The 56,936-nt window shown below is 69.4% G+C and carries 44 protein-coding genes, 4 pseudogenes and 1 other annotated feature (1 of these 49 running past the window's edge); of the genes and pseudogenes, 31 read left to right on the forward strand and 17 right to left on the reverse strand.

The window, feature by feature from the left end; genetic code table 11:
• From AC07N1_RS18045 to AC07N1_RS18055, 3 genes and pseudogenes are all read left to right on the forward strand, one after another.
• Window positions 1-680: pseudogene (locus AC07N1_RS18045) on the forward strand (polar localization protein TipN); the annotation flags it as partial.
• A gap of 7 nt (window positions 681-687) precedes the next feature.
• Window positions 688-1,248 carry a sugar transferase gene (locus AC07N1_RS18050; protein ID WP_494673097.1) on the forward strand — a complete coding sequence of 187 codons (561 nt, stop codon included), beginning with the start codon at window positions 688-690 and terminating at the stop codon, window positions 1,246-1,248.
• Window positions 1,249-1,313: 65 nt separating this feature from the next.
• The gene (locus tag AC07N1_RS18055) at window positions 1,314-1,679 is read left to right on the forward strand and encodes a PRC-barrel domain-containing protein (protein WP_494673040.1); all 366 of its coding nucleotides are present in this window, start codon (window positions 1,314-1,316) and stop codon (window positions 1,677-1,679) included.
• Window positions 1,680-1,864: 185 nt separating this feature from the next.
• Here AC07N1_RS18055 and AC07N1_RS18060 read toward each other — a convergent pair whose 3' ends face one another.
• Window positions 1,865-3,313 (reverse strand): mannitol dehydrogenase family protein, encoded by a 1,449-nt coding sequence (locus AC07N1_RS18060; protein WP_494673041.1) that lies wholly within the window; start codon window positions 3,311-3,313, stop codon window positions 1,865-1,867.
• A gap of 201 nt (window positions 3,314-3,514) precedes the next feature.
• Between AC07N1_RS18060 and AC07N1_RS18065 the strand changes: the two genes are divergently transcribed.
• From AC07N1_RS18065 to AC07N1_RS18085, 5 genes are all read left to right on the forward strand, one after another.
• Window positions 3,515-3,871, forward strand: a complete 357-nt coding sequence (locus AC07N1_RS18065; protein ID WP_494673042.1) for a hypothetical protein — start codon at window positions 3,515-3,517, stop codon at window positions 3,869-3,871.
• A 39-nt stretch (window positions 3,872-3,910) separates the two neighbouring features.
• On the forward strand, window positions 3,911-5,506 hold the full coding sequence (locus AC07N1_RS18070; RefSeq protein WP_494673043.1) for an FAD-binding oxidoreductase: 1,596 nt from the start codon (window positions 3,911-3,913) through the stop codon (window positions 5,504-5,506).
• A gap of 194 nt (window positions 5,507-5,700) precedes the next feature.
• Window positions 5,701-7,233, forward strand: a complete 1,533-nt coding sequence (locus AC07N1_RS18075; RefSeq protein WP_494673044.1) for a M20/M25/M40 family metallo-hydrolase — start codon at window positions 5,701-5,703, stop codon at window positions 7,231-7,233.
• Between the two features lie 343 nt (window positions 7,234-7,576).
• Complete coding sequence (locus AC07N1_RS18080) at window positions 7,577-9,835, forward strand: TonB-dependent receptor (RefSeq protein WP_494673045.1); 2,259 nt, start codon at window positions 7,577-7,579, stop codon at window positions 9,833-9,835.
• A 166-nt stretch (window positions 9,836-10,001) separates the two neighbouring features.
• The gene (locus tag AC07N1_RS18085; protein WP_494673046.1) at window positions 10,002-10,301 is read left to right on the forward strand and encodes a hypothetical protein; all 300 of its coding nucleotides are present in this window, start codon (window positions 10,002-10,004) and stop codon (window positions 10,299-10,301) included.
• A gap of 81 nt (window positions 10,302-10,382) precedes the next feature.
• On the opposite strand, the gene AC07N1_RS18090 is transcribed toward AC07N1_RS18085, so the two are convergent.
• Window positions 10,383-11,120 (reverse strand): SDR family oxidoreductase, encoded by a 738-nt coding sequence (locus tag AC07N1_RS18090; protein WP_494673047.1) that lies wholly within the window; start codon window positions 11,118-11,120, stop codon window positions 10,383-10,385.
• A 106-nt stretch (window positions 11,121-11,226) separates the two neighbouring features.
• Here AC07N1_RS18090 and AC07N1_RS18095 point away from each other — a divergent pair, with 106 nt between their 5' ends.
• A complete protein-coding gene (locus AC07N1_RS18095) occupies window positions 11,227-11,820 on the forward strand; it encodes a TetR/AcrR family transcriptional regulator (RefSeq protein ID WP_494673048.1) in 594 nt (197 codons plus the stop codon).
• 192 nt (window positions 11,821-12,012) lie between these two features.
• Here AC07N1_RS18095 and AC07N1_RS18100 read toward each other — a convergent pair whose 3' ends face one another.
• On the reverse strand, window positions 12,013-13,521 hold the full coding sequence (locus AC07N1_RS18100; RefSeq protein ID WP_494673049.1) for a UxaA family hydrolase: 1,509 nt from the start codon (window positions 13,519-13,521) through the stop codon (window positions 12,013-12,015).
• 158 nt (window positions 13,522-13,679) lie between these two features.
• Here AC07N1_RS18100 and AC07N1_RS18105 point away from each other — a divergent pair, with 158 nt between their 5' ends.
• The 8 genes and pseudogenes from AC07N1_RS18105 to AC07N1_RS18140 all read left to right on the forward strand — a co-directional run bounded on the left by AC07N1_RS18105 (window position 13,680) and on the right by AC07N1_RS18140 (window position 23,385).
• A complete protein-coding gene (locus AC07N1_RS18105) occupies window positions 13,680-14,762 on the forward strand; it encodes a LacI family DNA-binding transcriptional regulator (protein WP_494673050.1) in 1,083 nt (360 codons plus the stop codon).
• A gap of 104 nt (window positions 14,763-14,866) precedes the next feature.
• On the forward strand, window positions 14,867-16,321 hold the full coding sequence (uxaC, locus tag AC07N1_RS18110) for a glucuronate isomerase (protein WP_494673051.1): 1,455 nt from the start codon (window positions 14,867-14,869) through the stop codon (window positions 16,319-16,321).
• Window positions 16,322-16,346: 25 nt separating this feature from the next.
• Window positions 16,347-17,189 (forward strand): 5-dehydro-4-deoxy-D-glucuronate isomerase, encoded by an 843-nt coding sequence (gene kduI / locus AC07N1_RS18115; protein WP_487291007.1) that lies wholly within the window; start codon window positions 16,347-16,349, stop codon window positions 17,187-17,189.
• A gap of 32 nt (window positions 17,190-17,221) precedes the next feature.
• A pseudogene (locus AC07N1_RS18120) lies at window positions 17,222-17,317 on the forward strand (hypothetical protein); the annotation flags it as partial.
• 30 nt (window positions 17,318-17,347) lie between these two features.
• Entirely contained in the window at window positions 17,348-18,106 is a 759-nt protein-coding gene (kduD, locus tag AC07N1_RS18125; RefSeq protein WP_487291008.1) for a 2-dehydro-3-deoxy-D-gluconate 5-dehydrogenase KduD, read from the forward strand.
• A gap of 291 nt (window positions 18,107-18,397) precedes the next feature.
• Window positions 18,398-21,124 carry a phosphoenolpyruvate carboxylase gene (gene ppc / locus AC07N1_RS18130; RefSeq protein ID WP_494673052.1) on the forward strand — a complete coding sequence of 909 codons (2,727 nt, stop codon included), beginning with the start codon at window positions 18,398-18,400 and terminating at the stop codon, window positions 21,122-21,124.
• 480 nt (window positions 21,125-21,604) lie between these two features.
• On the forward strand, window positions 21,605-22,279 hold the full coding sequence (locus AC07N1_RS18135) for a bifunctional 4-hydroxy-2-oxoglutarate aldolase/2-dehydro-3-deoxy-phosphogluconate aldolase (RefSeq protein ID WP_101715169.1): 675 nt from the start codon (window positions 21,605-21,607) through the stop codon (window positions 22,277-22,279).
• Window positions 22,279-23,385: a PfkB family carbohydrate kinase gene (locus AC07N1_RS18140; protein ID WP_494673053.1), complete on the forward strand. Its 1,107-nt coding sequence runs from the start codon at window positions 22,279-22,281 to the stop codon at window positions 23,383-23,385. The genes AC07N1_RS18135 and AC07N1_RS18140 overlap by 1 nt, the downstream gene beginning before the upstream one ends.
• A 283-nt stretch (window positions 23,386-23,668) precedes the next feature.
• Here AC07N1_RS18140 and AC07N1_RS18145 read toward each other — a convergent pair.
• Window positions 23,669-26,443 (reverse strand): annotated as a pseudogene (locus tag AC07N1_RS18145) (M14 family metallopeptidase); the annotation flags it as partial.
• 159 nt (window positions 26,444-26,602) lie between these two features.
• Window positions 26,603-26,656, forward strand: a sequence feature (sul1 is cis-regulatory element that is thought to sense ions involved in sulfur or methionine metabolism; They are found in Alphaproteobacteria).
• A 20-nt stretch (window positions 26,657-26,676) separates the two neighbouring features.
• Here AC07N1_RS18145 and AC07N1_RS18150 point away from each other — a divergent pair.
• Window positions 26,677-28,149, forward strand: a complete 1,473-nt coding sequence (locus AC07N1_RS18150; protein WP_494673054.1) for a SulP family inorganic anion transporter — start codon at window positions 26,677-26,679, stop codon at window positions 28,147-28,149.
• Here the strand turns inward: AC07N1_RS18150 and AC07N1_RS18155 are convergent.
• From AC07N1_RS18155 to pepN, 7 genes are all read right to left on the reverse strand, one after another.
• Complete coding sequence (locus tag AC07N1_RS18155; protein ID WP_494673055.1) at window positions 28,133-28,918, reverse strand: CPBP family glutamic-type intramembrane protease; 786 nt, start codon at window positions 28,916-28,918, stop codon at window positions 28,133-28,135. The genes AC07N1_RS18150 and AC07N1_RS18155 overlap by 17 nt on opposite strands.
• A gap of 17 nt (window positions 28,919-28,935) precedes the next feature.
• Window positions 28,936-29,721, reverse strand: a complete 786-nt coding sequence (locus AC07N1_RS18160; protein WP_494673056.1) for a MipA/OmpV family protein — start codon at window positions 29,719-29,721, stop codon at window positions 28,936-28,938.
• A gap of 128 nt (window positions 29,722-29,849) precedes the next feature.
• Window positions 29,850-30,986 (reverse strand): helix-turn-helix domain-containing protein, encoded by a 1,137-nt coding sequence (locus tag AC07N1_RS18165; protein WP_494673057.1) that lies wholly within the window; start codon window positions 30,984-30,986, stop codon window positions 29,850-29,852.
• 77 nt (window positions 30,987-31,063) lie between these two features.
• A complete protein-coding gene (locus AC07N1_RS18170) occupies window positions 31,064-31,441 on the reverse strand; it encodes a VOC family protein (protein WP_494673058.1) in 378 nt (125 codons plus the stop codon).
• 6 nt (window positions 31,442-31,447) lie between these two features.
• Window positions 31,448-32,236: a hypothetical protein gene (locus AC07N1_RS18175; protein ID WP_494673059.1), complete on the reverse strand. Its 789-nt coding sequence runs from the start codon at window positions 32,234-32,236 to the stop codon at window positions 31,448-31,450.
• A 93-nt stretch (window positions 32,237-32,329) separates the two neighbouring features.
• Window positions 32,330-34,798 (reverse strand): cell cycle histidine kinase PleC, encoded by a 2,469-nt coding sequence (gene pleC / locus AC07N1_RS18180; RefSeq protein WP_494673060.1) that lies wholly within the window; start codon window positions 34,796-34,798, stop codon window positions 32,330-32,332.
• 364 nt (window positions 34,799-35,162) lie between these two features.
• The gene (gene pepN / locus AC07N1_RS18185) at window positions 35,163-37,754 is read right to left on the reverse strand and encodes an aminopeptidase N (protein WP_494673098.1); all 2,592 of its coding nucleotides are present in this window, start codon (window positions 37,752-37,754) and stop codon (window positions 35,163-35,165) included.
• Between the two features lie 126 nt (window positions 37,755-37,880).
• On the opposite strand from pepN, the gene AC07N1_RS18190 reads away from it, so the two are divergent.
• Window positions 37,881-38,531: an OmpW/AlkL family protein gene (locus tag AC07N1_RS18190; RefSeq protein WP_494673061.1), complete on the forward strand. Its 651-nt coding sequence runs from the start codon at window positions 37,881-37,883 to the stop codon at window positions 38,529-38,531.
• A gap of 69 nt (window positions 38,532-38,600) precedes the next feature.
• On the opposite strand, the gene AC07N1_RS18195 is transcribed toward AC07N1_RS18190, so the two are convergent.
• The gene (locus AC07N1_RS18195) at window positions 38,601-39,155 is read right to left on the reverse strand and encodes a hypothetical protein (RefSeq protein WP_492856994.1); all 555 of its coding nucleotides are present in this window, start codon (window positions 39,153-39,155) and stop codon (window positions 38,601-38,603) included.
• A 159-nt stretch (window positions 39,156-39,314) separates the two neighbouring features.
• Here AC07N1_RS18195 and AC07N1_RS18200 point away from each other — a divergent pair, with 159 nt between their 5' ends.
• The 3 genes and pseudogenes from AC07N1_RS18200 (at window position 39,315) to AC07N1_RS18210 (ending at window position 41,818) form a co-directional block, all read left to right on the forward strand.
• Window positions 39,315-40,448, forward strand: coding sequence for an acyl-CoA dehydrogenase family protein (locus AC07N1_RS18200; RefSeq protein ID WP_494673062.1), 1,134 nt, complete (start codon window positions 39,315-39,317; stop codon window positions 40,446-40,448).
• 37 nt (window positions 40,449-40,485) lie between these two features.
• Window positions 40,486-40,593: pseudogene (locus AC07N1_RS18205) on the forward strand (hypothetical protein); the annotation flags it as partial.
• Window positions 40,594-40,597: 4 nt separating this feature from the next.
• The gene (locus tag AC07N1_RS18210; RefSeq protein ID WP_494673063.1) at window positions 40,598-41,818 is read left to right on the forward strand and encodes an acyl-CoA dehydrogenase family protein; all 1,221 of its coding nucleotides are present in this window, start codon (window positions 40,598-40,600) and stop codon (window positions 41,816-41,818) included.
• A 10-nt stretch (window positions 41,819-41,828) separates the two neighbouring features.
• Here the strand turns inward: AC07N1_RS18210 and AC07N1_RS18215 are convergent, their stop codons facing one another.
• From AC07N1_RS18215 to AC07N1_RS18225, 3 genes are read right to left on the reverse strand one after another with little or no spacing between them, the layout of a single operon-like run.
• Window positions 41,829-43,043, reverse strand: coding sequence for a hypothetical protein (locus AC07N1_RS18215; protein ID WP_494673064.1), 1,215 nt, complete (start codon window positions 43,041-43,043; stop codon window positions 41,829-41,831).
• The gene (locus AC07N1_RS18220; RefSeq protein ID WP_494673065.1) at window positions 43,040-43,951 is read right to left on the reverse strand and encodes a hypothetical protein; all 912 of its coding nucleotides are present in this window, start codon (window positions 43,949-43,951) and stop codon (window positions 43,040-43,042) included. Before AC07N1_RS18220 ends, AC07N1_RS18215 begins: the two co-directional genes overlap by 4 nt.
• Entirely contained in the window at window positions 43,945-44,508 is a 564-nt protein-coding gene (locus AC07N1_RS18225) for a hypothetical protein (protein ID WP_494673066.1), read from the reverse strand. Before AC07N1_RS18225 ends, AC07N1_RS18220 begins: the two co-directional genes overlap by 7 nt.
• Window positions 44,509-44,836: 328 nt before the next feature.
• On the opposite strand from AC07N1_RS18225, the gene AC07N1_RS18230 reads away from it, so the two are divergent.
• The 4 genes from AC07N1_RS18230 to AC07N1_RS18245 are packed head-to-tail and all read left to right on the forward strand — an operon-like array spanning window position 44,837 to window position 48,472.
• On the forward strand, window positions 44,837-46,417 hold the full coding sequence (locus AC07N1_RS18230; protein ID WP_494673067.1) for a tetratricopeptide repeat protein: 1,581 nt from the start codon (window positions 44,837-44,839) through the stop codon (window positions 46,415-46,417).
• Window positions 46,414-47,826 (forward strand): hypothetical protein, encoded by a 1,413-nt coding sequence (locus tag AC07N1_RS18235; RefSeq protein WP_494673068.1) that lies wholly within the window; start codon window positions 46,414-46,416, stop codon window positions 47,824-47,826. Before AC07N1_RS18230 ends, AC07N1_RS18235 begins: the two co-directional genes overlap by 4 nt.
• Window positions 47,823-48,329, forward strand: coding sequence for a hypothetical protein (locus tag AC07N1_RS18240; RefSeq protein ID WP_494673069.1), 507 nt, complete (start codon window positions 47,823-47,825; stop codon window positions 48,327-48,329). The genes AC07N1_RS18235 and AC07N1_RS18240 overlap by 4 nt, the downstream gene beginning before the upstream one ends.
• A complete protein-coding gene (locus AC07N1_RS18245; protein ID WP_494673070.1) occupies window positions 48,323-48,472 on the forward strand; it encodes a hypothetical protein in 150 nt (49 codons plus the stop codon). The genes AC07N1_RS18240 and AC07N1_RS18245 overlap by 7 nt, the downstream gene beginning before the upstream one ends.
• Before the next feature lie 172 nt (window positions 48,473-48,644).
• Here AC07N1_RS18245 and AC07N1_RS18250 read toward each other — a convergent pair whose 3' ends face one another.
• Window positions 48,645-50,144, reverse strand: a complete 1,500-nt coding sequence (locus tag AC07N1_RS18250) for an amidase (protein WP_494673099.1) — start codon at window positions 50,142-50,144, stop codon at window positions 48,645-48,647.
• Between the two features lie 198 nt (window positions 50,145-50,342).
• Window positions 50,343-52,553: a S9 family peptidase gene (locus AC07N1_RS18255; protein ID WP_494673071.1), complete on the reverse strand. Its 2,211-nt coding sequence runs from the start codon at window positions 52,551-52,553 to the stop codon at window positions 50,343-50,345.
• A 96-nt stretch (window positions 52,554-52,649) separates the two neighbouring features.
• Here AC07N1_RS18255 and AC07N1_RS18260 point away from each other — a divergent pair, with 96 nt between their 5' ends.
• The 5 genes from AC07N1_RS18260 to AC07N1_RS18280 form a co-directional block, all read left to right on the forward strand.
• Window positions 52,650-52,964, forward strand: coding sequence for an ArsR/SmtB family transcription factor (locus tag AC07N1_RS18260; RefSeq protein WP_110118178.1), 315 nt, complete (start codon window positions 52,650-52,652; stop codon window positions 52,962-52,964).
• Between the two features lie 10 nt (window positions 52,965-52,974).
• Window positions 52,975-53,190 carry a hypothetical protein gene (locus AC07N1_RS18265; RefSeq protein ID WP_494673072.1) on the forward strand — a complete coding sequence of 72 codons (216 nt, stop codon included), beginning with the start codon at window positions 52,975-52,977 and terminating at the stop codon, window positions 53,188-53,190.
• Window positions 53,190-53,624, forward strand: a complete 435-nt coding sequence (locus AC07N1_RS18270; protein ID WP_494673073.1) for a hypothetical protein — start codon at window positions 53,190-53,192, stop codon at window positions 53,622-53,624. Before AC07N1_RS18265 ends, AC07N1_RS18270 begins: the two co-directional genes overlap by 1 nt.
• A 165-nt stretch (window positions 53,625-53,789) precedes the next feature.
• Window positions 53,790-56,138: a TonB-dependent receptor gene (locus AC07N1_RS18275; protein ID WP_494673074.1), complete on the forward strand. Its 2,349-nt coding sequence runs from the start codon at window positions 53,790-53,792 to the stop codon at window positions 56,136-56,138.
• 76 nt (window positions 56,139-56,214) lie between these two features.
• Window positions 56,215-56,936 carry the 5' portion of an esterase-like activity of phytase family protein gene (locus tag AC07N1_RS18280; protein ID WP_494673075.1) on the forward strand. Its footprint extends 790 nt past the window's final position, so 722 of the gene's 1,512 nt are visible here — the first part of the coding sequence; the start codon lies at window positions 56,215-56,217; the stop codon falls past the right edge of the window.

Raw genomic sequence — 56,936 nt, forward strand, 5'->3', positions numbered from 1 at the left:
CGTTCGCGGCTCCGCCGCCCCCGCCGCCGCCCCCGCCGCCCCCGCCGCCGCCTCCGCCGGTCCAGCCCGCGCCGCAGCCGCCGCGCGCCCAGACCCCGCCGCCGGCGCCCTATCCTTATCCCAGCGAGGACTTCGCGCCGCTGGAGCCGCCGCCGCGCCAGCGCCTGAAGCTGACGCCCACGGCCACCGACGACGAGTTCCGCACCATGTTCGACGCCGCCGGCGGCCGTGGTCCGGCGCCCGCGCCGGCCGAGCCCGCGCAGGACGAGGGCTGGAGCTGGAAGACCGTGCTGGGCGACGCCCAGAACAGCTCGCCGGGCGATGCGGCCCTGGGCGAGAAGCTGGCCGGCGAGATCCTGGCCATGGGCATCGACCCGTCGGCCCTGCTGCCGCGCGGCCGCATCGACGAGATCGCCGCCGCCATCCAGACCCACGACGAGAACGGCGCCCGCGAGGTGGTCAAGAAGCTGGCCCCGGCCGCCATCCGCCGCCTGGTCCGCCGCCTGTTCTCCGACGCGCCGCTGAAGAGCAACGCCGAGCGCTTCGTGCGCCGCTATGCCGGCATGATCAACGAGGCCGCCCAGCAGGACCGCGAGGGCTTCCTCGTGGCCGCCCTGCTGGCCTCGGAAGCCGGCCGCGCCTACCTGCTGCTGGACGCGGCGGCCAGCGACCTGGCCTGATCTGGTGCTGAAGCGCGCCTTCGACCTCTCCGCCTCGGCCGCGGGCCTGCTGGCGCTGGCCCTGCCGCTGCTGGTGGTGGCGGCGCTGGTGCGCGCCACCTCCCCGGGTCCGGCGCTCTACTGGTCGCAGCGGGTGGGGCGTGGCAACCGCCTCTTTCCCATGCCCAAGTTCCGCACCATGCGGATCGACGCCCCCGAGGTCGCCACCCATCTGCTGGACGATCCCGCCCGCTGGCTGACGCCGGTCGGCCCGTTCCTGCGCAAGACCAGCCTCGACGAGCTGCCGCAGCTGTGGAGCGTGCTGGTGGGCCACATGAGCCTGGTCGGCCCGCGCCCGGCCCTGTTCAATCAGGACGATCTCGTCGCCGCCCGCACCGCCGCCGGTGTCGACGCCCTGCGTCCCGGCGTCACCGGCTGGGCCCAGATCAACGGCCGCGACGAGCTGGCCATCCCCGACAAGGTGGCGCTGGACGCCGAATACCTGGCCCGCGCCTCGTTCCTGTTCGACCTGAAGATCCTGATCGGCACCGTCGCGCCGGTGCTGCTGGGCAAGGGCGTGCGGGGCTAGGCTCGACGGAACGGCCTCCGTGTACGGAGCGTTGGCCTGTGCCAACCGTTTCGGAGCACCCATCGATGAAGCCCATCGCACCGATCGCCCTTTCGCTCACCCTGATCGCCGGCGGGGCCATGGCCCAGGCCATCGCCCGCGACGAGACCCTGGCCGCCAAGGACGCCTTCACCGTCGGCCAGATCGAGGACGCCGACGTCATCGACTCGGCCAACAAGAAGGCCGGCGAGGTCGAGCACGTGATCCTCGACGCCGCCGGCAAGCCGACCGCCGTCATCATCGAGATCGACCGCGTGGGACCCGACAAGAAGGTCTCGGTCGCCCTGGCCGACATCTCGGTGGCGCCCGAGCCGGGCGATCCCAACGACTATCTGGTGCGCACGAAACTGACCAAGGACCAGCTGGCCAACCTGCCGGAATGGAAGCCGTAGGGGCTCTCCACACTTCCCGTCATTCCCGCCCTTGTGGCGGGAACCCCTATGTAAGCCGCAAGGGCAGGAGGGGCGGATCGCCGGCGATCCGCTTGCATCCCACGTGTTAGCGGAACCAGGGTTTCCCGCCACAAGGGCGGGAATGACGGGAGTTTTGGAGGAGAGGGCGGGGACGGAAGCGGGCGTCAGCCCAGCTCGCCGTACGCCTTCTCCACCGCCGCCACGAACGTCGCGTTCGCCGCCAGTTGGGCCGGGAACACAGCCTCCACCGCCAGAAACGCGGCCACGTCGCCCTTCACCTCGCCCGGCAGGGCCTGGACCACGGCCAGCAGGCGCTCGGCCAGCGGGTCGGTGACGGCGACGCCTTCGGCGGCGCGCTTCTTCAGGAAGTGGAACCAGGCGGCGATCGGCACGGCCAGGCGGTCGACGCCGCGGCCGGCCTCCAGGGCGTCCTTCACCGTGCCGAGGATGCGGAACGGCAGCTTCTGCGAGCCGTCCCAGGCGATCTGGCTCAGGAAGTGGCGGATCTCGGGATTGCGGAAGCGGTCGAGGATGGCCTCGGCGTAGGCGACCAGATCGAGGCCGCGCGGGGCGATCAGGGTGGGGATGATGTCCTGCACCATGAGGTCGCGGGCCAGGGTCTCCAGGGCCGGATCGCCGACCGCCTCGAACACCGTCTCGTGGCCCTTCAGCAGGCCGGCATAGGCCAGGGTGGAGTGCACGCCGTTCAGCAGGCGCAGCTTGGCCCGCTCGAAGCCGCGCACGTCGTCGGTCAGGGTGACGCCGACGGAGGCGAGGTCCGGGGCGTTCTCGCCCAGCACGTCCTCGACCACCCACTGGGTGAAGGCCTCGCGCTGGATCGGCCAGGCGTCGGCCAGGCCCGTGGCGGCCTGGACCCGGGCGCGCAGGGCGTCGTCGGTCGCCGGGGTGATGCTGTCGACCATGGTGCGCGGGAAGGCGGCGTTCTCTTCGATCCACGAGGCCAGGGCGGGGTCCACCGCCTCGGCGAAGGCGACCGTGGCCGCCTTAAGGCGCCAGCCGTTGTCGGCGAGGTTGTCGCAGGCCACGACCGCATAGGGCGGCAGGCCGGCGGCGAAGCGGCGGCGCAGGCCCTCGACGATGTAGCCCACGGCGCTGACCGGGCCGCGCGGCGAGGCCAGATCATGGACGATGTCGGGATGGCCGGTGTCGAGCTTGCCCTCGCCGGTCAGGCAGTAGCCCTTCTCGGTGACGGTCAGGGTCACGAGGCGCGTCTGCGGCGCGGCGAGGCGGGCGAACACGGCTTCGGGGTCTTCCGGCGCGACCAGCACTTCGAGGATCGAGCCGATGACGCGGAAGCTGGTCTCGCGATCCAGCTGGGCCAGGGTGTAGAGGCCGTCCTGCGGCGCCAGCGCGTCGCGCACGCCGGGGCTCTTCAGCGAGACGGCGCAGATGCCCCAGCGCGGGTCGCTCTCCAGCAGCCGGTCGAAATAGAAGGCCTGGTGGGCGCGATGGAAGGCGCCGGGACCAAAGTGGACGATGCCGATCTCCACCTTGTCGCGGTCATAGCCTGGCAGGGCCGTGCCGGGCAGGGCGGCCGGATAGCTGACGGCGCTCAGGCGCAGGGACGAGCTGGCGGCGGTGTCGGTGGTCACGGGGGCGCCTCGATAATGGGGGGCCGGCGGATCTGGCGTCCGCCCGAGGGCCTAGATGCGGCGCCGAGACACCGGTGGCAATCCCGTCTTCGCGGCGGTCGCGAGCAAGGCGCGCCGATCCGGGGGAAAGCGTCGCGGCGTTATAATTTTCACATAAAACCGAAGGGTGTATCGCCAATCTCGCCGCCGCAAGGGAAGAGCATGCGCAAGTTTCTGATCATCGCGGCGATGTTGGCGTCGGGTCTGGCGGCGTCGAGTTGCGACCGCGTCGAGGCCGACGCTCCGGCCGCCCAGCGGGCCGTGGTGACGCGGGCCTGCGTCGACGGCAAGCTGGCGGGGCTCGGCCTCAAGTACGACCGGATCGGCTGCGCCTGCGCGTCCAACGTGCTGCAGGCCCAGTTGTCGCCGGCGGCGATGACGGTGCTGGAGGACTATGCGCGGGGCCGCGAGAACGGCTTCGCGGCGGCCCTGCCGACGCTGTCGGCCGAGGAGCAGGCGCTGTTCGCCAAGGGCGAGGGCGGCACGGCCCTGGCCAAGGTAGCCGCCGACTGCCGCTGATCGCGGCTGACGAGTTTCAAGGAAAAATCGGGGGAGACGATGCAGACGAAACGCTATTTCGCCAGCCGGCGCGATTTCCTGGCCGCGGGCGGCCTGCTGGCCATGGGGGCGGCGCTGGCGCCGAGGAGCGCCCTGGCGCGCTCGCCGCTGCATGCGCCCAATCCGACGCCGCCTGCCGGCCCGGCCGAGGGCGAGTGGGACCGCCTGGCGCGGAACCTGAGCGGCGGGGTGCTGCGCGCCTGGGACGCCGACTACCAGGCCATCGCCCTGCCCAACAATCTGGAGTTCGCCGCGAACCTGCCCCAGGGCGTGGCCCGCTGCGGCTCGGCCGCCGACGTCGCCTTCGCCATCGGCTGGGCGCGCCAGAACGACGTGCCGCTGGTCGTGCGCGGCGGCGGCCACTCCTACGCCGGCTATTCGACCACCACGGGCCTGATGCTCGACACCGGCGGACTGAACCAGGCCAGCTACGACGCGGCCACGGGCGTCGCCCGGGCCGGGGCGGGGGCGCGCAACCGCGACCTCTATCGCCTGCTGCGCAGCCAGGACCGCGCCGTGACCCACGGCCGCTGTCCGTCGGTGGGGGCGGCGGGCTTCCTGCTGGGCGGCGGCATCGGCTTCAACATGCGCGCCCACGGCCTGGGCTGCGACCAGCTGGTCGAGAGCGAGATCGTGCTGGCCGACGGCTCGCTGCGAAAGCTGTCGGCCAAGGCCGCCGACCCGAAGGACCGCGACCTCTTCTGGGCCAGCCAGGGCGGCGGCGGCGGCAACTTCGGCGTCAGCACCTCGTTCTCGCTGCAGACCTTCGACGTGAAGGGCAAGGTCGTCACCGTGTTCGACCTCAGCTGGAGCCGCACGCCCTCCGCGCCGCATCCCAAGGTCTCGGTCGCCGAGCTGGGGGCCAGGCTGATGGCGGCGCTGGACGCCGCGCCGGACGTCCTGGGCTCGCGGGTGTCGTTCGGGGCGGTGACGCCGGCGCAGGTCAAGGCCGGCTACGACGTGCCGATCAGCCTGCTGGGCCAGTTCGTCGGGCCGCGCGACCAGCTGATGAAGCTGCTGCAGCCGGTGTTCGACCTGGCCAAGCCGACCGGCGGGGCGGGGGTGGAGGAGCTGCTCTACTGGCCGGCCCAGGACTTCCTGCACGAGGACGGCTTCGCCACCTTCTACCAGGAGCGCTCGGCCTTCGTGACCAATCGCAGGTTCGGGGTCGAAGACCTGGCCGCCGGCGTGGAGCTCCTGCGTCGCTGGCCCGGGACCTACGGCTATTGCGACCTGCGCTTCTTCCAGACCGGCGGCCAGATCAACGCCGTGGGCAAGGCCGACACCGCCTTCGTCCACCGCGACAGCCGCTGGCTGATGGTCAACGGCCTCTATTGGGGCGAGGCCGACTCGCACAACGAGGCCCGGATGAAGGCCAACCACGACTGGCTGGACGCCTGCTACACGATCATGCGCCCGCGGGCCGGCGGCGGCGCCTACCAGAACTTCGCCGACCCGGGCCTGTCGAGGGACCCGTCCAAGCCCGACTACTTCGCCACGTCCTACTACGGCGACAACCTGCCCAGGCTGAAGGCGATCAAGGCGGCGGTGGATCCCGACCGGGTGTTCAGGTTCGCCCAGGCGATCCCGGCCTAGGGGCTTTGGAGGCTCCCCCTCTGGGGGAGCTGTCGCCGAGCGACTGAGGGGGCGGCGAAGGCCGCGCTGACCCCCTCCGGCCCTCCGGGCCACCTCCCCCAAGGGGGAGGATCTTGTCGGCGCATCCTCAGGTCTTGCCGCCCCGCGAGTCGTGGCCTCCTAATCCCTCCACTTGGAGTTTCGTGGGGGATCCTATGCCTGACTTCGCCGTCCAGAACCGCCGTGCGCTGATGACCGGCGCCGCGGCCGCCACCCTGCTGGCGCCCGGCCTGGCCGCCGCCAAGCCGTCGGCGCGCGAGGCCGACATGGCCGCGATCCGCAAGGCGGCGGAGGCCGGCTACGAAGCCTCGGTCAAGCGCATCCGGGACTGGATCGCCCTGCCGTCGATCGCCGCCGAGAACCGCGACATGGACAAGGGCGCCGACTACATGGCCGCCCTGGCCCGCGACGCCGGCTTCCAGCAGGTGGAGGTCGTACCGACCGACGGCGCGCCGGGGGTGTTCGGCGTGCTCGACGTCGGGGCCAGGCGCTGGCTGGCCATCTACTTCATGTACGACGTCAAGCAGTACGACCCGGCCGAATGGGGCTCGCCGCCGCTGGAGGCGCGGATCGTCGACAAGCCGGGCTTCGGCAAGGTGATCGTCGGGCGCGGGGCGGTGAACCAGAAGGGGCCGGAGGGCGCGTTCCTGGCCGCGCTGCACGCCATTCGCGCCGCCGGCAGGAAGCCGCCGGTGAACCTGGTCTTGGTCTGCGAGGGCGAGGAAGAGATCGGCAGCCCCCACTTCCGCCAGATCGTCACCAAGCCCAACGTGCTGGCGGCCCTGAAGATGTGCGAAGGGGTGATCATCCCCGCCGGCTGGCAGAGCCCCAGCAACGGCGGCGTCAGCGTCAACCTGGGCGCCAAGGGCGTCGTCGAGTTCGAGCTGGTCGCCAGCGGCGCAACTTGGGGCAGGGGTCCCAGGACCGACATCCATTCCAGCGAGAAGGCCCGGGTCGACAGTCCGGCCTGGCGTCTGGTGCAGGCGCTGACGAGCCTGGTCAGCCCCGACGGCAACACCCCCGCCGTCGACGGCTATTTCGAGAAGGTCCGTCCGCTGACGCCGCGCGAGAAGGAGCTGATCGCCCTGGCCGCCCAGCGCATGAGCGAGGCCGACGCCAAGAAGGCCCTGGGCGTCGACCGCTGGATCGACGACCTGCCGTGGGAGAAGGCCCTGGAGCGCCTGGCCTCGCAGCCGACGATCAATATCGAGGGACTGGTCTCGGGCTATACCGGCCCCGGCGGCAAGACCGTGCTGCCCGGCCGCGCCGTCGCCAAGATCGACCTGCGGCTGGTGCCGAACATGACCATGGACGACGCCGTGGCCAAGATCCGCGCCCACCTCGACAAGCGCGGCTTCAACGACGTCGAGATCAAGGTCAGCGGCGGCTACGACCCGACCGAGACGCCCGAGGACAGCCGCCTGATCCGCGCCCAGCTGGCCAGCTACAAGCGCCTGGGCGCGCCGGCCACCCTCTATCCGCGGCTGGCGGGCTCGTGGCCGGGCACGGTCTTCACCTCGCCGCCGGTCAGCTTGCCGGCCGGACAGTTCGGCCTGGGCCACGGCAGCGGCGCCCATGCGCCCAACGAGTACTACGTGATCGAGAGCAGCAACCCAAAGGTCGAGGGGCTGGTCGGCGGCACGATGAGCTATGTCGACCTGCTGTACGAGATCGCCGAGGCCCGGTGAGCGACTCGAAAGCGGCGCGGCGTGGTCCGAGAGACGCGCGCCTCGACCCGACCGCTCGGATGGCCGCTCACAGGATGATGATCCGTGAACGGAGTTATCTGTGGTAATTGTTTTCTTACATGGCCAGCCGGGAGCGGCACGCGTCCGCCGCAAGGCGTCGGGCGCGGGTCATATATTGCCGTTCAGTCGTGGTTTTCAGTGTAACGCTCGCGAGATGAAAAACAGTGTTCGCCGCTCGAAGTTCGAGGTGTCGTGAAAAATTCAAGCAATAGCGCCGGTTTTTATTGGCAGTGTTGCAACGTTGCGGCGTAGGTCCTCCCCGAATTTTTGAGGGGATACCAACATGAAGCGTCATCAGAACTGGCTGGGCCTGTCGGTCAGCGCCCTGGCCCTGATGGTTTCGGCGCCGGCCCTGGCCCAGCAGGCGCCTGCCTCGGACGCCACGGTGACCGAAGAGATCGTCGTCACCGCCCAGCGCCGCAGCGAAAACATCCGCGACGTGCCGTTCGCCGTCACCGCGATGGGCAGCAAGACCCTGGCGGCCGTGTCGGCCGGCGGCGGCGACGTGCTGTCGCTCTCGGCCCGCGTGCCCAGCCTGCAGATCGAAAGCTCCAACGGCCGCTACGCCCCGCGCTTCTACATCCGCGGCCTTGGCAACGTGGACTTCGACTTCAACGCCTCGCAGCCGGTTTCCGTCGTGCTCGACGACGTGGTGCTCGAGAACGTCTACCTGAAGGGCTTCCCGCTGTTCGACGTCGACCAGCTGGAAGTGCTGCGCGGCCCGCAGGGCACGCTGTTCGGCCGCAACACCCCGGCCGGCGTGGTCAAGATCGACACCGTCAAGCCGGGCGGCGAGTTCGGCGGCTTCGGCTCGATCGCCTACGGCAATCTGGGCGCTGTGCGCGCCGAGACCGGCGTGACCATCCCCGTCAACGACACCCTGTCGGTGCGCATCGCCGGCCTGTGGAACCATCGCGACGACTGGGTCAACAACGCCTACAACCCCTCGTTCGCCGGCGACGGCGACGATCTCGGCCGCTTCGACGACACCGCCGCACGCGTTCACGTGGCCTGGAAGCCGACCGACCGCCTGTCGACCCTGCTGACCCTGCAGTCGCGCAACTACACCGGCACCGGCACGCTGAACCGCGCCAACGTGCTGACCAAAGGCTCCAATGAGCTGAACGGCAACTTCGACCGCGACACGGTCTATTACGACGGCGGCCGCAACAACCCGCAGAAGCAGCACACCACCTCGCAGACCCTGCAGGTGGCCTACGACTTCGGCCCCGCCACCCTGACCGGCGTGGTCGGCGCCTATCAGGGCCGCTCGGCCGGCGACGGCGACATCGACGGCGGCGTGGCCTCGGCCGCCTCGACCGCGCCCTACAAGACGCCGTTCAACTCCGAGACCGGCACCCTGTCGAGCGATCTGGACCAGAAGACCATGGAAGTGCGCCTGGCCTCGAACGGCGACGGCCGCTTCGGCTGGCAGGTCGGGGCCTTCTTCTGGGACGAGCGCTTCAACCTCGTCTCGGGCACCTTCAACGGCGTCGGCGGCCTGAAGCCGATCGTCATCGGCGACATCATCCAGCGCTCGGAATCCTGGTCGGTGTTCGGCCAGGCCAACTACAAGGTCACCGACGCCCTGAAGATCACCGGCGGCCTGCGCTACACCGAAGACAGCCGCGACTTCCACGGCGACCGGATCATCCCGGCCGGCAGCACCAGCACGGCCCTGCCGCTGTCGAACGTGCGCCGTTCGGTCGGCGACGAGCAGGTCAGCTGGGACCTCAGCGCGCTGTATGAAATCAACAGCGACCTGAACGCCTTCGCCCGCGTGGCCAAGGGCTATCGCGGCCCGTCGCTGCAAGGCCGGATCACCTCGTCCGACCTGATCACGGCGGCCAATTCCGAAACGGTGATGTCCTACGAGGCCGGCCTGAAGTCGCGCCTGTGGCAGGGCAAGGCCCGCCTGAACGCCACGGTCTACTACTACGAGGTCACCGACCCGCAGTTCACGGCCATCGGCGGCGAAGGCAACTTCAACCAGCTGATCAACGCCGACAAGGGCGAGGGCTACGGCCTGGAACTGGACGGCGACGTCTATCTGGGCGCGGGCTTCAGCCTGTCGGGCGGGTTCGCCTACAATCACACCGAGATCAAGGACAAGGATCTGCTGGTCGCCTTCTGCGGCGCCAACTGCACGGTCACCGATCCGATCGTCACGGTGGGCGCGACCCGTCGCGCCAACATCGACGGCAACCCGTTCCCGCAGGCCCCCAAGTACACGGCCAACATCACGCTGAACTACGTGCATGGCCTGAGCAACGGCACGGAGCTCTTCGCCTCGACCGACTGGGTCATGCAGAAGGACTTCAACCTGTTCCTCTATGAATCGGTCGAGTTCATGCAGGACACCAACTTCGAAGGCGGCGCGCGCGCCGGCTGGCGCAACCCGGCCCAGGGCCTGGAAGCGGCGGTCTACGTCCGCAACCTGACCGACGAAGCCAACGTCATCGGCGCGATTGACTTCAACAACCTGACCGCCTTCGTCAACGAACCGCGCACCTACGGCGTGCAGGTGACCAAGCGCTTCTAAGGACGCGCCTTTACTGAGACGACCGGCCCCCGGCGGCGTTCGCAAGGACGCCGCCGGGCTTTTTTGTGATCGAAGGCCCAAGCGGAGGGCGGCGGAACGAACGCGACCGCATCCGGGTTGAGCCAAGCCGGCGACAGACCGGCGAAGCTCGTTTGGGAGAGTTCACATGCGTCATACCCTGCTCATCGGCCTGGCCGCCGTCGCCCTGTCCGTCACCGCCTGCGAGAACAAGACCGAGAAGGCCGCCGAGGCCTCGGTCGAGAGCCAGAAGGCCGCCGACGCCGCGGCCCAGGCCTCGAGCGCCGCCGACACGACCGCCGACGCCAGCGCCCAGGCCGCGGCCGCCGGCGACACCAGCACGGCCAAGGCCGCGGGCGACGCCGCCGCTGCTGCGGGCGAGACCGCCGAGAAGGCCGGCGACAAGGCGGAAAAGGCCGGTGAAAAGGCCAAGGACGCCGCGCACTGACGTTTGAAAGGCGGCGCGTCGCGCCGCCTTTCCTCCGGCTTCAACCCCAGGATGACCCGCCTGCGGTCGGTATTTCCCGCCTCAGGCCGTCCAGCCGCCGTCGATGGTCAGGCTGGCGCCGGTCATGTAGCCGGCGTTGGGGCCGGCCAGCCAGGCGACGAGGTCGGCGATTTCCTCGGGCTTGCCGATGCGGCCCAGCGGCAGGCGGGGCGTGATGTAGTCCATCAGGCCGGCGGTCATGTCGGTCGCGACCGGCCCGGGCTGGACGTTGTTGACGGTGATGCTGCGCGGGGCGAAGTCGAGCGCGGCGCCGCGCACCAGCTGGGCCACGGCCGCCTTGGTCATGGCGTAGACGCTGGAGCCGGGCGCGCCGATCCGCTCGGCCGTGTTGCTGCCGATGGTGACGATGCGGCCGCCGTCCAGCAGGTGCGGGGCGGCGTGGCGGATGGCCGCGAACACCCCGCGCACATTGACCGCCAGCATGCGGTCGAAGTCGTCGAAGGCGTACTGGTCGATGGCGCCGGGGATCAGCACGCCGGCGTTGACGACCAGCACCCCCAACTTTCCGAACCGCGCGACGGCGGTCTCGACCGCGGCGCGCACCGCCTCGGCGTCGGCGCTGTCGGCCTGGAGGGGCAGGGCGGTTCCGCCGCTCTCCTCGATGGCGGCGGCCAGGGTCGCGGCGCTGCCCGGCGAGCTGGCGTAGGTGAAGGCGACCGGGCGTCCCTCGGCGGCGAGGCGACGGACGATGGCGGCGCCCATGCCGCGCGAGCCGCCGAAAACCAGGGCGGGGGCAGGGGAGGGAGAGGCGGTGGTCATGGCGATGTTCCATTATGGACTGATTGATCCATAACAACTGCGAATTCGGGATCGATCAGTCAAGAATAATTCTGGACTGATCGATCAAGATCGTTAGGATGCGACCATGGCCAGACCTTCTGAATTCGACCGGGACGAGGCGATCGCCAGCGCGATCAAGGTGTTCGCGCGCCACGGCTACGAAGCGGCCTCGACCAGCGACCTGATCGAGGGCATGGGCATCGGCCGTCAGAGCCTCTACGGGGCGTTCGGCGACAAGCGCCGCCTGTTCCTCGAGGCCCTGCGCCGATACGCGGCCGGCTCGCTGGCGCAGATGGTCGAGGCGCTCGCGTCACGTGACCATGCGGCCGACGCGGTGGAGACCGCGCTGCTGGTCGGGCTCGGCTCTTCCGATGAGCTGGAAAGCGGCTGCCTGGGCGTCGGTTCGATCGTCGAGTTCAGCCGCTCGGATCCGGAGGTCAACGCCCTCAACGACGAGGCCGCCCGCGCCGTCGTCGCCGCCTTCGCCGGCCGCGTGCAGGGCGGGATCGCCGCCGGCGCGTTCGACGCCGGGCTCGATGCCGAGGCGGTCGCCCGCATGCTGCTGACCCTGCGCTCGGGCCTGAAGGTGGCCGCACGCGGCGGGGCAAGCGAGGACGAACTGCGCGAGGCCGCACGCCTGGCCCTGCGGGGGCTGGCGGCGAAGAGTGTCGGCGCATGATCGCTTCGTCATCCCGGAAACGGCGAAGCCGTTATCCGGGACCCAGGGGGACTGGACACGGCTGATCGATCAGGCGCCCCGGCGATGGCCAAGTGTGGTGAGGCGGCCCCTGGGTCCCGGCTCTCCGGACCGCTGCGCGGCCCTCCGGCCGGGGTGACGACCGAAGGGGCGTAGGCGATCGAATGCTACGCCCTACAGCGTCACGCCCGACTTCCAGATGGCGATCTCGCGCTCGCCGTTGCGTTCGGCCTTGGTCTCCTGGCCCGAGGCCGTGGCGATCACCAGGTCGAGCAGGGAGTCGGCGGCCTGGTCCATGGTCTGGCCGTCCAGCACCACCCCGGCGTCGAAGTCGATCCACGAGGGCTTGCGGGCCGCCAGGGCGCTGTTGGAGGCGATCTTCAGGGTGGGTGCGGGGAAGCCCAGCGGGGTGCCGCGACCGGTGGTGAACAGGATCACCGTGGCGCCCGCCGCCGTCAGGGCGGTGGACGACACCGCGTCGTTGCCCGGCGCTTCCAGCAGCGTCAGGCCGTGCGGACCGACCCGCTCGCCGTAACGCAACACCTCGACCAGCGGCGCGCGGCCGCCCTTCTGCACCGCGCCCAGGGACTTTTCCTCCAGGGTGGTGATGCCGCCGGCGATGTTGCCGGGCGAGGGGTTCTCGTAGATGGGCTGGTTGTTGTCGATGAAGTAGCGCTTGAAGTCGTCGATCACCGCGACGGCCTCGTCGAAGATTTCGCGGCTCGCGGCCCTCTGAAGGAGCACGTTCTCGGCCCCGAACACCTCGGGGATCTCGGTCAGCACCGGCGTGCCGCCGGCGGCGGCCACCTTGTCGGCGATGCGGCCGACCAGCGGGTTGGCGGTGACGCCGGAGAAGCCGTCCGAGCCGCCGCACTTGAGGCCCACCACCAGTTCGGAGATCGGCGCCGGCTCGCGGCGGTCCTGCTCGGCGATGGCGACCAGTTCCTCGATGGCTTCGAGGCCCTGCTCGTACTCGTCCTCGACGAACTGGGTGGTGAACGAGCGCAGGCGGGCGGGATCCAGGTCCGGGGCGCTGTCGAGCAGGGCCTTGAGCTGGTTGTTCTCGCAGCCGAGGCCCAGGATCAGCACGCCGCCGGCGTTGGGATGGGCTGCCAGGCCGGCGATCAACTGGCGGGTGTGGGACAGGTCATCGCCCAGCTGCGAACAGCCGAACGGGTGGGGGAAGGCGAACACCCCGTCGATGCGGCCGGCGAAGCGGGCGTTGGCCTTCTCGGCGATGCGGCGGGCTGTGTTGGCCACGCAGCCGACGGTGCACAGCACCCAGATCTCGTTGCGAGTGCCCACCCGGCCGTTCTTGCGGCGATAGCCAAGGAAGGTGCGGTCTCCGACCACTTCGGTGTTGTCGGTCGCGGCCGGGGCGTAGGCATAGCCCTCGACGCCCTCCAGGCGGGTTTCGACATTGTGGACGTGCACGTGGTCGCCGACGGCGATGTCGCTGGTGGCCCGGCCGATCGGCCAGCCGTACTTCAGCACGTCCTCGCCTTTTGCGGCGGCGCGGACGGCGATCTTGTGGCCCTTGGGGATGTCACTGCGCACCAGGATCGACTGGCCGTGCAGGTCGATGGTTTCGCCGGCCGCCAGAGGCCGCAGGGCGGTGGCGACGTGGTCGCGCGGGTCGACGCCGTGGATCGATTCGCCGGGGAGGGAGGCTGTTTCGCTCATCTGGGTCTTTGTCTTTGCGACTTTTTGTGCTGCCATCCGGTCCTAAGGGAGTGGAAACCGGTGTCAAGGGTGTCGATGGCGTGCTTTTTGCCGCTTGATTGGCGACGCTTTGGACGCTGGAGTATGACAAAAAACGAAAACCACTGCATGGAAACGCCGTGACCTCGTCTAAGACGCCAAACAAGTCCGCCGACGACACGGATGTGAACGCCGCGCTGGAAAGCGGTCGTCGCCGCGCCACCATCAACGACATCGCCCGCCTGGCCGGGGTCTCCAAGAAGACCGTCTCGCGGGTCATCAACCAGTCGCCGTTCGTCCGCGAGGAAACCCGCCAGCGGATCGAGGCGGTGATCGCCGAGTGGGGCTACGCCCCCGATCCCCAGGCCCGCGGCCTGGCGTTTCGCCGCTCGTTCCTGATCGGCATGATCTACGACAACCCGAACCCCCAGTACGTCGTCAACATGCAGCTTGGCCTGCTGGACGGCATGCGCGGCTCGGGTTTCGAGCTGGTGGTCCATCCCTGCGACCGTTCCAGCCCGACCTTCCTGCAGGACGTGCGGATGTTCATCGAGCGGCAGAAGCTGTTCGGGGTGATCCTGCCGCCGTCGGTTTCCGAAGACGAGCGCGTCGCCGACCTGCTGCGCGAGATCGGCTGTGAATACATCCGCATCGCCTCGGTCCCGCTGGACGAGGAAGAGCACATGATCGTCGGCCACGACCGGCTGGGCGCCCAGGCCATGGGCGAGCACCTCGTGGGCCTTGGCCACGAGCGCATCGGCTTCATCACCGGCCTGCCCAGCTTCCGTTCGTCGCACGAGCGGCGAGGGGGCTTCGAGGACGCCCTGGCGGCGGCGGGGCTGAAGCTCGACCCGGACTATGTGGTGCAGGGCGCCTACACCTTCGAATCGGGCCTGGCCGCCGGCGAGGCGCTGCTGGCCAAGACCCCGCGTCCGACCGCCATCTTCGCCGGCAACGACGAGATGGCCGCCGGTGTGCTGCAGGCCGCCCGCCGTGCGGGACTGACCGTGCCCGAGGACCTGACCGTGGTCGGCTTCGACGACTTCCAGATCGCCCAGGCCGTCTGGCCGCCGCTGACCACCGTCCACATCCCGACGCGCCAGGTCGGCCGCATGGCCGCCGAGAAGCTGATCGCCCGCGAGGGCAAGGAACCAGGCGATCCGGCGACCACGATCCCCTATCTGGTGGTCCGCGAGTCTTCCGCCGCTCCCAAACCTGTGTAGGGTGCGCGCCGCGCCCTGCACCTTGCACCAAGTTCTGACACCGGTTACCAAGCGCCTCGAAGCGACCCGCTAGGGTTCGAGGCGAAGGGACGAGGAGACACGCCATGGCCCGCCCCCTGATCTTGCACGACGATCGCCTGTTCCCGGCCGATCCGACCGTGCGCGGCATCGCCCGCGAGCTCTATGCCACCGTCGCGGCCCTGCCGATCATCAGCCCGCACGGCCACACCGACCCGGCCTGGTTCGCGACCAACGAGCCGTTCCGCGACGCCACCGACTTGCTGCTGGCGCCCGACCACTACGTCTTCCGCATGCTCTACAGCCAGGGCGTGGCGCTGGACGACGTGAAGGTGCCGCGCAAGTCCGGCGTGCCGGCCACCGATCCGCGCGCGGCCTGGAAGGTGTTCGCCAAGAACTTCCACCTCTTCCGCGGCACGCCGTCGTGGATCTGGCTGAACCACGTGTTCGGCAAGGTGTTCGGCTTTACCGAGTTCCTCGGCGAGGACAACGCCGACGCCTATTTCGACGGCATCAACGAAGCGCTGGCCACCGACGCCTTCCGCCCGCGCGCCCTGTTCGACCGCTTCAACATCGAGACCCTGGCCACCACCGAGGGCCCGCACGATCCGCTGAAGCACCACAAGGCCATCCGCGAGAGCGGCTGGGGCGGCCACGTCATCACCGCCTATCGCCCCGACGCGGTCATCGACTTCGAGGACGAGCGCAGCCCGCGCGCCTTCGAACGCTTCGCCGAGATCTCGGGCCAGGACGTCTACAGCTGGAAGGGCTATCTCGAAGCCCACCGCATCCGCCGGGCGGCCTTCATCGAAGCCGGCGCCACCTCGTCCGACCACGGCCATCCGACGGCGGCCACGGCCGACCTGTCGGAGGCCGAGACCGAAGCCCTGTTCGCCGACCTGGTGAAGGGGAACGTCACGCCGGCCAAGGCCGAACTGTTCCGCGCCCAGATGCTGACCGAGATGGCCAAGATGAGCCTCGAGGACGGCCTAGTGATGCAGATCCACCCCGGCTCGCACCGCAACCACAATGTCGGCCTGCTGGAATCGCACGGGCGCGACAAGGGCGCCGACATTCCGATGCGCACCGAGTACGTGGATGCGCTGAAGCCGCTGCTGACGCGCCTGGGCAACGACCCGCGCCTGTCGATCATCCTGTTCACCCTGGACGAGACGACCTACAGCCGCGAACTGGCCCCGCTGGCCGGCCACTATCCGGTGCTGAAGCTGGGCCCCTCCTGGTGGTTCCACGACAGCCCGGAAGGCATGATGCGCTTCCGCGAGCAGGTCACCGAGACCGCCGGCTTCTACAACACCGTCGGCTTCAACGACGACACCCGCGCCTTCCTGTCGATCCCCGCCCGCCACGATGTCGCCCGTCGCGTCGACAGCGCCTTCCTGGCGCGCATGGTGAGCGAGCACCGCATGGATCTGGTGGAAGCTCAGGAGCTCATCGTAGACCTGACGTACAATCTGCCTAAGAAGGCCTACAAGCTCGATCAGCCGCGGCCGCTACCGGCCCCGGCGCTCGCCGCCGAATAAGAACACCACTTCCGGAGTAAACTCGATGTTCGCCAAGACCTACCACGCCACCCATCCGGACATGATGTTCGCGGTCAGCAACGACGACCTGCGCGACCGCTACCTGATGCAGGACCTCTTCGTCGAAGGCGAAGTCGTCCTCAACTACAACCACGCCGAACGCTTCGTCGTCGGCGGCGTGGTCGCCGTGGGCGCCGTGAAGCTGCCCGACCAGACCGAACCGGCCTCGGCCGCCGGCCACCCGTTCCTGGAGCGCCGCGAGCTGGGCGTGATCAACGTCGGCGAGACCACCGGCAAGATCACCGTCGACGGCGTCGCCTACGACATCGTTCCGCGTGACGGCCTGTACGTCACCATGGGCGCCAAGGAAGTGACCTTCGAAGGCACGGGCGGCGAAGCCGCCCGCTTCTACCTGGTCAGCCTGCCGGCCCACGCCGCGTTCGAGACCAAGAAGCTGGCCTTCGCCGACGCCATCCCGCTGGAGCGCGGCGCGCTGGAGACCTCCAACGAGCGCACCATCTACCAGTACATTGTGCCGACCACCTGCAAGTCGGCCCAGCTGCTGCTGGGCATGACCGTGCTGAAGCCGGGCAGCGTCTGGAACACCATGCCGCCCCACCTGCACGACCGTCGCTCGGAAGCCTATTTCTACTTCGGCCTGGGCGAGAACGACCGCGTGTTCCACTACATGGGCGAGCCGGACGAGATGCGTCACATCGTGATCGCCAACGAAGAGGCCGTCATGAGCCCGCCGTGGTCGATCCACATGGGCTCGGGCACCGCCAACTACACCTTCATCTGGGCGATGGGCGGCGAGAACCTCGACTACACCGACATGAACGTGCTGGACATCTGCCAGCTGAAGTAGGCGTAACACGCCGCCCGCGTTCCTTCGGCCGTCATCCCGGCCGAAGCATAGCGTAAGCCGGGACCCAGGGGCAGCCGCAGCGCGCCGGCCCCTGGGTCCCGGATCGGCCTTCGGCCGTCCGGGATGACGACACTTTGGGATTCAGGAAACTAAGCACCATGGCCAATCCGTTCAGCCTCGAAGGCAAGGTCGCGCTCGTCACCGGCGCCAACACCGGCATCGGGCAGGGGATCGCCATCGCGCTCGCTCAGGCCGGCGCCGACATCGCCGCCGCGGGCCGCAGCGAACCGACCGAGACCAAGGCCGCCGTCGAGGCCCTGGGCCGCAAGTTCGTGTCGATCAAGGCCGACTTCTCGACCATCGAGCCCGTCCAGCGCGTGGTCGACGAGACCGTCGCCGCCCTCGGCAAGGTCGACATCCTGGTCAACAACGCCGGCATCATCCGCCGCGCCGACTCGATCGAATTCTCGGAAGCCGACTGGGACGCGGTGATCGACACCAACCTGAAGGTCGTCTTCTTCCTCACCCAAGCCTTCGCCAAGCAGGCCCTGGCCCAGGGGACCGGCGCCAAGGTGATCAACATCGCCAGCCTGCTGTCGTTCCAGGGCGGCATCCGCGTGCCGTCGTACACGGCCGCCAAGTCGGGCCTGGCCGGCCTGACCAAGATCCTGGCCAACGAGTGGGCGACCAAGGGGATCAACGTCAACGCCATCGCCCCCGGCTATTTCGACACCAACAACACCGAGGCCCTGCGCGCCGACGCCGACCGCAACGCCTCGATCCTGGCCCGCATCCCGGCCGGCCGCTGGGGCCGTCCGGAAGACCTGGGCGGCGCCGCCGTTTTCCTGGCCTCGTCGGCCGCCGACTACATCCAGGGCGTCACCCTGCCGGTCGATGGCGGCTGGCTGGCGCGCTAAGCTCCACAGTCTTCGGGAATACCGAACGTTCGATCCCCGCGAAGGCGACTTCGCGGGGATTTTCCGTTCTGGGGCGCGCCGGGACCCAACTGCATCCTCTCGCGCACAAAATGCGCGCCATTGAATGATGGTAGCGCAACCATATCACCGTCCGGCTTCCCCCCGGCGGCGAAGGGCGCTAGAGCCCGCACAGCGTTCGTCCGGGCCGGGTTGGACGCGAGAACCGTTAGATCAGTTCTTACAGTCCTGACGATCCGCCGCTCCTCCTCGCGGCGGTGATGGAGCATGCGCATGCGCGACTCGGCCCTCTCCCTCGGCTCAGACCGACCCACCAGCCGTGATGTCCGGCGGAACGCCAATCTGCTGGGCGAACTCCTGATCGAGGCCATCGCCTATCTGGAAGGCGACGAGGCCGGCGAGCTGGTGACCAAGGCCCGCAAGGCCGCCTCGCACGAGACCGCCGACGGCGAGGCCCCCGGCCTCGACCACCTGTTCGCCGACCTGTCCAACGAGCAGGCCATCTTCCTGGCCCGCGCCTTCGCCAGCCATTCACTGCTGGCCAATATCGGCGAGGACGTCGCCGGCCGCCGCCGCCACGCCGAGGCCGACGCCCAGCCGGGCGACGAGCGCGCCCGCACCCTGGTCGACGCCGTCGCGGCGCTGAAGGCCGAGGGCAAGACCGACGCCGAGCTGGCCAAGGTGTTCGCCGCCATGAACGTGGTGCCGGTGCTGACCGCTCACCCGACCGAAGTGCGTCGCCGCAGCATGGTCGATCGCGAGACCGAGATCTCGCGCCTGATGACCCTGCGCCGCCATCACCTGCCGGCCGACCTGGAAGCCGACATCCGCGAGCGCCTGTTCCGCGAGATCGCCCTGATGTGGCGCACGCGTCTCTATCGGCCCGAGCGGATCACCGTGAAGGACGAGATCCGCAACGCCCTGTCGATCGTCCGCACCTCGATCCTGCCGGCCATGGTGGATCTCTACGAGGAATGGTCGGGCAAGATCGGCAGCCACGGCCACATCGCGCCGCTGCTGAAGATGGGCTCTTGGCTGGGCGGCGACCGCGACGGCCACCCGGGCGTCAACGGCGAGACCCTGAAACTCGCTTTGTCGTCGCAGTCGCGGGTGATCCTCGACTGGTACGCCGGCGAGGTGCGCAAGCTGTGGTCGAACCTCGCCGTCTCGACCGCCTACACCCCGGTGTCGCAGGAGCTGCTGAACCTGGCCTCGCAGGCCAAGGACCCGTCGGTGCATCGCCTGGACGAGCCCTACCGTCTGGCCCTGGAGCTGATCTTCGACCGCCTCACGGCCGTGTCGCAGAAGCTGACCAACCAGTGGGTGGCCTACGCCACCAGCCGCACCGACGTCGCGCCCTACGACCATCCCGACGCCTTCGTCGCCGACCTGCAGATCATCATCGACTCGCTGGAAGCCAGCGGCGGCGAGCGCCTGGTCGGTTCGTCGCTGCGCACCCTGGTCGCGGTGGCCAAGGCCTGCGGCTTCCACCTGATGAGCCTGGACCTGCGCCAGAACGCCGACGTCCACGAGCGCACGATCGACGAGCTCTACCGCCGCGCCGGCACCGGCGTGCGCTATCTGGATCTCGACGAGGAAGCTCGCTCGGCCCTGCTGATCGAGGAGCTGTCGCACCAGCGGCCGCTGGTCTCGCCGTTCACCGCCTACAGCGAAGAGACGGCCAAGGAACTGGCGACGATGGAAGCCGCGGCCCAGGCCGTGCGTGACTATGGCCACGCCTGCATCGGGGCCTACATCATCTCCAAGTCGGCGACCCTATCGGACATCCTCGAGCCGCTCGTTCTGCTCAAGCAGGTCGGCCTGGTCTGGGGCGGCGCGGCGCCGCGCTCGTCGCTGAAGATCGCCCCGCTGTTCGAGACCATCGAGGACCTGGAGAACGGTCCGCGCGTGCTGCGCCAGTGGCTGGAGCTGCCGATCAGCCGCACCATCCTGGGCGACCGGCCGGTGCAGGAGATCATGCTCGGCTACTCCGACAGCAACAAGGACGGCGGCTATGTCGCGTCTCGTCGGGGCGTGGCGCGCGGGGCCTCTGCCCTGGCGTTCGAGGCCGACCGCATGGGCGTCGGCATCCAGCTGTTCCACGGCCGCGGCGGCAGCGTCGGGCGGGGCGGGGGACCGGCCGCCGAGGCCGTGCTGGCCCAGCCGGCCGGCACCGTCCAGGGCCGCATCCGCATGACCGAGCAGGGCGAGATGATCGCCCGCCGCTTCGGCGACCAGCCGACGGCTCGGCGCAATCTCGACGGTCTGGCCGCCGCGGTGGTGCAGTCCAGCCAGCGTCCGGCCCACCGCCCCGATCCCAAGGTCGAGGGTGCGATGACCGCCCTGGCCCAGGCCTCGTTCGAGGGCTACCGGGCCCTCGTCTATGACGACCCGGCCTTCGAGGACTTCTTCTGGTCGGCCACCCCTATCGGCGAGATCGTCGGCCTCAACATCGGCAGCCGTCCGGCCAGCCGCACCGCCAGCCGCAAGATCGAAGACCTGCGCGCCATCCCGTGGGTGTTCAGCTGGTCGCAGGCCCGCTTCATGCTGCCGGGCTGGTACGGCTTCGCTTCGGGCGTCGAGCGGGCGGGCCTGTCGACCGGCCAATTGCAGGACCTGGCCGGCGGCTTCGACTTCTTCGCCTCGCTGCTGTCGAACATGGAGCTGGCGCTCGCTCAGAGCCACATGGGCATCGCCGCCCGCTACGTCGCCCTGTCGCCCGACCAGGACAACGCCCAGCGGATCTTCGAGACCATCAAGCGCGAGCACGACGCGGCCCAGACCATCGCCCTGGCCATCCGCGGCGGTTCCAGCCTGCTCGACAACCAGCCGGAGCTGGCCGAGTCGGTGACCCTGGCCGGCCACTCGGTCGACCCGCTGAACCACCTGCAACTGGAGCTGCTGGCCCGCCGTCGCGGCGGCGAGCAGGCCGAGGACGTGCGCCTGGCCATCCAGCTGACCGTGGCCGGCATCGCCGCCGGCCTGCGCAACACGGGCTGACCTGAAAAGGGGCGCGCTGATCGCAAAATCAGCGCGCCCGTCAAAAAACTCAGCCGCTCGCGCCCAGCGTTTTCTACAGGCTTGCTCAAATGCCGAAACTGCGCTTATCTGTTCATGACACCGGTGACAACGCGAGCCGAGCTCGATTTGATACCGGTGTCATGACGTTTTGGTCCGCTTCGCGCGGCCGGGCGTCCTGCGGCTCTTTGAGTTCGCTCCTGCGCAAACTTTTCCAGGGCGTCGGGCTTTTGCCCGACGCCCTTCATTTTACCCAGAGAGCGCGTCGGGCTTAGGCTCGGCGCCCTTCATTTTACCCGGACCCACCCAGTGGGGCAGGGCGGCTGAAATTGACGTGGCGGCAGCCTCGGCCTGTGGCGCAAGCCGCGCGCGCGGGCTAAGGGATCGCCGAACAGATCTTCCACGCGCGGGGCGCTCAGCGGCGCATCGCGCAAGACCATCCCTTCCGGGAGGAGTACGCGAATGCTGAAGAACCGTATGGCGGTGCTGCAGGCCCTTGAGACCCAGGGCGTGGTGCCGGTGTTCTACCACCCGGACGTCGAGATCTGTAAGAACGTCATCCAGGCCTGCGCCGACGGCGGCGCGCCCTGCATCGAGTTCACCAATCGCGGCGACTTCGCCGCCAACGTCTTCTACGAAGTCACCAAGCACTTCGCCTCGGCCGATCCGCGCGTGATCATGGGCGTCGGCTCGATCGTCGATGCGCCGACCGCCGGCCTATACATCGCCAACGGCGCCAAGTTCATGGTCAGCCCGATCGTCAACGCCGACGTGGCCAAGCTCTGCAACCGCCGCATGATCCCCTACAGCCCCGGCTGCGGCTCGGCGACCGAGATCTCCTACGCCCAGGAACTGGGCTGCGAGATCGTCAAGGTGTTCCCCGGCTCGTCGGTCGGCGGCCCGGACTTCATCAAGGCCGTGATGGGCCCGATGCCCTGGACCAAGATCATGCCGACGGGCGGCGTCGATCCCGACGAGGCCTCGATCAAGAAGTGGTTCGGCGCGGGCATCGTCGCCGCCGGCATGGGCTCCAAGCTGATCACCCAGGAAGCCCTCGACGCCAAGGACTACGCCGGCATCTCCAGGAAGGTGCGCGAGACGGTCGACCTGATCGCCAAGGTGCGCGGCAAGGCCTGATGAGCGATCCGATCCTTAAGCTTCGCCCGGCGTCGGAGACCCGCTGGGACTGCGCGGCCCTCGGCGAGGTGATGCTGAGGCTCGATCCCGGCGACGGGCGGGTGCGCAACGCCCGCCAGTTCCAGGTCTGGGAAGGCGGCGGCGAGTACAACTTCGCCCGCGGCATGAGCAAGTGCTGGGGCAAGCGCGCCACCGTGGCCACCGCACTGCCCGACAGCGATCTCGGCTGGCTGGCCCAGGACCTGATCGGCCAGGGCGGCGTGGACATGTCCCACATCGTCTGGCGGCCGTTCGACGGTCTGGGCCGCAACACCCGGGTCGGGCTGAACTTCACCGAGCGCGGCTTCGGCGTGCGCCCGGCACTGGGCGTAAGCGACCGCGCCAACTCGGCCGCCTCGCAGCTGCGTCCCGGCGAGATCGACTGGGAGCGGCTGTTCGGCGACGAAGGCGTGCGCTGGTTCCATACCGGCGGCGTGTTCACGGCCCTGGCGTCCAACACCGCCGAGGTGGTGCTGGAGGCCCTGGAGGTCGCCAAGAAACACGGCGTGATCGTGTCGTTCGACCAGAACTACCGCGCCTCGTTGTGGAAGGACCGCGGCGGCCTCGACGCCGCCCAGGCCCTGAACCGCAAGATCGCCGCCATGACCGACGTGATGATCGGCAACGATCATGACTTCGTGGTCTGTCTGGGGATGGAGATCGACGGCCTGGTCAAGGGGCTGCCGCCCACCGACCCGGCCAACTTCAAGACCCTGGCCCCGCAGGCGGTGAAGGCCTTCCCGAACCTCAAGGTGCTGGCCACCACCCTGCGGGCCGTGCGCTCGGCCAGCGTCAACGACTTCGGCGCCATCCTGTGGGTCGACGGGGCCTTCTACGAAGCCCCGATGCGCGACGGCCTGGCCATCTACGACCGCATCGGCGGCGGCGACGGCTTCGCCTCGGGCCTGGCCTACGCCCTGATGGAGAACCTCGGACCCCAAGCCGCCGTCGACTACGGCGCGGCCCACGCGGCCTTGGCCATGACCACCCCCGGCGACACCTCGATGGTGCGGCTGAAGGAGGTCGAGGCGTTGGTGCAGGGGGCTGGGGCGCGGGTTATTCGGTAACGCCGAGAACCCCCTCCGGCCCTCCGGGCCACCTCCCCCAGAGGGGGAGGATCTGGAAGCGCCGCGCCAAGTAGATGCTCCCCTTCTGGGGGAGCTGTCGCGGAGCGACTGAGGGGGGTCTTTCCCCATAAGAAAAGCCCCGGTCCTGCGACCGGGGCTTTTCCATATCTCATTCCGTAAAATCCCCGCGAAAGCGGGGACCCAGGCTTTTTCTGAAACGCGCGGCGCTCGACGATAAAACACCTGGGCCCCCGCTTTCGCGGGGGTTTTACGGTGGTTGGAATTACTTCCCCGCGCTCACCGCCGGCCCGTACAGCAGCCCGTTGAACAGGAACTTGAAGGTCCCGTACGACTGCGCCCGCTGGGTGATTTCCGGACCCATGACGAACAGCTTGCCCTTGCCCACGTCGACGTCGAGGATCGCCGTGGTGTCCTTCAGGCGGTCCTGGCCGACGGCCCAGCCGCTGCGCAGGGGCTTGTCGCTGTCGAACCACGAGACCTTCGACACGCCCTTGGCGTCCGACTTCAGGGTGAAGGTCGGCGAGCGGTCGTAGAAGATGTCCACGTCCGCCGGGATGCCGTAGGCCAGGGGCTGGGTGACGTCGACCTTGGCCCGCAGCACCGAGCCGGGGATGTAGAGCTCCTTGGTCGACAGGCCCACCAGCTTGCCGTTCTCGGTCTTGGCCGTGGCCACCTCGACCGGCGCGCCGAAGGCGGTGGCCAGGCGCGTGGAGGCGCCGATGGCGATCACCGTGCCGCCGTTCTCGGCGAAGGCCTTCAGCTGGGGCAGGGTGGTCTCGTCGGTCACCGTGCCCAGCCACGGGCGGTACTCGGCCGGGATCTCTTCGGGCTTGGGCTGCGGATAGCCGCGGCCGGCGCGGAACGGACCGCCGGCGGGCGCGGGCACCACGCCGTCGGCGAACACCAGCACGTCGAAGTCCTTGGCCAGGTCCCCGGCGTCGAGGCGCTGGGGGTAGACGACCTGGAAGGGCGCCTCGAACTTCTCGAACATCCAGCGGTTCCAGCCCGAGGGCATCGAGCCGCCGTAGACGTCCACCAGGCCGATGCGCACCGGCTTCAGGGCGATGGCCTTGCCGCCGGGCTTCGAACCCGTCGCCCAGGCGTCGATGCCCAGTTCCTTGACCCCGGCCGTGATCACGGTCGCGGCGGCGGGCGAGTAGGGGACCCAGATGGCCCCGGCCGCGAAGCTCTGCTTGCCGGACTTGGCGCCGTCCTTCAGCCACGAGACCTGGGCGCCGGCCTTCAGCAGGCGGTTGGTCAGGGTGAAGGCGTTGTTGGGCGCGTGATCGATCAGCCAGCCGGCCTTGCCCGAGCCCTTCACCGCGCCCGGCTTGACGGCGATCAGGTCGGGCACGCGGGCGAACGGTCCGTCGAAGCCGTCGAGCACGCGGTCGAACTTGATCCCGGTCTGGTAGGCCAGGGTGTAGCCGGTGACGTCATAGGGGGCCTTGGGCGGACCGCCCGGATACTCGGCGTCGTGCGGGTGGTCCTGCGGCTCGAACATGTCGAGGATGTGCGGGCGATAGGCCTGGGCGGTCTTCACCACATAGGAGCCGGCCGGATAGGTCTTGCCGGCCACGGTGAACGGCTTGGTGGCCTCATCGACGTCGACGCCGGCCTTGATCAGGGCGTTCAGGAACGCCACCACGGTCGGCTTGTCGGCCTGGTCGGCGGTCAGGATGTAGCCGCGCGGGTCACGCTTTTCCGGGGCCTGCAGGATGGTCTTGTAGAGCGATGGATCGACCGACGCCGAGGTCGGCGAGCCGGTGACCTTGCCGTCGAACTTCACCTTGGCGCCGGCTTCCTTCAGCTCGTCGATCTCGGTCGGGGTGATCGTCCAGCTGTCCTTGGAGCCCTTGGCGATCGAGTTCGACGCCATCTTCCAGATGTTGAACAGCATCCGCTCGCGGTTGCGCGAGGCGTAGTCCATCACCGCCCGGTCCAGGCTCCACTGGTACTCGACCGTCTGGGCCAGATGCCAGGTCTGCGGCGGGGCGGGCATCGGGCGGTCGCCGTTGGGCAGCTGCACGTCCGGCACCAGGTTCAGCGGCATCGGCGTCGGCCCGCCGGTGATCTCGGTCAGCAGGCCCACGGCGTTGTGGAAATAGGCGATGGAGCGTTCCATGCCGTTGTGCCAGGTCGAGTAGGGCGCGGCGCTGCGGGCGCCCGAGCCCGGCTTGTCCTCGGCCACCAGGCGGCTGTGCATGGCCATGCCCACCTCCTGAAGCGAGGTCATGACCAGCGGGTCGTAGTTGTAGTTGAAGGGGTCGCGGAACGGCGGCACGAACACCACCATGCCGTTCGGGGCCGGCTGGTGCTGGTTGTAGATGATCTGCGGATACCAGTCGCGGAACAGCACCTTGTTGACGTTGGTGGTCTCGGACATCTGCGACATGAAGCTGTCGCGGTTGTTATCGTGGCCGACGTACTTCTGGTACAGGCGCGGGATCGAGTTGAACTCGCGCTTCTGCGGGTCGGCGTTGCGCATGTACCAGTCGGACACCAGCTCCATGCCGTCCGGATTGTCGTGGCCGAACAGCACGATGACGTCGTCGAGGATGCGCAGCGTCTCGGGGTCGGTCTTGGTCAGCATCCGGTAGAGCACCTGGATCTGGCCCTGCGAGGTCACCGTCTCGGTGGCGTGCATGCCCGCGTCGATCCAGACCACGGCCTTGCCGGTGGCGGCCAGCTTTTCGGCCTCCTCGCGGGTGACCTCGCCGCGCGCCAGCTTGCGGGCGACGGCCTTGTATTCGTCCAGCTTGGCCAGGTTGGCGGGCGAGGATACGATGGCCACCCACTGGGTGCGGCCTTCCTCGGACTTGCCGATGTCGACCAGCTTCATGCGGTCCGACTGGCCGGCCAGGGTCTTCAGATAGGCCTCGTAGGCGGTGTAGTCGGCCAGGAAGTAGTCGCTGCCGGGATCCTGGGCGAAGGCCTGGGCGGGCGGGGTGATCTCCGCGGAATAGGCGGCCTGCCCGCCAAGGGTCATCACCAGCGCCAGGGCGGCCCCGGCCATCGCTACGTGTCGCGTCATCGCACTCCCCATCCACCAAAGCGGGGCGCTTGTTTCGCTGGCCCCCTTAGCTTGACGCAGGCGGAGCATGAAACCGCACGTGGAGCCAGTCGGGACGCAAAAAATGGTTCGCGGCGGCCAGGCTTGCCCCGCGCCGCCGGATGCGGCATCAGCAGGCCGCACAACGGATCCGGCCTCGCCGGATGGCTACCCCGGGCGCCGATCCCCCGGGAAACCCGCACCCAAGACAGATCTCCATGAGCTTCCTCGCCCAGACGCGCCAGCAATGGCTCGCCAATCCTGGCCGCGACCTGCTGGCCGGCACGGTCGTCGCCCTGGCCCTGATCCCCGAGGCCCTGGCCTTCGCGTTCATCGCCGGCGTCGACCCGGCCGTGACCCTCTACGCCTCGTTCGTCATCGCCATGACCATCGCCTTCGTCGGCGGCCGTCCGGCGATGATCTCGGCGGCCACCGGGGCGATGTCGCTGCTGATGGGCGGCCTCGTGCGGGAGCACGGCATCGAATACCTGTTCGCCGCCAGCCTGCTGACCGGCGCCATCCAGATCGTCATCGGGACCCTGCGCCTGGGCCGCTACGTGAAGTTCGTCTCGCGCTCGGTGATGAGCGGCTTCGTCAACTCGCTGGCGATCCTGATCTTCATGGCGCAAACGCCCCAGCTGATCGGCGGCAACTGGCAGACCTTCGCCCTGGTCGGGGCGGGCCTTGCGATCATCTATCTCTTCCCTCGCCTGACCAGGGCCGTCCCATCGTCGCTGGTGGCGATCCTGGCGCTGAGCGCCGTGGCGATCGGCCTGAACCTGCCGGTGCACACGGTCGGCGACATGGGCCAGCTGCCGACGGCCCTGCCGCATTTCCATCTACCGGCCGTGCCGCTGACGCTGGAGACCCTGAAGATCATCGCGCCGGTCTCGCTGACCCTCGCCTTCGTCGGCCTGCTGGAAAGCCTGCTGACCGCCAACCTGCTCGACGACCTGACCGACAGCCCGTCGGACAAGGACCGCGAGACCCGCGGCCAGGGCATCGCCAACCTTGTCTCGCCGCTGCTGGGCGGCATGGCCGGCTGCGCCCTGATCGGCCAGTCGATCATCAATGTGAAGTCCGGCGGCCGCTCGCGCCTGTCGACCTTCTGGGCGGGCCTCTTCCTGCTGATCCTGATCCTGGTGCTGCGCGACTGGGTGGCGAGGATCCCGATGGCCGCCCTGGTGGCGGTAATGATCATGGTCTCGTTCACGACCTTCGACTGGAACTCGGTGCGCAAGCTGCGCTCGACGCCGGTGCAGTCGACGATCGTCATGCTGGCCACGACCGTGACGGTGCTGGCGACCCGCGATCTGGCCAAGGGCGTCGTGCTGGGCGTTCTGCTCAGCGTGCTGTTCTTCGCCCGCAAGGTCGGGAAGATGATCGCGGTGAAGGAGCGGGCGGACAGCGACGAGACCGTCCGCCGCTACGCCGTCGAGGGCCAACTGTTCTTCGTTTCGGCCGAGCTGTTCGCCGCCGGTTTCGAGTTCCATGGCCATCCCGCCCGCGTCGCGATCGACATGACCGGCGTGCGTCTGTGGGACCTGACCGCCGTCGGCGCGCTCGACAAGGTGGTGCAGCGCTACCGCCGCCAAGGCGCGGTGGTGTCGGTCGTCGGCCTCGATCCGGCTGGAACGGCGCTGGTGGGCAGGTTGGGGGCTTCCGACGGGGCTCTCACGGCTGCAGGATGACGATCAGCACGGCGGCGATCAGCACCACGCCCTCGACGCCATGGATGACCACGGCCAGCCAGTTCGACCGGAAGGCCTGGGCCGGCAGGCTGTAGCAGAGGCAGCTGATCACCAGGCCGGGCATGATCCAGATCTTGTGCACGTGATAGCCGGCGAACAGCAGGCCGTTGCCCAGCCACGCCCAGCGCCCCCAGGCCCGTTCCATGCGCGGCAGCAGCACGCCGTGGAACAGCAGGGCCTCGCCCAGGGCGTAGTTGAACAGGCTGGAGACGAGGGCCAGGGCCAGGATGTCCCAGCGGCCCCTGGCGTCGGGCGTGATCAGGTGCTCGATCTGGGCGAAGGCGGGCGTCGCCTCGGCCAGCCGGTGTCCCAGGGGCGTGGCCTGGAACAGCGCCCCGACCGCCTCGTCGCCCAGGAAGCCCAGGCCCACGAACAGCGGAACCAGCAGGAAGGCCGAGGCGAACGGCCGGCCGCTGGACCGCCAGGTCGGCGCCTTCAGCCACAGCCGCCGACGCAACGCCGGCAGGGTGAAGGCCACGCCCTCCAGCCTCAGCACGACCAGGGCCAGCACGCTCTGCCAGGCCATGCCGACCACCACCATGCGCCAGAACACCAGGCCTGGCAGCGGGTCGCCCGGCGCCATCAGGGCCGGGGCGACGACCCAGGCCAGCACCGCCATCGGCGCGACGGCGGCCAGCCAGATCAGCAGGATGAGCAAGGTCTCCCAGGCGGTCGCCAGGCCGCTGGGGACGACGAAGATCCGCGACATGTGCACGGGGCGCACGCCTAGAACCGGCGAACGAGGCTGACGAAGCCGGCGGCGGTCTGGCCCTTGGCGATCAGCGGGCTGTTCTTGATGTCCTTGTCGAAGACCTCGACCTCGGCGGCGGCGATCACATAGAGCCGCTCGGTCAGTTGGTAGCGGGCCTGGATCCCCAGCGAGGGCACGACCACCCCGCCAGACGGCGCCCGGGGCGTGCGCCCGAACTCGTAGGCCAAAGCCGGGCTGACCTCGTTCTCGCGCAGGCCGTAGAGCCAGGTGGCCAGCTTTTCGTCCTTCCACGACAGGCCGGCCACGGCCTCCAGCGACAGCCGTTCGGTGGGCTGGGCCGCCAGGGTCAGGTCGAGATTGATCTCCTGGCCCTCGGTCTCGCCGGTGGCGTCGGCCAGCACCTCCAGGCTCAGGGTCGCCGGCCCGGCCATGCCGCTGAACCGCGCGCCGACATCGACGCCGGTGTCGCGCTCGAGGAAGGCGAAGTTCCGGGTGTCCTTGGGGTCCACCAGCTGGAAGCGCGGGCTGATGCGGCCCTCCAGCTTGAAGTGCTTGGTCTCGTAGGCCTTCACCGTCAGGCCCGACAGGTCGGCGGTCAGGTAGCGGTTCTGGTAGAAGAACAGCGGCAGGACGCCGGTCTCGGTCTTCTCGCGGGCGCTCTCGTAAGGATTGCTGGTCGCATAGACGCCGGCGCCGAGCAGCAGCAGGTGGTCGGGCTCTTGGCTCTCCGCATGAGCGGCGAACGGGTGGAGCGCCAGGGCGCAGGCGGCCAGGGCGGCGCCCTTCAGGCGGAGGATCATGACTGTTTCTCTCGAACGGGGAGGTGACAGTCACGAGGCTGGAGCAGGCGCCGCCGGGCGTCGTCCGGACGGGTAGGCTCGAAGGGTTCGGGCTTCCGATCCTGCCGGACCGGACATTGCCGGGGGCGTCAGGCGGCGGGGCGGAAGGCGCTGGGCGGGCGGCCGGCGTGCTTCTTGACCGCGGCGTTGAAGGTCGAGCGCGAGTTGAACCCCACCTCGTAGGCGATCGACAGGATGGCCTCGTCGGTGGTGCGGATCCGCTCCACGGCCTCGTCGACCCGCCAGCGGTTCACATAGTCGAAGAAGCTCTGGCCCAGGTGCTCGTTCAGCGCCTGCGACAGGTGGTTGGGCGAGACGCCGATGCGGGCGGCGAGCGCGCTCAGCGACAGCAGCGGATCGCGGTGCAGGGTCTCGGTCGCCATCGCCCTCTCCAGCCGGGCGGCGATCTCGACCTGGCGCGTCTCGGGCAGGGCCGAGCGGGCGTATTTCTCGGCCGGCGGCAGGGCCTTGGGCGTCTCGGTCTGGGGCGTGAAGATCGGCTGCTGCGACAGGCCGAACAGGCCGATGGCCGCCGTCCAGGCCAGCTCCACCGCGGCGCCCGCGACGTCCAGCCCGTCGGCGTGGGCGACGTTCAGCGCCAGGCCCGACTTCACCGCGCCCCAGATCCAGGCGGCCAGCATCACCAGCAGCAGCACCCGCAGCCAGCTCAGGGTGCGGTTCTCGATGTTGGAGAAAAGGTCGCGCACCCGCCGCACGTGCCGGCCCATCACCCGGAAGGCGGCGGCCAGATAGCCCAGGGTCGTGACCAGGAACAGCGCCACGAAGGCCAGTTGCAGCGGGCCGGCCCAGGCGTCGGTCTCGGCGCCCACGCCGGTATAGATGGCGATGCGGGTCGGGATCGGCAGGGCGAAGAACGGCAGGGCCAGGAGAAGGGCGATCCCGGCCGGCCAGCAGAGCCGGGCGATGCGCTCCGGGCTCCATCCCGCCTCCGGATCCCCGGTCATGGCCACCACATAGGCCAGGATCGCCGGTCCCAGGAACAGCGAGGTCGACCACAGGATCCCCGTCGCCCAGGGCGCGGCGGCGTAGACGCCGCCACGATCCAGGATCAGGTCGACGCCCGACAGCGCGCTCAGCAGCAGGAACACCGCCAGCGCCGTCGCCGGAGCCTTGCGCCAGCCGGGCCGCAGCACCAGCTGCGTCGCCGCGAACAGCCCGATGGCGGCGGCGGCCGACGACAGGATCAGCACCAGGGCGCTGCTCATTCAGTCATTTCCCCGAAACCGCGCCAGAAGCCTTCCGCGCGAAACGGCGCGGAGAGTGTCGCGGAACGTGCGTCGCCTCAAGCCTGCGACAGGCTCAGCACGTTGCCATCGGGATCGGCGAACCAGGCGACCTTGGCCTTGCCGTCGGGAGCGGTCCATATGCCCAGGGCGTCCTGGCCGAAGCCCTCGTAGATCGTGAAGACCACGCCCCGGCCGGCCAGGGCGCGCACGGCGGCCTCGATGTCCTCGACGTTCCAGCCGAACACCGGATGGGCGCCGGCCTTGAAATCGGGCAGGGCGGTCAGGCGGATCAGCGCGTCGCCCGCTCCCAGAAAGTCGCCGAACGGATCGGAGCTATGCACCGCCAGGCCCAGCTTCTCGACATAGAAGTCGAGCGCGCGCTGACGGTCGCTGACGTGGACGAAGGCGACGGGCGTTCCGGAAACGGCGGGCATGGCCTTTCACTCCCTGCGGGAAGCTGTAAGCGAATCCTGCCGCGAACGCTCGGGCATGGCGACGGACCAGTTGAAGGAGACCTTCCCGTTGCGGCCCGTCGACCCCGTCGCGCCTGGGGGTCCGTCCGGTCCGAGGGCTTTGCTGTCGCATGCGGGCTTGACGGGAACACCCGCGCCGCCCGCGCCGCCTAGGCCTCCGAGACCCCCGCAGATCTGGCCGCCGCAGTTTTGAGGCTGCCCGGCGGCGTTCGTGTCGGTGAGCACCGAGAAGGCCGCCCAGGCCGACTGCGAGGAGGTGACTATGGAGACATTGGCCGCGTCGCCGCCGTTTTGTCCCGGGCCGCCAGGGTTGCCGGCCGAGGCGGCGGCGTCGGCGGCGCAGGCGGATGGGTCGCGTGGCGGTGCATTGGAGCCTGGCGCGCCCGCCACTCCGGCGTTGAGGATCGAGAGGCCCTTGCCCTCCACGTTCTGGACCACCAACTCGACTAGGCCGGCGCTGTCTCCCATTGTCGCCTCTGAGGAGCCAGGGGATATTAGCTGGGCCGTGTCTTCGATGATCAAGAGCTCGATTACCAGCTTCACCGGGAAGCCGTTGGTGAAGATCTGCGCGCCGGGCTTCAGCCGCAACTCGCCGATGTAAGTTGTGCCTTGGTTCGGCACGAACGGCTGGCCCTGCCAAACGACAACGTCTTGGAGAGCCTGCGTCTTGTCGGGCTCGGCCGCGGCCGCGGCCGTCGAAAGCGCCAGAAACGCCAGTCCGAAGGCGAGCCCGCACGCATATGGAAAACGCACCATTTTGAAGAAGTCTCTCCTGCCACTGCAAGTGAGAGTTTAGCTGTTGCCGCGACCGGTCAAGCTTGTCGGGTGATTTTTGTCGGCGGCACGTCTCTACGCCACCGCGTAGTCGCGCATCTGCATCGGGCTGCTCTGGCTGACCGGCAGGATGAAGCTGACCGTGGTGCCTTCGCCCGGGTTGGAGACCATCTCCAGGGCGCCGTCGTGCATCTCGACCAGCGACTTGGTCAAAGCCAGGCCCAGGCCCGTGCCCTGCGTGGTCTTGGAGTGCTGGCTTTCCACCTGCTCGAACGGACGGGCCAGGCGGGCCAGGTCCTCGGCGGCGATGCCGATGCCGGTGTCGGTGACCGACACCTTCACCCGCTCGCCCAGCGGATCGCGGCGGATCTCGGCGCGGACGGTGACGCGGCCCTGGCGGGGGGTGAACTTGATGGCGTTGCTCAGCAGGTTCAGCAGCACCTGCTTGACCGCGCGGTAGTCGGCCTCGATCTCGGGCAGGGGCGGGAAGTCGACCTCCAGCTTCAGCCCGGCGGCCTCGGCGCGGTTGCGCACCAGGCGCACGGCGTCCTCGGTGACGTCTTCCAGGTGCAGCGGCTCGAACTTCAGGTTCATCTTGCCGGCCTCGATCTTCGACATGTCGAGGATGTCGTTGATCAGGGCCAGCAGGTGCTGGCCGGAATTGTGGATGTCGAGGCTGTAGCCCTTGTAGCGCTGGTCGCCGAGCGGGCCGAACATCTCGTTCATCATGATCTCGGAGAAGCCGTTGATGGCGTTCAGCGGCGTGCGCAGCTCGTGGGACATGTTGGCGAGGAACTCGCTCTTGGCCTTGTTGGCGCCCTCGGCCTTGACCTTCTCCATCTCGTACTTGCGGGCCAGCTCGGCCAGCTGCTCCTGGCTGCGCTCCAGGCCGGCGACGGCGTTCTGGAGCTGCTCCTCGTTGCGGCGGCGGGCTTCTTCCTGGGTCTTGATGGCGGTGATGTCAGCGGCGGTCATGACCAGGCCGCCCTCGGCCGTGCGCCGCTCGCTGATCTGGATCCAGCGGCCGTCGTTCATCTCAGCCTCACGCACGCCCTTGGCGCCGGTCGGATCGGGGATTTCCTGCTTGATGGCCAGGGCCGCGAAGCGGTTGACCTCGGCGCGGGCCGCGCCCGGCTTGAGCAGCCGAGGCTCCAGCGAGAAGACGCTGCGGTAGTTCCTGTTGCACATCAGGAGGCGCCCCTGGCGGTCCCAGAGCACGAAGGCCTCCGACACGCTCTCGATGGCGTCGCGCAGGCGGTTTTCGGCGGCCTGCGCGCGGGCCTGGGCCAGGCGTTCCTCGGTGACGTCCAGCGCCACGCCGATGATCCGCGAATAGCCGTCCTCGCCCGGCTTGCCGAAGCCCTGGCCGCGGGCGTCCACCCAGATCGAGCGGCCGCCATGCTCGCGGGCGGGGATGCGGAACGAGACATCGAAGGCGCCGAACTGGGCGGCGTTGGCCAGGGCCTGGCGCACCCGGTCGCGGTGGTCCGGCGAGATCCGCTCGACCAGGTCCTGGCCGGGCGCGACGCCGCCGCCGCCCCAGCCGAACATCGCGCCTGTGACGTCGGACATGTAAACCTCGTCCGAGCGCAGGTCCCATTCCCAGATGCCGCAGCGGGCGGCCTCGACGGCCAGGCGGAAGCGCTGCTCGCTGTCGATGAACTCGCGCTGGGCGGCCTCGGCGCGACGGCTCTGCAGCATCAGGATCAGGGCCAGGGCGATGCCGGCGGCCAGCGGGATCAGCAGGGTCAGCGCGCCTTCCATCAGGCGGCGGTCGACATTGGCGACGGTGTGGCTGGGGGCGCTGACGGCGGCGATCAGGGCGCCTTGGGCCAGGGGCTCGAAGGCCACGTCCTGGCCCGAGCCGTCGACGCCGCGGCCGGTCAGGGCGGCGGCCCCGCCTTGCAGGTCCTCCACCGACAGGGCGTAGGCCTGGTCGAGGCTGGCGGCGCCCTGCACCGCGCGGCCGACGCCGACCAGCAGGCCGCCGTCGGGCAGGAACAGGGCGTTGGAATGGGTCTTGTCCGGCTCGCCCAGCAGGCGCGAGGGATCGCCGGCGGCGATGACGTAGCCGCGGCCGGCCGAGGTCTGGGCGGCCATGGCCACGTAGAGGCGGCCGCTGCGGCCGACGCCGCCGATCCAGACGCTGCGGCCAGAGGCGGCGGCCGCGCGGGCGGCTTCACGCCAGTCGGCGGAAGGATCGCGGCCGGCCACGGCCATGACTTCGCCGGTGGTCGTCACGGCCACGGCCATGGCCTCGCCGCCGGCGGCGCGCAGGGCGGTCTCGGCCGCGTCCATGGCCGAGGTCGGGTCGCGTTCGAGCAGGTCGCCCGCCGCGGACAGGCCGGCGCGCTGGGCCGCGAGATTGGTCTCGACCTTGCCCGACAGGATCTGGGCCTGGGCGGCCAGGGCCGCGCCGCCTGGCGGGGCGGCGGCTTCCTTCTGCAGCTTGAGGACGCCGAGGGCGGTGTAGACGGCCAGCAGCAGCAGGGCGGCCAGGATCACGACGCGGACATAGGCCTGCGACGACCGGGCGGCGCGCATGCGAGCCGCGCCCGCAGCCGACAGGCCGGCCTTCGCCGTCCTCCCGGGTTTCGCCCCGCCAATTCGCAACGCCCGCAACTCCGCAGCACCCCAGGCGAGTCAGTTCGCCCCTTATGGTGAATCTACCGTACCCGTTCGGTCGGCGTCACCCTGGCGAGGCCCGATTCCCTGGGGGCTGAGCGCTTTGGTCGCAACCGTTGCGCGGAAGAATCACCCCAGGCTCGCCGCCTGAGGGAACCTCCCCCCGTGGGGGAGGTGATCGCGAAGCGATCGGTGGGGGGAGTTTTTCGGGACGTCCGCTTCATCGGAAGCTGAAAACGTCCCCCCACCGGCCTTCGGCCGCCTCCCCCAGAGGGGGAGGTTTCTAGTCCAGAGCCCGCCCGGCCAGCTCCAGCACGTTCTTCGACAAGCCCGGCGCGGCCTTCACCCGCTCAAGTTCGCGCCGCATCAGATCGCCCAGCGCCGGGACGTAGCGCCGCCAGCCGCCCAGGGGCTCGACCAGGCGGGCGGCCGTCATCGGGTTGAAGCTGTCCACGATCAGGATCTGGTCGGCCAGGAAGCGATAGCCCGCGCCGCTGGGATCGTGGAACCGCGCCGGGTTGGCGCTGGCGAAGCCCTGCACCAGGGCGCGGAAGCGGTTGGGGTTGCCGGCGTCGAAGTCCTCGTGCCCGGTCAGCGCCAGAACGCGCTTGAGAGCGCCCTCCGACGGATCGCGGGCCTGCACCGAGAACCACTTGTCCAGCACCAGCGGCTCGTGCCGCCACTTGGCGTGGAAGGCGGCCAGCGCGGTCTCGCAGGGCTCGCCGCCCACGGCCAGCAGGGCCGACAGGCCGCCCATGGCGTCGGTCAGGGCCGCGGCGGCCTCGAAGTGGCCGACGATGCGCTGCACGTTGTCGGCGTGCGGATCGGCGGCCAGCAGGTCGACGCAGGCGTTGCGCAGGGCCCGGCGGCCGGCCGAGGCCGCGTCGGGCGAGAACTCGCCGTCGCTCTGCATGGCGCCGTGGATGCGGGCCAGCTGCTCGCCCAGGTGCACGGCGATGCGGGCGCGCAAGAGGTCGCGGGCGGCGTGGATCGCGCCCGGATCGGCCGGATCGACGGCCAGGGCCAGGTCGCCTTCGCTGGGCAGGGCCAGCAGCAGGGCCTTGAAGGCCGGATCGGCGGCGTCGTCGTCCAGCGCCTGGCCCAGGGCCTGGGCGTAGCGCTCTTCGCCCACCTCGTCGGGGGCGCCGGCCGCGCGGGCCAGGATCAGGCCGCGGGCCAGGCCCTGGCCGGCTTCCCAGCGGTTGAAGAGGTCCGGATCGGCGGCGAACAGCACATAGGCGTCGGCCGGACGCGCGTCGGTGGTCAGGGTCACCGGGGCCGAGAAGCCGCGCAGGGCCGAGATCACCGGCGTTTCCGCCACGCCTTCCCAGCGCACCGTCAGGCTGTCGCCCTCCAGCAGCACCACCTCGCTGTCGCGCAGGGGCGCGCCGGTCTGCGAGAGCAGGCCGATGGTGACGGGGATCGGCATGGCCTTCTTGACCGGCTGGCCGCTGGTGGGCGCCGTCTTCTGGGTCAGGGTGATCGACAGGGTCTTGGCGGCGACGTCATAGGCGTGGGTCAGCAACACCGACGGCGTGCCGGCCTGCTCGTACCAGGAGAAGAACGACGACAGGTCCCGGCCCGAAGCCTGCGCGAAGCAGGCGATGAAGGCCTCGACGGTCGTCGCCTCGCCATCGTGACGCTCGAAATAGAGATCCAGGCCCGCCCGGAACGCGTCGGCGCCCAGGATGGTCTTCAGCATGCGGATGATCTCCGCGCCCTTCTCATAGATGGTCGCGGTGTAGAAGTTGTCGATCTTCAGATAGCTCGACGGCCGCACGGGGTGGGCCAGGGGGCCGGCGTCCTCGGCGAACTGGCGGGCGCGCAGGGCTTTGACGTCCTTGATCCGCTGCACGGCCGCGCCGCGCATGTCGGCGGAAAAGCTCTGGTCGCGGAAGACCGTCAGGCCCTCCTTCAGACACAGCTGGAACCAGTCGCGGCAGGTGATGCGGTTGCCGGTCCAGTTGTGGAAATACTCGTGGGCGACGACGCTCTCGATGCGCTCGTAGTCGAAGTCGGTCGCCGTCTCCGGCTCGGCCAGCAGCAGCGAGGAATTGAAGATGTTCAGCCCCTTGTTCTCCATGGCCCCGAAGTTGAAGTCGCGCACGGCCACGATCATGAACAGGTCCAGATCGTATTCGCGGCCGAACGCCTCCTCGTCCCACTTCATCGAACGCTTGAGGGCGTCCAGGGCATAGGCGGCGCGCGAGGCCTGGCCGGGATCGACGAACACTTTCAGCGCCACAGTGCGGCCGCTCATGGTGGTAAAATCGTCCTCCAGCACGTCCAGCCGGCCCGCGACCAGGGCGAACAGGTAGGCGGGCTTGGGGAACGGGTCGTTCCAGACGGCGAAGTGGCGGCCATCCGGAAGCGCGCCCGAGTCCATCAGGTTGCCGTTGCTCAGCAGGTGCTCGAAAGCCGCGTCAGCCTCGATCCGCACGGTGTAGCGGCTCAGCACGTCCGGACGGTCGGGGAAGAAGGTGATGGTGCGGAAGCCCTCGGCCTCGCACTGGGTGCAGAACCGGCCGCCCGACATGTAGAGGCCCATCAGCGCCTTGTTGGCCGACGGATCGATCTCGACCTCGGTCACCAGTTCGAAGGCGTCGGGGACGTCGGCGATCGTCAGGCGCTCGTCGTCCAGTTCGTACTGGTTGGCGCTGAGGACCTGGCCGTCGATGGCCGCCGAAATCAGTTTCAGCCGCTCGCCGTTCAGCGATAGCGGCTCGCCGGCCGCCCCGGTGCGGCGTACCTTCAGTGTCGCGGTCACGCGCGTGGCCGACGGCTCCAGCTGGAAGGAAAGGTGCGTCGTCTCGATCTCGAACGGGAACGGACGATAGTCGGAAAGCCGGATCGGCTGGGGCGTTTCGGTGCGCATCCGGCCAATGTAGTCGCCCGTCGGGGCCGGGGCGAGGGCTTGAGGCGGATCAATGTGCGCCCCGGCGGGCGGGCGCATCACCCCTGGCGACGCCTCGACGCGTCGAACTCCAAGGGGATTAGGACCATGACCGCCCTCCGCACCGCCCTCCTGGCCGGCCTGACGCTCGCCGCCGCGACCGGCGCTCACGCCCAGGAAGCCTTCACGCCCGCGGCCAAGGGGACCTGGCAGGTCAACCTGCGCGCCACCGGCGTGCTGCCCGACGCGGGCGACCCGATCGTCACCGCCGCCGGCGCGGCCACCGGCCTGAAGGCCGACGTCAAGGACGACGTCAAGCCGACCCTGGGCGTCTCCTACTTCATCACCGACAAGCTGGCCGTCGAGGTGATCGCCGGCACGACCCGGCACACGATCAAGGCCGTGGGGCCGGGAACCGACGTCGTCGTGCACAAGACCTGGGTGCTGCCGCCGGTGGTCTCGGCCCAGTACCACTTCGCGCCCAAGGCCAGGTTCAATCCCTATGTCGGCGCGGGGCTGAACTACATGCTGTTCTACAGCGGCAAGGACCGTAACGGCTTCACCGTCGATCTCGACGACGGCTTCGGCTACGCCCTGCAGGTCGGCGCCGACATCGCCGTGAAGGGGCCGTACGTCGTCAATCTCGACGTCAAGAAGGTGTGGTTCGAGACCGACGCCAAGATCAACGGCGGTGCGCTGAAGTCCAAGGTCAACCTGGATCCGACCGTGGTGTCGGTGGGGATCGGGCGGCGGTTCTAGACCCCGGACATCTCAACACTCCCGTCATTCCCGCTCTTGTGGCGGGAATGACGGGAGGATAGGGGGGCCTCAGCCCTCCACCGTCCCGCCCGCCGCCGGCGTCTCGTGCAGCTCGCGCTCGATGGCCGCGGCCTTCTGGGCCAGGGCCAGCAGGGCGGGGGGAGCGTCTTCTGGATGGTCGCCGACCAGGGTCACGATCTCGCGGGCCAGGGCGTGCAGGCGCGGGGCGGTGGCGATCAGCTTGGCCTGGAACTCGATCTTGCGCGGGTCGCGGTCGTATTCGGCCCCCGGCGTGCGCCAGCCGCCCCAGTCGTTGGGATCGGTGACCACCACCGGATAGGTGCCGGGGAAGGGGTGGTGCAGGCAGTCGCCCTCCTGCTGCCACTTGTTGCGGGCGCGCAGCACCCGCCAGTTCGACAGGACGCCGCCTTCCTGCGGGTCCATCTTGTCCTCGGGCTTCAGCTCGTGGGCCAGGAACTCGCGGCCCAGGCCGACGTCGTAGGTCACCCGCACGGGCTCGTCGAAGCCCTTGGCCCAGATGGGCACGATCTTCTCGATCGTCGCCCAGGCGCCGACGCTCTCGACCCAAACCTTCTGGTTCCGCTGGTAGACGGTCTTGGCCATGGGACTCCGGAACTTGGGCTTGAACTGGGGGCTGCGAATACTCGGGTCGCATAAGAACCTGAAATTCTTGACGCCGGGTCAATCTTTCCAGGGGGCGCAAGCTCGGTCATCGTCGTTTCCAACGGTCGTCGACAGAACGGCCAAGGGAGAGAGACGGCCGTGGATTTCGACTATTCCGACGACCAGAAGTTCCTCAAGGACGAGGCCCGCAAGTTCCTGAGCGGCCGCTGTCCGCCCGCGGTGGTGCGCGGGGTGCTGGACGATCCCGCCCGCAGCCATGACCAGGCCCTTTGGGCCGCCGTCGCCGAGCAGGGCTGGCTGGGCGCGGCGATCCCCGAAGAGCACGGCGGCCTGGGCCTGGGCCGCGTCGAGCTGTGCGCCATCGCCGAGGAGCTGGGCCGCGCCGTCGCCCCTATCCCCTTCGCCTCCACCGTCTACGTCCTGGCCGAGGCGGTCATGGCCCACGGCTCCGACGCCCAGAAGGCCGCCGTCCTGCCGCGTATCGCTTCGGGCGAGCTGATCGGCTGCCTGGCCGTCAGCGAAGGCCCCGGCGTGCTCACCCCCTCGGCCCTGTCGGCCAAGGTCGAGGGCGGCAAGCTCACGGGCGTGAAGATCCCCGTCACCGACGGCGACATCGCCCACACCGCCATCGTCCTGGCGTCCGAGGGCGGCAAGCCGGGCCTCTTCCTGGTCGACCTGACCGGCGCCGGGGTGAAGCGCGAGACGCTGGAGAGCCTGGACCCCACCCGCGGCGTCGCCCGCCTGACCTTCGACGGCGCGGCCGCCGAGCGGCTGGGCGCGGCGGGCGAGGGCTTCGACCTCGTCCAGGCCATCCTCGACCGCGCCGCCGTGCTGCTGGCCTTCGAGCAACTGGGCGGCGCCGACCGCTGCCTGGAGATGGCCAAGGAATACGCCCTGGGCCGCTACGCCTTCGGCCGTGTGATCGCCGGCTATCAGGCCATCAAGCACAAGCTGGCCGACATGTACGTCAAGAACGAGGTCGCCCGCTCCAACGCCTATTACGGCGCCTGGGCCCTCAACGCCTCCACCCTCAAAGAAAATGGGGCCCCCGAACTGCCCACGGCCGCCGCCGCCGCCCGCATCGCCGCCTCGGAAGCCTTCTGGTTCGCCAGCAAGGAAAGCGTCCAGGTGCACGGCGGCATGGGCTTCACCTGGGAAGTCGACTGCCACCTCTATTACCGCCGCTCGCGGCAGCTCTCCCTCGTGGCCGGTTCGCCCCGGCTCTGGAAGGAGCGGCTGGTGAGCGAGCTCGAGAAGAAGAACGCGGCTTAGCGTTCGCCCCCAAACTTTCACCTCCGCCTTTCTTCGTCATCCCGGCCGGAGCGAAGCGGAGAGCCGGGACCCAGGGGCCACCGCAGTGCGCCGGCCCCTGGGTCCCGGATCGACCTTTCAGGTCGTCCGGGATGACGGAGATTGATGGAATGGACTTCAACGACTCCCCCAGCGAAGCCGCCTACCGCGACAAGGCCCGCGCCTGGCTGGAAGAGGCCGCCGCCGCCCACAAGAGCGAGCACGGCGAACCCAAGCCCAACACCCCCGAGCACATGGCCGCCGCCAAGGCCTGGCAGGCCCGCAAGGCCTCCGCCGGCTACGCCTGCATCACCTGGCCCGCGGCCGTCGGGGGAGGGGGCGGCACGCCGATCGAGTCCGTCATCTTCGGCCAGGAAGAGGGCAAGGCCGGCGTCGCCTACGGCTACTTCACCATCGGCCTGGGCATGTGCGTGCCCACGGTCATGGCCTTCTCCGACACCGACACCAAGAAGCGCTTCGTTTCCCCCGCCGTGAAGGGCGAGGAGATCTGGTGCCAGCTGTTCTCCGAACCGGCCGGCGGCTCCGACGTCGCGGCCCTGCGCACGCGGGCGGTCAAGGACGGCGACGAGTGGGTGATCAACGGCCAGAAGGTCTGGACCACCGGCGCCCACTACAGCGACTTCGGCATTCTCCTGACACGGACGGACCCGGATGTGCCCAAGCACAAGGGCCTCACGATGTTCTGGATCGACATGCGAGATGCGGCGGTCGAGTGCCGGCCCATCCACCAGATGTCGGGCGGGCGCGAGTTCAACGAGGTCTATTTCAGCGACCTGCGGGTCAAGGACAGCCAGCGCCTGGGCGAGGTCGGGCAGGGCTGGCAGGTGGCGCTGGTCACCCTGATGAACGAGCGCCTGGCCGTCGGCGGCTCGGCCGGCCCCAACTACCGCGAGGTGCTGGAACTGGCCCGCGCCCTGCCGGGCGAGGACGGCCCGGCCCTGGCCAACGACGCCTTCCGCGAGAAGCTGGCCGACTGGTTCGTGGCCTCCCAGGGACTGAAGTTCACCCGCTTCCGCACCATGACCGCCCTGTCGCGCGGCCAGACCCCGGGGCCGGAAAGCTCGATCGGCAAGATCATCTCGGCCAACCAGCTGCAGGACCTGGCCAACACCGCCGTCGAGATGCAGGGCGAATACGGCATCCTCACCGGCCCCGAAGCCGCCGCCGGCGCGGCCTTCCAGCAAAGCCTGATGTGGGCCCCGGGCCTGCGCATCGCCGGCGGCACCGATGAGATCCTGAAGAACATCATCGCCGAACGGGTCCTTGGCCTGCCCGGCGACGTGCGGGTCGACAAGGACGTGCCGTTCAAGGACATGCCGACGGGGCGGTGAGGGGGCGGCGTCAGACCGCCGCGGCGCGGGCGGCGGCGCCCGTGATCAGCGCCTCGACCTCGGGCGAAAACACCCGCGTCGGCCACTGCCGGACGAGCCAGTTCGCCGCGTTCAGTGTGACTTCCTTGAGGGTCTCGTCGTCGGCCGCCCCGTAGATGCTCGCTCCGCCGCCGTCGGCCTCGGCGAGGATATGCGCGGCGCAGAACAGCAGGATCGCCGCAGCGGCCTGTACCTTCGATCCCTCGCCGGCCAGCTTTTCCGGCGAAGCGGTCAGGATGCTCACCAGGTTGAAGGCCGTTGGGTCGGCGCCGGCGTCCAGAAGCGCCGCGACGTCGCGCGGCATCCGCCACGCCATAAGGTCGTCCAGCGGATCGGTAGACCGGGCGCGGCCGACCCAGAAGGGGCTTAGATCGTCAAATCGGTACGCGAGGCGATGGAAATCAAGGACGATGTCGTTGGACCAGGGACCGTGCTCCAGCGTGATCGGCAGGATGTAGCGATGGGCGGCGCCGGTAAGCCGCAAGGCTTGCTCCTCGAACCATCTCGTATCGGGAGCTTCCAGCAACGGCCTCCACAAGCCGAGCCTGGCGATGGCGCCGTTGAGCCGCCGCGCGCTGCGGAGCCATTCGCGCCGGCGTCTGGCGTCGCCACGCTTGGGACAGGTCAGGAGCAGATGCGCCAGGAGTTCTCTTGCGCCGTCCAGGAGCCCGCCCCCGTCCTGCATCCGGGCCAGGGTCCCTGTCTGCTTCGCGCCGAAGCCGGCGGACTGGGTTACGGCGCCGTCTTGCAATTGGAGGTCTTCGGAAGCGGCGCGAAAAGACCCCGCGGCCTCAATCATTGCGTAGGCCGCCGGCCCGGCTTCCCTTAGTCGCTCTGGAGGCGGTCCCTCGCCCTCCGGCGGCGGTCCGGGCGGTTCGCCGGGGGCGCCGTCCGGAGCATCGCTTCCGCCGCCGGCGCCGTAGGCGCGCCGCACGAACTCGGTCAGGTCCTCCAGCGTCTCGAAGCCCAGTTCGCCGGCCTCGACGAACACGCCCAGCTGCGCCTGGCCGCGCGCGGCGGCGAAGCCTGTGGCGCGGGTCGCGAGGGCCTCGGGCAGGAATGACGGCGGAGACAGGAAGACGGCCGGCAAGTCGAGGGCCGGATCTTCCAGGTCCGGACCGCGCCAGCTGGCGAAGGCGAGGCCCGCCCGGGCATCGAAGCCGTCCAAGCGCCAGGCCTTGGTCATGACCGCACCCGCCCGCCGCTGACGACCACCCGGGTCTTGATCCCCGCCGTTCGCAGCGCGGCTTCCGCGCGCCGCCGCCGATGTCGCCAGAGCAATTCCGCCCAGTCGGGCGTGGGGCCGCGCCGCATCCTGTCGCCGACCAGACCGTCGGCCGCCGCGTCGCCGGCGCTGACCCGCGCTTCCAGGAGGTCGGACGCCCCGAACGAGCCGACGCGGATCACCTCCATGTAGTCCTCGTCGTCGAGCACGCCTTGGGAGATGGCGCCGATGGTGATGCGACGTTCGCCGCCCCGACCCATGTCCAGCACCTTGTATGCGGCCATGTAGGGCAGGGAGCTCGCCCATCGTCCGGAGATCCGGAGCGCTTCGCGCTTGGCGGCGTTGACGCCCCACAGGCCCAGCGGAAACGCCTTGGCCTTGAGCGGCGCCGAAATCAGGTCGAACGAGTTTCGATCGAGAACGAGCGTTTGGCCGTCCACCTGATCCGGATCGAGCACGAGGCAGACGTCGCCGTAGTACCGGACGCCCGACCCGTTCAGTTCGACAGCCCCGTAATAGAGGTTCGTGTCTTCGTCGCGGACGAGATCCGCGAGGGCTTCGTCGATGAGCTTGCGGGCGTCGCTGAACAGCCCGTTCATCCCGACGGAGGGACCTCCCAGGTCGTAGCGGTTCTTGTAGGGCTTGTCGGATTGATCCGCCACGAACGCGGGTACGTGCGCGGAGGAGATATTGAAAACCACCTTCGCAGCGGCCTCGGGTTTCTCTGACCCCGAGTAAGGGCTTACGCCCCGTGTCACCTTCCCGATGGTGTCGGCGTCGGCTCGTCTCCAGGCCGCGCGGTCGAGGGTCCCGTGACGTCGGGCGATCAGCCGCGCAACGCGAAGCTTCCATTTGTTCAGCGTCAGCATCGCGTCTCGCCCGCGGCGCGGGCCTTTCGCTCTTCGGGACACGCCGCCCTCGCGGCGGCGGGCTTGGCTTCGGCGGCCTTGCTGGCCACGTGGCGATAGTTGATCCCGGCGAAGGCGACCACGGAGACCACCCCAACGGCCAGGCTCGCCATCAGGAGAAAGTCCAGCACGCGCCGTTCCATCAGAAGCCGGTCGCGCACGGCCTTGCCCCGTACGGGGTCGCTGCGCTTGTGATCGTAGTTGCGCCAGGTGATGTAGTACTTGGCCCAGACCATGTGCACCCGCACGCCCGCCAGCACCGCCAGGCCAAGCCCGCCCCAGGCCGGCCACAACAGCCACGGCGCATCGGGCGCGCGCGACAGCTGCGGCGGAAACGAGATGGTGAAGGCGAGCAGGGCCGTGGCGATGGCCAGGGCGTACTTGTAGTATTCGCGGCGGTACTCCATCGACCGGTTCACGTTGGCCTGGACCGACGCCTCGCTGGGACCGCTCGGCGGCGCCTGGGCCGGTGCGAGCGCGTCGATGATCGCGGTCAGGAGCCTGGCTAGCGTGCTCATGCGAAATCCCCCTCCAGGTACGATCTTAACGCGCATATTGCTTTGATACCAGTATTGCGGAAGTGCGCTTCGCACCTCCTCGAGGTCGAGAATCGACCCGGCCATCCCACCCCGCCAACTCGCCCCACAGGCGAAAAATGACGATCCCCTGACAGGCGAAAATCGTGTGATTACACGGAATTAGCCGGGCAACGCGCCTGTTCCACGTTCCAATTAAGGCATGGCGACCGACAGTGGTCGAACGGCGGTCTCACGAGCTTGACAGCGTCGCCGCCGACAGCTCATGAGTGACTTCGATTTATGGTTAACGGCGGGCTGGAGGGGAGCGATGCACGAGGCCAGCGACGCTGTTTCGACCCTCCTCGACCGGGGTCTCCATCTGGGGCGGGCCGCGCGGTCGTGGATCGCGACGCGGCCCCGGATGCGCCTTGGGTCGACCCGTCGGCTGCCGCTCGGCGTGGCCGCCGCGACCCTGGTCGCCCTGCCGCTGTTCGGCTGCGATTTCTCCGCCAACCAGCTCTTCGCCAAGCGCGCCGGCGCCTGCCCGCGACCGCAGGCGGCCCAGGGCGTCTCGGGCCAGTTCAACCAGCAGCAGATCGAGATCCGCAACCTGCGCCAGGGCGGCTTCCGCGGCGACTTCTTCGCCCAGCTGGAGCTGGCCCGCCGCTACGAAGGCCAGCGGGCGGTCGACAAGAACCTCGACGATCCGGTCGAGGCGGCCACCTGGTACGCCATGGCCCTGGCCAATCCGGCCGGCTACGCGCCCATCGCCGCCTACGAGCCGCGCGGCAAGCAGGGCAAGTCGCTGTCTCGCTTCGACGACTGCCGCGCCTATGAGCGCCACGCCGCCTACGGCGCCCTCGACCGCCAGCTGTCGCGCATGTCGACCGAGGAGCGCGAGCAGGTCCGCAACCGGGTGATCTATATCCTGTCGACGCAGGGGGCCGACGGCTTCCGCGCCCTGGCCCGCATGCACGACGGCTATTTCGGCCCCTATGGCGAGCCGTCCGACAACCTCCAGGCCGTCGAGGCCTATGGCGACCGCAAGCATGTCGGCGCCCCGGCGGCGCTGGACCTCTTCCGCCGCAACGACGTCGACGCCTATCTCTACAACTACCTGGCGGTGCAGACCGGCGACGTCTCGGCCTATGTCATGCTCAAGGACTTCGAGCGCTCCTCGCCGCAGCGGGCCTCCTACGGCGGCTTCGTCGAGGGCAAGGCCAAGCGCTGGATCCCGCCCTACGAGTTCTATCCGGCCGACTCCCCCGACTCCGGCGTGCCCCACTCCGACGAGAGCGATCCGTCGGGCGAGGCCCGCGAGGCGGCGCTGGCGCGCCTGCACGAGCTGCCCTTCGTCCATATCGGCGAGGCCCTGGCCTATCTGCGGATCATCCCCGCGCCGCTGCTCGACGAGCGACTGCTGGCGTCGGGCGACGCCCAGACCTTCCAGGCCTCGATCGGCCGCCCGACCACCGGCCGCCTGACGCCGATCGAGAAGGTGAGGGCGGTGCAGTACGCGGCCGTCAACGGCTCGTCCAAGGCCCAACTCGTGCTGGCGGTGATGTACTCCGAGGGCGTCGGCGTGCCGCGCGACTACGCCCGCGCCTACCACTGGTACGAGGAGGCCGAGCGCCAGGGCTCGCCCGAGGCCAAGTACGCCATGTCGACCTTCTTCTCGCTGGGCCTGCAGGGCGTGGCCGACCAGGACCGCGCCAAGGCGGTGGTCTACCAGCTGGACGGCGCCCTGGCCGGCTTCAAGCCGTCGGTCTGGCGCCTGCAACAGCTGCTGGCCCAGGTCTCGCGCCCGCCCCGCGCCCCGGGCGAGCGGCCTCGGCCGTACGAGGCCAGGCCCTATGCCGGCCCGTCGAACGCGCCCGGCCCGTCGAACGCTGAAAGGGACTATCGATGAGACGCCTTCGCCTGTTCGCGGCGGGACTCGTCGCTCTCAGCCTGGCCGCCGTCGGCGCGCCGCAAGCCGCCCTGGCCTCGCCGGACGCCAAGGTCGACCAGCAGATCCGCCCGTGCTTCGGCCTGCTGATCCAGCCGGCCCTGTCGCACGGCTGCAAGGGCTACGTCCCCAAGCGCAAGCCGCCGCGCCGGCCCTACAATCCGCCGCGCCCCTACGAGCGCTATCGCACCAGCGTCGATTGCGACGTCGCCTATCCGGGCGAGGTCAGCGACGTGCTCTCGCGGCTCTACGAGGGCGACACCCTCACCCTGATCTCGCGCAACGGCGGGGCCTGCGTCGAGACGCTGAACGTCACCCGCGCGGTGCACATCGTCGCCCGCGACTACAGCCCCTCGCGCGCCCGGCCGATCCTGATGGCCCCGGCCGACCAGCCCTGCATCCGCATCGCCGCGGGCGTGGCCTATGTGGTGCTCGAGAACCTTGGCCTGGAATCGACGCGCGGCGGCACGGCCTCGTGCATCGTCGGCCGCGCCACCGAACTGGCCCTCAAGGGCGTGGTCGTGCGCTACGACGGCGAGGGCTCGGCCATCGACGTCGCCGACAGCCGGGTCGAGCTCTACCAGACCGCCTTCGTCGGCCGCACCCGCGCCCCGGTGGTCAAGCTGTCGGGCGGCCTTCAGGCCCAGGACGTCGACGTCGCCGCCACCGCCATCGGCATGGCCGTCGAGACCGGCCGCGACAGCCGCCTGCGCGATGTCCGCGTGGTGCGCCTGGGCGACTGGACCGGCTCGTCGCGCGTGCGCAGCTCGGCCGGCTTCGTGCTGACCGGCGTCAATCGCGATCAACTGGTGCAGATCGACGGCCTGTCGACCGACGGCTTCTCGCGCGGCATCTACATCAGCGGCGGCGAGACGACGCTGCAGCGTCCCGTGGTCCGCGACAGCGACTGGGCGGTGGTGCTGGAAGGCGCAGACCTGCGCGTGCTGGACGGCCAGCTGGAAGCCGCCGACGTCGGCATCTACGCCGCCTCGGGCGTGGTCTACGCCTCCGACAACGCCATCGCCGGCGTCATGCGCGCGGGGCTGTTCGCCGACAGCGGGGCTCAGATCCGCGCCCGCGACAACCGCGTCTTCGCCCGCCCCGGCGGCTGCGAGGCCCTGGTCACCGGCTATTTCGACGGCGCCCTGACCTGCCGTCCGTGGTTCGAGGCGCCGGAGCTGTTCCGCACGCCGCGCGACCGCGCCCGCCAGGACTACGACAGCTATTGGCCGACCAGCGCCGTCGCCACCCTGGCCGGTCCCGCGCCCGCCGCCCTGGCCGGCGGTCCTTCCAGTTCGCTGGCCGATCCCTACGACGCCTCGGCCGCCGCCGGCGGCCCGGTCGCCGCCCCTCAAGGAGCTCCGCGATGATCCGCACGCTCGCCATCGGCGCCCTGGCCCTGGCCCTGTCCATGGCCTGCGCCGGCCTCGCCCAGGCCCAGCCGGGACCGGGTCCCGTCGCCGCCAAGCGTCCCGCCGGCCGTGGCGGTCCCTGCGGCGCGCCCCTGACCGGTCAGGCGCCCGACGTCATGACCTATGACCGCGCCACGGGCACCCAGGTGTTCGTCAGCGGCCAGGGCGGGACCGAGGTCTCCGCCTACAACCAGCGCACCGGCTCCTCGGCCGGGCTGCGCGGCGACCTGTCCAAGCCGGGCGTGACGGAGTCCTGCGCCTCCGACGCCCTGACTGGCGACGGCTATGCGGTCACCTCGCGCGGCCCTGGCGACATCGCCGTGGTCGGCCGCGACGGCCAGACCGGCGAACGCTGGGCGATCAAGCGCACCGACGGCTCGACCGAATACTGGGATCCGCGCGGCGAGCACCGCTGCTTCCGCGCCGGCCTCGGCCTCTTCCCCGGAACCCGCGGATGCTGAAGCGTCTCGCGCTGCTGGGCTTGGCCGCCGCGCTCCTGACCGCCTGCGCCACCCCGCACGGCCACAGCCCGCCCCCGCCGCCCCGCCCCTCCGAAGTGACGCCGCCGCCCCCGCCGATCGACGTGATCCGCCCGAAGGTGTGAGGCGGAGGGGCTGCTGCGCCCCAAAGTTCCCGTCATTCCCGCCCTTGTGGCGGGAACCCCTCTTTCAGCCGCAAGGGCGTTAGGGGCGGGGTGCTGTGCACGCCGCTTGCATCTCACGTGAAAGCGGAGCCAGGGGTTCCCGCCACAAGGGCGGGAATGACGGGCGTTGGGGTTAAGGCCCCACCGTCTCCCTCAACGCCGGAGCCTTCCGCCGCAGCGTCGCCTGCTCGTAGGCGTAGCCCAGGCTCAGCAGCCGCGCCTCGCTCCAGGCCGGGCCGATGAACGACAGGCCCACGGGCAGGCCCTCGACCTGGCCCATGGGCACGGTCAGGTGCGGATAGCCGGCGACGGCGGGCAGGGTGGTGGCCGAGCCGCCGTAGTGGTCGCCGTTGACCGGGTCGATGGTCCAGGCCGGGCCGGTGGTCGGAGCGATGATCGCGACCGCGCCGGTCTCCTTCAGGATCCTGTCGATGCCTTCGGGACCGGCCAGCCGCTTGGCGTCGGCCCTGGCCTTCAGGTAGTCGGGGTCGTCGAGGCCCTTGGCGCCTTGCGCCTTCTCGAAGGTCTCCTGGCCGAACCAGCGGGTCTCGGCCGGCGTCGCGGCGTTGAAGGCGATCAGGTCGGCCAGGGTGCGCGCCGGAACCTTCTTCGGGTCGGTCGAGGCCAGGTAGGCGGCGATGTCGGCCTTGAACTCGGTGTAGAGCACCACCCCCTCGGCCCGGCCGATCGGGTCTTCGTCGAAGACCGTCACCTCGACCAGGGTCGCGCCCTGGGCCTTCAGGTCCTTCAGCGCCTGCTCGAACACCGCGTCGGTCTGGGGCGAGCCGCCGGCGTAAAACCGCGCCACCGCCAGGGTGACGCCCTTCAGCGCGTCCTTCGACAGCGTGGCGGCGTAGTCGCTCCTGCGGGCGTCGGTCTCGATCGTGGCCGGGTCGGCGGGATCGGAGCCGGCGAGGGCGCTCAGCAGCAGGGCCGCGTCGCGCACCGTCAGGGTTATCGGGCCGGCGGTGTCCTGGCTGTGGCTGATCGGCACGACATGGGTGCGTGAAATCAGGCCAACGGTGGGCTTGAGGCCGACAAGGCCGTTCATCGCCGCCGGGCAGGTGATCGAGCCGTCGGTCTCGGTGCCGATCGCGGCCGGCGCCAGCCCCGCCGCCACGGCCGCCGCCGAGCCGCTGGACGAGCCGCAGGGGCTGCGGTCCAGGGCGTAGGGATTGCGCGTGAAACCGCCGACCGCGCTCCAGCCGCTGGTCGAGCGCGACGAGCGGATATTGGCCCATTCCGACAGGTTGGCCTTGCCCAGCACCACCATGCCCGCCGCCCGCAGCCGGGCGACCAGGGGCGCGTCGCGGCCGGTGACGTTGTCCTTCAGCGCCAGCGAGCCGGCCGTGGTGGCCATCGGATCGAGGGTCTCGATATTGTCCTTGATCAGCACCGACAGGCCATGGAGCGGGCCGCGCGTCTTGCCCGCCTTACGCTCGGCGTCGAGGGCGCGGGCTATCTCCAGGGCGTCGGGATTGAACGCCAGGACGGCGTTGACCTCCGAACCGATGGCGTGCTGCACCGACAGCCAGCCTTTCACGGAGTCCTCGGCGGAGAATTCGCCGGCGGTCTGTCGGGCCTGTTCCTCGACCAGATCCGACTGCGGACCGATGAAGCCGACCGCATACATGTCGTCCTGGGCGGCTTCGGACCGGGTGGCGGGCAATTCGGCCGGCGCGCCTGTCTTGACCTGCGCGGCGGCGTGGGCCGGAACGGCCAGCAGCAGGACGGCCCCGCCGAGCAGCAACAGACGCTTCACGCTCCACCCTCCATGCGAAAACGGCCCCGGCGAGAACCGGGGCCGCTCATCTAGATCACTCGCCCCCGATCACTCGCCCTTGAGCTTGCGGTCGAAAAAGTCGAGATGCGTCTTCATGACGTGCAGGCCCTTGGCTCGGCTGCGGATCACGCTGTGGCGCTCACCGGGATAGAGCATGGTCTCGAAGGCGATGCCCTTCTTCTGCAAGGCCGCCAGCACGCGGGTGCTGTTCTCGAAGATCACGTTGTCGTCGGCCATGCCGTGGATCAGCATCAGGCTGCCGGGCTTCAGCTTGTCGATGCGGTTCAGCACGTCCGACTGGGCGTAGCCGGCCTTGTTCTCGTCCGGCTTGCCCATGAACTGCTCGGTGTAGTGGGTGTCGTAGAGGCCCCACTCCGTCGGCGGGGCGCCCGCGACGCCGGCCGTGAAGGGCGTGCCCTCGGCGGTCAGCATCATCAGGGTCATGAAGCCGCCGTACGACCAGCCCATCACGCCCAGGCGCTCGGGATCGACATAGGGCAGGGTCTTCAGGAAAGCCGCGCCGGCGAACTGGTCCTCGACCTCGACCGTGCCCATCCGGCGGTCCAGCGCCGTCTTGAACGCCGCCGAGCGGTTGGCCGAGCCGCGGTTATCGAGCTTGAACACCACGTAGCCGGCGTTGGCGAAGGCCTCGTCGTTGACGCTCCAGCTCCTGGTCACGCGCTGGGCGTGCGGGCCGCCATAGACCGAGACGATCACCGGGTACTTCTTGGCCGCGTCGAAGTCGGCCGGCTTCAGCAGCGAATAGTGCAGCACCTGGCCGTCGCTGGCCTTCAGCGTGCCGAACTCCGGCACGATGTGGCTTTCGGCATAGGGCGCGTAGGGGTGGCCGGCGCCCAGCTTGTTCTCCTCAATCCAGCGCACGCGCTTGCCGGCCGGGTCGTAGAGCGCGGTCTGCGGCGGGGTCTTGGGATCGGAGTAGGAGCCGACGAAGGCGCCGGTGGCGGCGACCTTGGCCGTCCACCAGCCGCCGGCCGGGGTCATGGCGACCGGGGCGGCGGGCTTGATGTACGACACCGAATAGAGCCGGCGCTCGATCGGGGTGTCGATCGAGGCCCCGAAGAACACCAGGCCGCGCTTCTCGTCGACCGCCTCGACCTTATCGACCGGCCAGTCGCCCTTGGTCACCTGCGCCAGCAGTTTGCCGTCGGCGGCGTAGTGATAGAGGTGGTTGTTCCCAGACTTCTCCGACGACCACAGGAAGCTGCCGTCCTTCAGGGGGCGGAAGTCGTCGTGCAGCTCGATCCAGTGCGGATCGGTCTCGGTGAGGATGGTCTTGCCGGTTCCCTTGGCCGGGTCGTAGGCGATCAGCTCCAGCGTCTTCTGGTCGCGGCTCTGGCGCTGGACGTAGAGGGTCTTGCCGTCCTTGGCCCAGGCGACGCGCGCCAGGTAGATGTCCTTGTCGGCGCCGAGGTCGATCTGCACGACCTTGCCCGAGGCCAGGTCCTTGACGAACAGCTCGACCACCGCGTTCGGGCGGCCCGAGCGCGGATAGCGCTGCTCGACCACGGTCGCGCCCGTCGGGCCGATGTCGGCGCGCGGCACGATGTCGACGCTGCTCTCGTCGACGCGGGTGTAGGCGATGCGGGTCTCGTCGGGCGACCACCAGTAGCCGGTGTCGCGGTTCATCTCCTCCTGGGCGATGAACTCGGCCACGCCGAACGAGACGGCGTCCTTGCCCTCGCTCGTCACCGCCGCCTCGTCGCCGCCGGCCAGCGGGCGCACATAGAGGTTCTGGTCGCGGACGTAGGAGACGAACTTGCCCTTGGGCGAGACCTTGGCGTCCACCTCGTCGCCGGCCGTCTGCGTCAGCCGGCGCACCTTGCCGTCGGCGACGCTGTCCACATAGAGGTCGCCGTCCAGCGGCACGAGCACGAAGCGGCCCTCGCTGTCCCAGCTGTATTCGACGACGCCGCGGGCCAGCACCCGGGCGCGCTCGCGGCGGGCCTTCTCGGCCTCCGACAGTTCCTTGTCGCCCGACGACAGGGCGTTGGCGTCGATCAGGCGGTAGGGCTCGCCGCCGGCCACGTCGACCGCCCACAGGTCCTGGACGTTGGCGGCCTCGGTCTTGGCCTTCAGATAGGTCACCCGCTTGCCGTCCGGCGACAGGGCCACGCCCTTGGCGGTCGGGCCGTTGATGTCGGGATCGGCGAACAGGCGCTCGGGGGTGAGTTTTTCGGCCATCACGGGATGCGCCAGGGCGAGACAGGCCGACAGGGCCAGGAGCGAGGGACGGATCATGGCGCGGACGCTAGTGCCGAGCGGCGCCGTTGGCAAACCGCTTGACTCTGTTTCACGTGTCAGAAATAACTGACATATGAAATACGGACTTGCAGCATGATCTCGGGCGACGAGCTGGCGGCGATCCTGTCGGCGCTCGACAACCCCCATCGGCTCCGCATCCTCGCGGCGCTGAAGGTCGGCGGGCGCAACTATGTCAGCCGCCTGGCGCGCGAGATCGGCATCAGCCGGCCGCTGCTGCACCTGCACCTGAACAAGCTCGAGGACGCGGGCCTGGTCAGGAGCCAGCTGGAGCTGTCGGCCGACGGCAAGGCCCTGAACTATTTCGAGGTCGTCGACTTCCGCCTCGAACTCACGCCCGAGACCGTCGCGGCCGCCGCCGCGACGCTGTCCGAGAAACCGGAAAGGTAAGGGGGCTTGCATGCAAGCGAACATCTATCTGCTGACGATCTGCCTGCCGCTGGCGACCGTGCTGATCATCTTCGGCATGCGCTACTGGTCCCGTGTGGCTCAGGCCCAAGCAAAAGAGAAGGCCGCTCACCAAGGCGCCGCCGCCCAGCAGGCGGTGCTCGACGGACTGGACGAGATCAAGGGCCGCCTGGTCGCCATCGAGAAGATCCTCAAGGACGTCGAGTGATGGTCGCCCTCGCACCCTCGATCCGGACCCAGGGGACGGACCTGCCGGCCTGGCGGCTCAATGCCCTGCGCTGCGCCTATCTGCTGCTGATCGTCGGGCTTGGCATCCAGGTCTGGCCGGGGATCATATTGCGCCACGCCGGCTGGGAGCTGATGGAGGGCGTCGTCCAGTGCATGCTGGGGGCGCTGTCGCTGCTGGCGATCCTGGGCCTGCGCCACCCCTTGCGCATGCTGCCGCTGCTGATGTTCGAGATGGCCTGGAAGGCGATCTGGCTGGCCGTCGTCGCCGCCCCGCAGTGGGCGAGCGGCCGGATGGACGAAGACACGACCGCCACCGCCTTCGCCTGCCTGCTGGTGGTGGTCTTCCCGGTCGTCATCCCCTGGCGACACCTGGCCGCGAGCTTCTTCGCGGGCCCCGGCGACCGCTGGCGCTGAGCCCCGGCCGACGAAGCGAGCGGCGGTCCCGGCGCGGCGCCGCCGTTCGCAGCAGCGGCTGTTGCGGAAAAAGTGTCATCAACCTGTGAAATAGACGCGGCGCTGAAAGCAAACGGCGCCTTGGGCCTTGATCCCCGTGGCGACGTCGTCACGGGGGATGCCTGAATGTTGCAACGGTCCGCTAGCGCGATCGCGATCGCCGCCTGTCTGATGCTCGCCGCCCAGGCCCACGCGGCCGACGCCCCGGCGCCGAACACCGCCGACGCCGCCGCCGACAGCAGCGAACTGGACGGCGTCATCGTCGTCGGCAGCGGCCAGACCCGCTCGGTCTCCACCCTGACCCCGGCCAGCCTCGAGGTGCTTCCCCCGGGCACGAGCGTGCAGAAGGCCCTGAACTTCCTGCCCGGCGTCAGCGCCCAGTCGATCGACGCCCTGGGCGTCAACGAGCAGTCGCTGTCGCTGCAGGTGCGCGGCTTCAACACCACCCACCTCGGCTACTCGCTGGACGGCATGCCGCTCGGCGACGGCGCCTACAACAACTACAACGGCCTCACCATCAGCCGCGCGCTGATCTCCGAGAACCTGGGCCGCGCCGACCTGGCGACAGGCATCGCCGGCCTCTCGATCCCCTCGACCAGCAACCTCGGCGGCGCGCTGATCTACGTCTCCAGCGACCCGAAGAAGCAGATGGGCCTGTCGGTCAGCCAGAGCTTCGGCAGCGAGGACACCCTGCGCACCTTCCTGCGCTTCGACACCGGCGAGCACAACGGCTGGTCGGCCTACGTCTCGGGCCAGTACAGCGAGCAGGACCTGTTCGTGAACCAGCCGGCCTACAACAAGTCGACCGGCAAGCAGTTCAACGGCAAGCTGACCTATACCGGCGAGCGCGGCCGGCTGACCGCCTTCGCCGACCTGTCGCGCACCAACCAGGCCGACGACGCCTATCTGTCAAAGGACATGCAGAGCCGCCTGGGCTGGGACTGGGGCGGCTACGCGCCCAACTGGGACGCCTATGTCGGCCGGGCGGCCTGCTCGGTGGCCTCGCTGGCGTCCAAGTGCGTGACCTCGACCGCGCCGGAAAAGCTCAGCGACGTCACCTTCACCAACGGCCAGATCCTGCGCAACGACGACCTGTTCTACATCGCGGGCGACTTCGACATCACCTCGTCGCTCACCGCCCACGGTCAGGTCTACAAGCACAAGAACAAGGGCGCCGGGAACAACTTCATCACCGGCCTGTCCAACCAGGGCACGACCTCGACCGCCGACGACCTGCCCGTCCAGATCCGCGACACTCGCTACACCATCGATCGTGACGGCGTGATCGCCAGCCTGGCCTGGACCTACGGCTTCAACCACCTCCAGGCCGGCCTCTGGCTGGAACAGAACACCAGCAGCGCCGCGCGCTACATCTGGACCAACGTCACCGGCCCCTTCAGCCTGGCCCAGTACCTGGATGGCCGTCCGGACACCGCCCAGTGGGTGCAGAAGACCGACTGGACCACCCAGCAGTTCTACGTCCAGGACACCATCACCCTGCTGGACGACGCGCTGAGCATCGACTTCGGCTTCAAGAGCACCAACGCCAAGTCGACCGCCACCGCGCTGCCGGGCATCGCCAAGGCCGCGGCCGCCGCCTCCACCCAGTTCGCCAGCGGCTCGCTGAAGGCGTCGGACAGCTTCCTGCCGGAAGCCGGCGCGCGCTGGCGCATCGCCCCCGGCCACGAGGTGTTCGCCAGCTACGCCGAGAACATGGCCATGTTCCAGGGCGGCTTCAAACTGGGTCCGCAGTCGGTGTCGCAGGCCGTCTGGGACGCCCAGGGCAAGTACCTGAAGCCCGAGACCTCCAAGAGCGTCGATCTCGGCTATCGCTATGTGGGCGAGGCGCTGCAGGTCTCGGTGTCGGCCTACGAGGTCGATTTCAACAACCGCCTGCTGCAGTACAATCCCTGCCCGACCAACCAGCAGCAGAACCCGGGCTGCGGCAACTCCTTCCACAACGCCGGCAGCGTCACCAGCAAGGGCGCCGAGATCGGCGTGCTGTGGAAGCCGCTGTCGTGGCTGAACTGGTACAACTCGGCCTCGTACAACGAGTCCACCTACGACGAGGACCTGAACTGGTGCACGACCACCTGCGTGGTCAAGAAGACGGCCGGCAAGCAGCAGGTCGATACGCCCAAGGAGATGTTCGCCAGCGTGGTCAGCCTCAAGCGCGGCGGCTTCTCGGCCACGCTGCAGGGCAAGTACACCGGCCGCCGCTACTACACCTACACCAACGACAAGAGCTTCGGCGGCTACACCACCTTCGACCTGGGCCTGTCCTATCGCTTCAACGAGGAAGGCTTCGTGAAGGGGGCCAAGGTCTCGCTGAACGTCACCAACCTGACCGACAAGCGCTATGCGTCGAACTTCGACAGCAGCGTGTTCGCGCCGGACGACGCGACGGGCACGATCCTGGTGTTCCACTCGTCGGCCCCGCGCCAGATCTTCGGCACGATCGGCTTCGAGTTCTAGACGCCTGACCGGCGAAGACCTCTCGACGGCGGGCGGCCTCCGGGCCGTCCGCCGATCTGCGTTCAAGGAGACCCCGATGCGCCGTTCTATCCTGCTGGCGCTGGCCGCCGCGACCCTGGCCGGCGGCGCACACGCCCAATCTCAGGCCCAATCCCAGACCCATGTGGCCAAGCACTGGAGCGAGGCGGCCGGCGACGAGACCGTCGTCTTCCAGGGAAAGACCTTCGTCAATCACGGCCTGGTCGCCGTCGGGCGGCTGGACGCGGCGACGCGCGACTTCAAGGGCGACACCCTGGGCTCGTTCTCCGGCATGGCCCTGCGCTCGTGGCGGCGCCTGCCGGACGGGACCTATGCGGGCGAGCTGCTGACCCTGCCGGATCGCGGCCCCAACGGCGTCGGCTCCGTGGCCGGCACGGTCGACTACGCCAACCGCCTGCACGCCCATGGCCTGACCCTGGCCGGCGGCAAGCTGACCATCACTCCGACCGGCGGCTTCCTGCTGACGGACCAGACCGGCCAGCCGTTCACCGGTAAGGACCCCGGCGCCAACGTCCTGACCCGCAAGGACATCCGCTATCCGTCGCCGGAAAGCGGGGAGGGGGCGGGCCGGATCAGCCTCGACTCCGAGGCCGTGGCCTATCTGCCGGACGGCTCGTTCTACATCTCCGACGAATACGCGGCCGGCATCTATCTGTTCGACGGCAAGGGGCGGCAGATCGGCGCCATCCAGGCCCCGCCGGCCCTGCTGCCGATGCGCGACGGGCAGGTGGACTTCACCGCCGAAAGCGCCCCCGCCAC

The organism is Caulobacter sp. GW821-FHT09B11 (assembly GCF_059418205.1).

Excerpts from the sequence above, each read along its gene's own strand:
- AC07N1_RS18055 (WP_494673040.1), top strand. The coding sequence starts at position 1,314 with ATGAAGCCCATCGCACCGATCGCCCTTTCGCTCACCCTGATCGCCGGC.
- AC07N1_RS18065 (WP_494673042.1), top strand. The coding sequence starts at position 3,515 with ATGCGCAAGTTTCTGATCATCGCGGCGATGTTGGCGTCGGGTCTGGCG.
- AC07N1_RS18070 (WP_494673043.1), top strand. The coding sequence starts at position 3,911 with ATGCAGACGAAACGCTATTTCGCCAGCCGGCGCGATTTCCTGGCCGCG.
- AC07N1_RS18075 (WP_494673044.1), top strand. The coding sequence starts at position 5,701 with ATGCCTGACTTCGCCGTCCAGAACCGCCGTGCGCTGATGACCGGCGCC.
- AC07N1_RS18080 (WP_494673045.1), top strand. The coding sequence starts at position 7,577 with ATGAAGCGTCATCAGAACTGGCTGGGCCTGTCGGTCAGCGCCCTGGCC.
- AC07N1_RS18085 (WP_494673046.1), top strand. The coding sequence starts at position 10,002 with ATGCGTCATACCCTGCTCATCGGCCTGGCCGCCGTCGCCCTGTCCGTC.
- AC07N1_RS18090 (WP_494673047.1), bottom strand. The coding sequence starts at position 11,120 with ATGACCACCGCCTCTCCCTCCCCTGCCCCCGCCCTGGTTTTCGGCGGC.
- AC07N1_RS18095 (WP_494673048.1), top strand. The coding sequence starts at position 11,227 with ATGGCCAGACCTTCTGAATTCGACCGGGACGAGGCGATCGCCAGCGCG.
- AC07N1_RS18100 (WP_494673049.1), bottom strand. The coding sequence starts at position 13,521 with ATGAGCGAAACAGCCTCCCTCCCCGGCGAATCGATCCACGGCGTCGAC.
- uxaC (WP_494673051.1), top strand. The coding sequence starts at position 14,867 with ATGGCCCGCCCCCTGATCTTGCACGACGATCGCCTGTTCCCGGCCGAT.
- kduI (WP_487291007.1), top strand. The coding sequence starts at position 16,347 with ATGTTCGCCAAGACCTACCACGCCACCCATCCGGACATGATGTTCGCG.
- kduD (WP_487291008.1), top strand. The coding sequence starts at position 17,348 with ATGGCCAATCCGTTCAGCCTCGAAGGCAAGGTCGCGCTCGTCACCGGC.
- ppc (WP_494673052.1), top strand. The coding sequence starts at position 18,398 with ATGCGCGACTCGGCCCTCTCCCTCGGCTCAGACCGACCCACCAGCCGT.
- AC07N1_RS18135 (WP_101715169.1), top strand. The coding sequence starts at position 21,605 with ATGCTGAAGAACCGTATGGCGGTGCTGCAGGCCCTTGAGACCCAGGGC.
- AC07N1_RS18140 (WP_494673053.1), top strand. The coding sequence starts at position 22,279 with ATGAGCGATCCGATCCTTAAGCTTCGCCCGGCGTCGGAGACCCGCTGG.
- AC07N1_RS18150 (WP_494673054.1), top strand. The coding sequence starts at position 26,677 with ATGAGCTTCCTCGCCCAGACGCGCCAGCAATGGCTCGCCAATCCTGGC.
- AC07N1_RS18155 (WP_494673055.1), bottom strand. The coding sequence starts at position 28,918 with ATGTCGCGGATCTTCGTCGTCCCCAGCGGCCTGGCGACCGCCTGGGAG.
- AC07N1_RS18160 (WP_494673056.1), bottom strand. The coding sequence starts at position 29,721 with ATGATCCTCCGCCTGAAGGGCGCCGCCCTGGCCGCCTGCGCCCTGGCG.
- AC07N1_RS18165 (WP_494673057.1), bottom strand. The coding sequence starts at position 30,986 with ATGAGCAGCGCCCTGGTGCTGATCCTGTCGTCGGCCGCCGCCGCCATC.
- AC07N1_RS18170 (WP_494673058.1), bottom strand. The coding sequence starts at position 31,441 with ATGCCCGCCGTTTCCGGAACGCCCGTCGCCTTCGTCCACGTCAGCGAC.
- AC07N1_RS18175 (WP_494673059.1), bottom strand. The coding sequence starts at position 32,236 with ATGGTGCGTTTTCCATATGCGTGCGGGCTCGCCTTCGGACTGGCGTTT.
- pleC (WP_494673060.1), bottom strand. The coding sequence starts at position 34,798 with ATGCGCGCCGCCCGGTCGTCGCAGGCCTATGTCCGCGTCGTGATCCTG.
- pepN (WP_494673098.1), bottom strand. The coding sequence starts at position 37,754 with ATGCGCACCGAAACGCCCCAGCCGATCCGGCTTTCCGACTATCGTCCG.
- AC07N1_RS18190 (WP_494673061.1), top strand. The coding sequence starts at position 37,881 with ATGACCGCCCTCCGCACCGCCCTCCTGGCCGGCCTGACGCTCGCCGCC.
- AC07N1_RS18195 (WP_492856994.1), bottom strand. The coding sequence starts at position 39,155 with ATGGCCAAGACCGTCTACCAGCGGAACCAGAAGGTTTGGGTCGAGAGC.
- AC07N1_RS18210 (WP_494673063.1), top strand. The coding sequence starts at position 40,598 with ATGGACTTCAACGACTCCCCCAGCGAAGCCGCCTACCGCGACAAGGCC.
- AC07N1_RS18215 (WP_494673064.1), bottom strand. The coding sequence starts at position 43,043 with ATGACCAAGGCCTGGCGCTTGGACGGCTTCGATGCCCGGGCGGGCCTC.
- AC07N1_RS18220 (WP_494673065.1), bottom strand. The coding sequence starts at position 43,951 with ATGCTGACGCTGAACAAATGGAAGCTTCGCGTTGCGCGGCTGATCGCC.
- AC07N1_RS18225 (WP_494673066.1), bottom strand. The coding sequence starts at position 44,508 with ATGAGCACGCTAGCCAGGCTCCTGACCGCGATCATCGACGCGCTCGCA.
- AC07N1_RS18230 (WP_494673067.1), top strand. The coding sequence starts at position 44,837 with ATGCACGAGGCCAGCGACGCTGTTTCGACCCTCCTCGACCGGGGTCTC.
- AC07N1_RS18235 (WP_494673068.1), top strand. The coding sequence starts at position 46,414 with ATGAGACGCCTTCGCCTGTTCGCGGCGGGACTCGTCGCTCTCAGCCTG.
- AC07N1_RS18240 (WP_494673069.1), top strand. The coding sequence starts at position 47,823 with ATGATCCGCACGCTCGCCATCGGCGCCCTGGCCCTGGCCCTGTCCATG.
- AC07N1_RS18245 (WP_494673070.1), top strand. The coding sequence starts at position 48,323 with ATGCTGAAGCGTCTCGCGCTGCTGGGCTTGGCCGCCGCGCTCCTGACC.
- AC07N1_RS18250 (WP_494673099.1), bottom strand. The coding sequence starts at position 50,144 with ATGTATGCGGTCGGCTTCATCGGTCCGCAGTCGGATCTGGTCGAGGAA.
- AC07N1_RS18255 (WP_494673071.1), bottom strand. The coding sequence starts at position 52,553 with ATGATCCGTCCCTCGCTCCTGGCCCTGTCGGCCTGTCTCGCCCTGGCG.
- AC07N1_RS18260 (WP_110118178.1), top strand. The coding sequence starts at position 52,650 with ATGATCTCGGGCGACGAGCTGGCGGCGATCCTGTCGGCGCTCGACAAC.
- AC07N1_RS18265 (WP_494673072.1), top strand. The coding sequence starts at position 52,975 with ATGCAAGCGAACATCTATCTGCTGACGATCTGCCTGCCGCTGGCGACC.
- AC07N1_RS18270 (WP_494673073.1), top strand. The coding sequence starts at position 53,190 with ATGGTCGCCCTCGCACCCTCGATCCGGACCCAGGGGACGGACCTGCCG.
- AC07N1_RS18275 (WP_494673074.1), top strand. The coding sequence starts at position 53,790 with ATGTTGCAACGGTCCGCTAGCGCGATCGCGATCGCCGCCTGTCTGATG.